Genomic DNA, 56,696 nt, shown 5'->3' with positions numbered 1-56,696 from the left:
ATTGCGCACCGACCTGCGGCCGAGCAGGAATGCCAGGACGAACCAGGTGTGGCTGGACCGCTCGCCCACCCCGCTGTAGACGACCAGGTCGTCGGCGGGAAGCGTGCCGTAGACCTCGTCCAGGTCGGCGCGGGAGCGGAAGCGGCCGTCGATCGTGGCGGCCTCGGTCCACGGGATGTTCACCGCCGTCGGCACGTGCCCGCCGCGCAGGGCGGCGTACTCCTGGTTGCGCGGTTTGTCCTCGAGCTCGCCGGAGTACTCCTGCGCCGAGCGCACATCGACGAGGGGTTCGCCGAGTCTGGCGAGTACGTCCTCGCGGAACGAGCGGGCGGTCGTGTCGTCGCGCGTGACCTCGGGGTAGTCGCTGGGCGTGGGGTAGGGCTGGTCGAATGTGGTGTCGCGTTCCTCGGAGATCCAGGCGTCGCGGCCGCCGTCGAGCAGGCGCACGTCTTCGTGGCCGAACAGGGTGAAGATCCAGGCGGTGTGCGCGGCCTGCGCGTTGCCGCGGTCGCCGTAGATCACGATCGTGTCGTCGCGCTCGATGCCCTTGGCGCGCATCAGCTCGGTGAAGCGCTTGCCGTCGACATAATCGCGGGTCACCGGGTCGCTCAGGTCGCCGCGCCAGTCGATCTTGACCGCGCCTGGGACATGGCCGATGTCATAGAGCAGGATGTCATCGTTGGACTCGATGATTCGTAAACCACGCACGCCGATGTTTGCGGACAGCCATTCTGTGGTTACCAATCGATGCGGGACTGCGTAGGAACCGAAGGCGGGGTGCGGATCCGGGGCGACGGGCACGGTGTGGTCCTTCACGCGAGTTGGGTGGGTGCGACCACTGTGTGGTCGCAGCCGATGGTAAGTGTGTGGTGGCACATCACGAATCGACACAATGGGCGAATAAAGCGCACGGATGTCCGATAAAGTCTCTGGAGAGGAGGGGTGAGCTATGTCCGATTCTTGGCCGCGACGGCGACTGCTCGCGATCCTACGTGGCGCCACCGAGCCCCTCGATGCCCAGGAACTGGCCCGCATCACCGGACAGCACGTCACCACCGTCCGATTCCACCTCGACGTCCTCACCCGCGAATCGCTGGTTCGCCAGTTCCAGCAACCGCCACGCGGCCGCGGCCGCCCGCGCATCGGCTATCGCGCGGTGCAGCGCTCGGTGGGATATCAGGAGCTCGCGCAGGTACTGGCAGACCATCTCGGCCCCGATCCGATCGCCCGTTCCGCCGCCGCCGTGGCCGCTGGTCGCGCCTGGGGTGCCCGGATGGACATCGGCACCCAGCCGGTGGAAACCCTCGCCGACGCCAGGGACATCACCATGTCGCTGATGTCGGAGCTCGGGTTCGCACCCGAGAAGGAACCCGCCGGTGAGACCTCCGAGCACGTCCAGATCAACCTGACGGCCTGCCCGCTGCGGGAACTGGCCCGCTCACACGCCGAAGTGGTGTGCGGCGTGCACATGGGGCTCATGCGGGAGGTGCTCGAACGCAACGGCGCCCGTGGCCGGGTGGACGTGCAGCTGCACCCCTTCGTCGAGCCCGAGCTGTGCACGGCCCGGCTCGATCTGACGATGACCGCGCCCGACCGCACCCCGGCCATGGAGCCGGGGGATGAGCACGTGATCGCGCCGTCAGTCCCGCGGATCCCGCCACAGTTGCGTGACACCGACACCGACGTCTTCGAGCAGCCGGCGCAACAGCGGTAGTCCGATCCCGATGACGCTGGACGGATCGCCTTCGATCCGGTCGACGAACCAGCCGCCCAGCCCGTCCAGGGTGAACGCCCCCGCGACCTTCAGCGGCTCGCCCGACGCGATATAGGTATCGAGCTCATCCGGCGTCGGCTTCGCGAAATGCACCGTGGTACTGCTGCATTCGGCCGACTCGGCGACGATTTCGCCGTCGTGCAGCCGCAGCACGCAGTGCCCGGTGATCAGATCCGCGCTGCGCCCCGCCATCGTGGCCCAGCGCTCGCGCGCCACCTCCGGGGTGTGCGGTTTGCCTTGGAGCTGCCCGCCGACGAGCAGCATCGAATCGCAGCCGACGACGACACAGTCGGCACCGAATTCGGGAATCGACGCGGCGACGTCGGCCGCCTTGGCACGAGCCAGGGCGACGACGACATCGTGCGAGGAGGTACCGGCGGGCAGAGCCGCCGACACCGCGTCCTCGTCTACGCCCGAGACCCGCACCACGGGATCGATGCCCGCGGTGCGCAGGATCCCGAGCCGGGCAGGCGACGCCGACGCCAGAACCAGCCTGGTCACCGCAGCAGCGGCTCCGGTGACCGCCGCACCAGCTTCGGTCACCTCAGCGCAGGTGCGACAGCATCGGGTACACGTACGGCGAGAACGGGTTCGTGCCCCGATGCATCATCGTCGATGTGCCCCATGCGTCGGCCGGTCCATTCGATCCGCCGACGGGTGCGTCGGCCGTCGCCGCGCTCAGGACGGCGACCAGAGCCGCGATGTCCTGATCGGTGGGCGATCCCTTGAGAATGCGGAACAGTGGTTCGCCCGCAGCGTCGACGGTGGCCTGCGCCACCGTGCCCGCCGGCAGGTCGACCTCTTCGACGAGTGGTTCGACGACGAGCTCGAGCTCGGCGACTGTCAACACGTCTTCTTCTGCCACAGTTGTCACAGTGCCAGATCCTTCCTGCACTTACTTCGCTTCACAGCGCGGTTGACGCGATCATTCCCGGTGTGGCCGCGCCGATCAATAGTTGTCTTCCACAACAAGTGTGCGCGGCCTATCCGGGATATCGCATTTTCAGAGCGGAATGTTGCCGTGTTTCTTCGGCGGCATGGTCACCATTTTGCGCTCGAGGAGCCGCAGCGCCGACACGATCTGGCCACGGGTGTGTGAGGGCGGGATGACCGCGTCCACGTAGCCGCGCTCGGCGGCGACGTACGGGTTCACGAGAGTGTCCTCGTACTCGTTCTGCAGCTCGAGGCGCAGCGCATCGACGTCGTCGCCGTTCTTGGCGGCTTCGAGCAGCTGCTTGCGGTAGACGAATCCGACAGCGCCGGAGGCGCCCATCACGGCGATCTGGGCGGTGGGCCATGCCAGGTTCACATCGGCGCCCATGTGCTTGGAACCCATGACGTCGTAGGCGCCGCCGTAGGCCTTGCGAGTGATGATCGTGATCTTGCCCACAGTGGCCTCGCCGTAGGCGTAGAGCAGCTTCGCACCGCGGCGGATGATGCCGTTGTATTCCTGGCCCGTGCCGGGCAGGAAGCCGGGCACGTCCACCAGGGTGATGATCGGGATGTTGAAGGCGTCGCAGGTGCGCACGAAGCGCGCGGCCTTCTCCGAGGCGTCGATGTCGAGGCAGCCGGCGAACTGGGTCGGCTGGTTGGCGACGATGCCGACGCTGCGCCCGTCCACCCGGCCGAAGCCGCAGATGATGTTCATCGCGCGCTCGGCCTGGACCTCGAGGAACTCGTCGTCGTCGAGCAGCCGGCGGATGACCTCGTGCATGTCGTAGGGCTGGTTCGGCGAGTCCGGGATGATCGTGTCGAGCTCGATGTCCTCATCGGTGAGGGCATCCTCGATCGCACCGTTGATCGGGTCGGTCGGAGCGTGGCGCGGGGCCTCTGCGCGGTTGTTGCTCGGCAGGTAGCTCAGCAGGTCCTTGACGTAGTCGAGGGCATCCTGCTCACCGGAGGCCACGTAGTGGGCCACACCGGACTTCACCATGTGGGTGTGCGCGCCACCCAGGTCCTCCATCGAGACCTCTTCACCGGTGACGGTCTTGATCACGTCGGGCCCGGTGACGAACATCTGCGAGGTCTGATCGACCATCACCACGAAGTCGGTGAGCGCGGGGGAGTACACGTGACCACCGGCGGCGGCGCCCATGATCAGCGAGATCTGCGGGATCACGCCGGAGGCCTGCACGTTGCGGTGGAAGATCTCGCCGTAGAGCCCGAGGGAGACGACACCCTCCTGGATACGCGCGCCCGCGCCCTCGTTGATGCCGACCAGCGGACGGCCGGTCTTGATCGCCAGGTCCATCACCTTGACGATCTTCTCGCCGTAGACCTCGCCGAGCGAGCCACCGAACACGGTGACGTCCTGCGAGAAGATGCACACGTCGCGGCCGTCGATGGTGCCGTAGCCGGTGACGACGCCGTCACCGAGCGGGCGGTTGTGCTCCAGGCCGAAATTCACGCTGCGGTGCTTGGCGAGGGCATCGAGTTCGACGAAGGAGCCTTCGTCGACCAGGGCGAGGATGCGCTCACGCGCGGTCATCTTGCCCTTGGCGTGCACCTTGTCGACCGCGGTCTCACCCATCGGGTGTTGCGCTTCTTCCAGCCGATTCCGCAGATCAGCCAGCTTCCCGGCAGTGGTGTGGATATCGGGGGCGCCCGCCGATTCCGATGCGGGCTGCTGCTGGACACTCGTCATGGGTTGCGAGTGTAACGAGTGACACCTCCGCGCACCACGGCAGTCTCGCTTACCGGCCAGTAGAGAAACCCCAGCTAGGTATGGTCATGACCGTTCACAGAGAACTCCAGTAACCTGCCGGGAATGAACAGGGCACCCATCGATGTACAGGGTCTGCGCAGCTCGCCGGGCCTGTCGTTCTACGACCGGATCGATGTAGTCGAATCGACCGGATCGACCAACGCCGACCTGGTTGCTCGCGCCGCCGACCCGTCCGCCGATCGTCAGGCTCTGCTCGCCGAGGAGCAGGTGAGCGGTCGCGGCAGACATGCCCGCGCGTGGGTGAGTCCGCCCCGCGCGCAGATCTCGCTGTCGATCCTGGTGCGCCTGCCCGGCATCGACCCCGCCGCGCTCGGCTGGTTGCCGTTGCTCACCGGCATCGCGGTGGTCGACGCGCTGCGTGGCACGGCTGGTGTCGCACCGGAATTGAAGTGGCCCAACGATGTTCTGCTCGACGGCCGCAAACTCGCGGGCATCCTGGCCGAGGTGGCCGCGACCGGCATCGCGCCCGCGGTGGTGGTCGGCATCGGGATGAACGTCGACCTCGCCGAATCGGAACTGCCTGTTGCCCATGCGACTTCGCTGAGCTTGGCCGGTGCGACCGACGTCGACCGCACCGCGCTGGTCGCGGCGATCCTGGCGGAGTTCTCGCGCCGCTTCACCGCGTGGGAGCGGTCGGGCTGGGACACCGTCGATCTGGTGGCCGAATACCGTGAGCGATGCGCCACCATCGGCATGGAAGTGCGTGCCGAACTGCCCGGCGGGACGGTGCTCACCGGGGTGGCGAGCGATGTCGACGACACCGGGCGGCTGCTCATCGGTGAGCGGGCGGTATCGGCCGGCGACGTTTCCCACCTGCGCGGACAGTACTGACGACGGGCCCGGAGCCGGGCCCGTCGCCGAGACGGATCAGTGTGCGGCCGCACCCGCGGTCGCGCGCTCGGCCACCTCGCGCTCGCGCGCCAGCAGCCGGTCGCGCTGCTCCTCGAACCGCAGCACGTCCTTCTCCAGCTTGTCGATGAACAGCGCGAGTTCATCGCGCGCTGTCTCACCGCGCGCACCGAAGTCGTTGCGGTCGAAGACGTTCCACTGCTTGAGCACCGGCCGCACCACCTCGTCGAGGTGCTGGCGCAGGTCGTAGATGCCGTGCTTGGCCATCAGCACGCCGTTGCGCCGCCAGTTGGGCATGCCCGCGCCCGGCATCTGGAAATTGGTGAGCACCTTGGTGATCGCGGGCATCGCCTGGTCGGGGGCCAGGTCGAGCGCCGCCGCGCACAGGTTGCGGTAGAAGATCATGTGCAGGTTCTCGTCGGTGGCGACGCGGGCCAGCATCTTGTCGGCGATCGGGTCGTCGCAGACCCGACCGGTATTGCGGTGGCTCACCCGGGTGGCCAGCTCCTGGAACGTCACATACGCGACGTTGACCAGGAATCCACCCCAGTTCGCCGGTGCGTGCGCGCCCTGGGTCATGTGGACCATCCGCGCTTCCTCCAGCGCCACCGGGTCGACGCCGCGGGTGACGACGAGGTAGTCGCGGATCACGATGCCGTGGCGGTTCTCCTCGGCGGTCCAGCGGCCCACCCAGGTGCCCCACGCGCCGTCGAGGGAGAAGTTCTCGGCGATCTCGCGGTGGTAGGACGGCAGGTTGTCCTCGGTGAGCAGATTGGTGATCATCGCCGCCTTGGCGACATCGGTGAGCCTGGATTGTGATGGCTCCCAATCGCTTCCGCCCATCGCGGCGAAATTGCGGCCTTCCTCCCACGGCACGTAATCGTGCGGATTCCAGTCCTTGGCGATGGAAAGGTGCCGGTTGAGGTTCTGTTCGGCCACTGGTTCGAGGGCCGTGAGGATTTCGAGCTGAGTCAGATCTTCGGTCACGCGTGCCTCCACTGTCGGTATCGAGCAAGCAGATAAGGGCAAAACCTGGCATCTAGCGTGTAATCCACAGTATCGCCTCGGCCGTGGCATCGAGAAATGCGGTGCGACTGTCGCAGAACCCGACGTCCCAGCGCGGTACTGTTCGGTCATGGGTTACCCGGAGGATGTCCTCGCGCCCGACGAGCAGTTGATCCTGCACCGCCACCCACACTGGAAGATGTTGGTGTGGCCCATCGTCACTCTCATCGTCGTGACCGCGATCGCCGGATTCCTCGGCGGCCTGGCCTGGCGCAACACCACCGGTCACGTGCGCACGGTGTTGCTGATCCTGATCGGGCTGGCCTGGCTCGGGCTGGTCGCGTGGCGGGTCGTCGCGCGCGTGATCGCCTGGAAGTCGACGCATTTCATCGTCACCGGTCGGCGGGTGCTGGTGCGCCAGGGCGTGCTCACCCATACCGGCATCGATATCCCGCTCAGCCGGATCTCCAGTGTGCAGTTCCGCCACGGTCTGCTCGACCGGGCGCTCGGCACCGGCACCCTGATCATCGGCTCCTCCTCGGAGGAGCCGCTCGAGTACGACGACGTGCCCCAGGTCCAGCAGGTCCATTCGCTGCTCTACCACCAGGTCTTCGAGGCGGGACGGTCCGCCAACGAGCAGCACTGGGGCGGCGGCTACCGGTGAGCTGCCCGTCCTCGCTGATCAGAAACATTTAACCTGTGCAGATGACCGCTGTTCTGCTGGCCGAAGACGACGAGGCGATCGCCGCACCCCTGTCGCGTGCACTGGGGCGTGAGGGCTACACCGTCACCGTCGAACGCTTCGGCCCGGCGGTGTTGCGCCGCGCCCTCGAGGGCAACCACGACCTGCTGATCCTCGATCTGGGCCTGCCCGGCATGGACGGGCTCGAGGTGTGTCGGCAGGTGCGTGCGAGCGGGGCCGATCTGGCCGTGCTGATGCTCACCGCCCGCACCGACGAGGTCGACTTCGTCGTCGGCCTCGACGCGGGCGCCGACGACTACGTGGGCAAACCGTTCCGGCTGGCCGAACTCCTCGCCCGCGTCCGAGCCCTGTTGCGGCGCAGCGGAATCGGGGACGACGCGGTGGAGGTCGGCGCGATCCGGCTCGAACCCGCGGCGCGGCGGGTGCTGGTCAACGGGGCCGAGGTGAACCTGGCCAACAAGGAGTACGAGCTGCTCAAGGTCCTCATCGACCGGGCAGGCCAGGTGGTGGCGCGCGAGACCATCCTGCGCGAGGTCTGGGGCGACGCCGACCTGCGCGGCTCCAAGACGCTCGACATGCACATGTCCTGGTTGCGTCGCAAGATCGGCGACGAGGGCCCGATGGCGGAGCGTCGCATCGTCACCGTGCGCGGTGTGGGGTTCCGGCTCAATACCGACGGCCCCACCTCGCACCGAGGCTGACGCCGCAGTGCGCCGTCGCATCCTGCGCTCGATCCTGACCGTGCTGACCATCACCACGGTGGTGCTCGGCGTGCCGCTGATCTACACCGCGTGGCTGTGGGTCGAAGACATCACCCGCAACGATCTGCAGAGTCGCCTCGATCGGATCTCGACCGAGGTGATCGCCCAGGAACGGGTCGACGGGACCGTCCACGACGGTCTCGACGTGCGCGCCATGAGCGCGCTGGTCCCCGAGGGCGGCAAGCTCACCATCGTCTATCCGGCCCCGCACGACAATGCCGCGCGCACCGATATCGGCGTCGCGGAGGTGGCGGATCCGCTGGTCGAATCGCTGTCGATGGGCACGTCCGGTTCGCTGCGGCTCGAGGTGCCCGCCGGGCCGATGCATTCCCGGCAGGAGCAGGCGGTGGCCGCGGTGGCGCTGGCCGTGCTCGCCTCGCTGGGTGCGGCGTTCTCGGTCGCGGTGGTGACCGCGCGCCGCGTCGCCGACCCGCTGCGCGACGTGGCCGCCAGGGCGGCCCGGCTGGCGATGGGTGACTTCCGGCCCGATCCGCGCCGCCACGGCATCGCCGAACTGGACCGGGTCTCCGATGTGCTCGATTCGGCGACCGTCGAGATCGCCGGCCGCCTGCAACGCGAGCACGCGCTGGTGGCCGACGTTTCCCACCAGCTACGCAGCCGCCTGACCGCTGTTCGCCTGCGCCTGGACGAGTTGTCCACCCACGCCGACCCCGAGGTGGTGCACGAGGCCGAGGAGGCGATGGCGCAGGTCGACCGGCTCACCGACGCCATCGACGACCTGGTCCGCGCCTCCCGCGACGAAGACGCCACCGACCGCGATCCGGTGCCGGTGATGGCGGAACTGCGCGGTGTCGTCACCGAGTGGACCCACCCGTTCCACGAGACCGGGCGCGAACTGCTGCTGCTCGGCGACGAGTCCCTCCAGGCCCCGATCACCGGTTCGCGGCTGCGCGAGGCGGTCGCGGTGCTGGTCGACAATGCGCTGATGCACGGCGGCGGCACCTGCACGATCTCGGTGCGCACGGTCCCGACGATGAGCTCTCGCGACCCGCTGATCTGCGTGGAGGTGTCCGACGAGGGCGAGGGTGTGCGCGACGAACTGGCGCCCCACATCTTCGATCGTGGATTCTCCGCGGGCGGGTCGACCGGTGTCGGTCTGGCGCTGGCCCGCGCGCTGGTCGAGGCCGACGGCGGCCGGCTCGAGCTGCAGCGTCGCCGTCCGGCCCTGTTCGCGGTGTTCCTGGGTTCCAAGCTCAACCGCCCGCAGAACGCGACCCTGACCGAGCCGCGCTGACTCAGGCTCGGCCGAGGTGCTCTTCTTCGACCAGTTCCTCGAACTCGGCCACGATCTCGTCGATCTCGTCGGGGAACACCCAGCGCCGCATCGCCCAGAAACGGAACGCCATCTGCAGCAGGTTGCCGATGATGAACGCGCTGAAGAAATCGGCCACGTTCGCGACGACGAAGCTCACATGGGGTTCGCGCAGATCGAGCCCGTAGATCGAGATCCACAGCGGGATATTGGCCAGGACCACCCCGATCCCGCTCACCGCGAAGAACAGCAGCGCCTCGTGATGCTTCTCCCGGCCGCCCCGATTCTTGAACGACCATTCTCGGTTGAGGATGTAGGAAGCGATCACCGCCACCACGCCCGAGATGATCTTGGCGGTGAGCGGCTTGTCGGCGAGAATCGTCCATTTCAGGAGGTAGTACAGGCCGCTGTCGATCACGAACGTCGTGGCGCCGACGAGGGCGAATTTGATCAGCTCTTTATGCCTGATCGCGATTTCTCGCAGGCGCGGGGGAAGGACGCTGACCACGTCGTCGACGATTGACACGAGTTCTGAGTGTACCGGTCGCAAACATTCGCATTCGACATGACAACATTGCACGACGTGAGTGCACGTTCATTCGATCCGTCAGCCATGCCCACCGTCACGATGGTCGGTGGGGGTCAGCTCGCGCGTATGACGCACCAGGCCGCGGTAGCCCTGGGCCAGCGTCTACGGGTGCTCGCCGAGCGGCCGGACGACCCCGCCGCCCAGGTCACCCCCGACGTCGTGCTCGGCAGCCACGACGACCTGTCCGCGCTGCGAAAGGCAGCGCGCGGTTCGCACGCGCTCACCTTCGATCACGAGCACGTGCCGACCGAGCACCTCGACGTGCTGGTCGCCGAGGGCGTGAACGTGGCGCCGCCGCCGCAGGCACTGATCTTCGCCCAGGACAAGCTGGCCATGCGCACGAAGCTGTCCGCGCTGGGTCTGCCGGTTCCGGCGTTCGTCGAGGTCGCCGCGCCCGCGGACGCGGTGGCCTTCGGTGACGAGCACGGCTGGCCGTTCGTGCTGAAGGCCGTGCGCGGCGGGTACGACGGTCGTGGCGTGTGGATGCCCGCCGACGCGGCCGAGGCCACCCGGTTGGTCACCGACCAGCTCGCGCACGGTGTGCAGTTGCTGGCCGAGTCGAAGGTCTCGTTGAAGCGGGAACTGTCGGCGATGGTCGCGCGGTCGCCGTTCGGGCAGGCCGCGACCTGGCCGGTCGTGGAGACCGTGCAGCGCAACGGTCAGTGCGCCGTGGTGATCGCCCCCGCCCAGGGTCTGGACGAGGACCTCGCCGCGCGCGCCGAGACCATGGCGCTGGAGCTCGCCGCGGGTCTGGGTGTGGTGGGCGTCATGGCTGTCGAGCTGTTCGAGACCCACGACGGCGAGCTCCTGGTGAACGAGCTCGCGATGCGCCCGCACAACTCGGGCCACTGGGGCATGGACGGTGCCTGCACCGGCCAGTTCGAGCAGCACCTGCGCGCGGTCCTGGACTACCCGCTCGGTGATACGACGCCGCTCGCCCCGGTGACGGTGATGGCGAACATCCTCGGTGCGGCCGAGGCTCCCGAGATGTCGATGGACGAGCGCCTGCACCACCTGTTCGCCCGCCTGCCCGAGGCCAAGGTGCACCTCTACGGCAAGGGCGAACGGCCCGACCGCAAGATCGGTCACCTCAACGTCCTCGGTGACGACGCCGTCGAGGTCAGGGAAAAGGCCGAGCGGGCGGCGCACTGGATGTCGCACGCCGTCTGGACCGACGGCTGGGACCCGCACGGCGTCTGACACCACTTCTGCCACCACAGTTTTCGACCCCTAAGGAACCCACGTGAGCACCAACGGACCCCAGGTCGGCCTGATCATGGGCAGCGACTCCGACTGGCCCACCATGGAAGCCGCCGCCGAGGCCCTCGCCGAATTCGGCATCCGCTTCGAAGTAGGCGTCGTCTCCGCCCACCGCACCCCCCAGCGCATGCTCGACTACGCCCGTGAGGCCGCGGGCCGCGGCCTGAAGGTGATCATCGCGGGCGCGGGCGGCGCCGCCCATCTCCCCGGCATGGTCGCCTCGGCCACCCCCCTGCCCGTCATCGGTGTCCCCGTCCCCCTCAAATACCTCGACGGCATGGACTCCCTCCTGTCCATCGTGCAAATGCCCGCAGGCGTCCCGGTAGCCACCGTCTCCATCGGCGGCGCGCGCAACGCAGGCCTGCTGGCCGCCCGCATCCTCGGCACCTCCGACGACTCCCTGCGCACCCGCATGGAACAGTTCCAGGCCGGCCTCGAGAAAATGGTCCTCGACAAAGACGAAGCCCTGCGCACCAAACTCCTCGGCGGCTGAACCCGGGCAGCTGACGCTCGATGGCGGCGACACCGGCAAGCCGGAGTTGACGACGGGTGGGGTCGAATTCGGCGCTGGGAAGGGTCATCGCCCGCGAACCCCTTCTCGGACCTCGATTCGGAAGGATATCGACCCGTTCGCCGGCTGCCGCGATACGCCTACGCCGATAGCGCTGACCACCGCGCACGTTCGCCGCACCGATCAGCCGAGGAACTCTCGCAGGACGGCGGCCACGGCTCGCGGTGCTTCGACATGTGGAGAATGCCCGGCGTTCTCGATGATCGCGGTGCGCGCGCCCGCCGCGGAGTAGCGGGCGATCGACGGTGCGCAGGCGTACAGCTGGTCCTCGCGGCCATGGATCGCCAGCACGGGGACGCCCAGCCGCTGGATCCGTTTGTCGAGCGGGTCGGTGGCCAGTTCCCGCGCGCGGTCGACCAGCGCGATCCGGCCCACCGACAGGGTGAAGCCGCGGAAATCGCGCACCACGACGTCGGCGAATCCGGGTACCGAGGCATACCGGAACCCCGGCGCGAAACCCTGTCGCGAACCGAGCCGAACAGCGAACGCCGGCGCCCGCTGCGCGATCGCGATCAGCGAGGGACGGGATACCGTTATGAGTCCGGGAGGGTAAGTCGCGCAGCGGAAGTCGGGTGCCTGATCGATCAGTACGACAGCACACGCACGCCCCGACTCTGCCAGGTCGATCGGAATATCGGTGCCGAAGGAATGCGCTACCGCGGCGATCTCGGCGATACCAAGGCGGTCGAGCACTTCGGTGACCATCGCGACCTGGTTCGCGCAGGTCGACGCGCACGACGAGAAAGCTGTCGCACATCAGCGCGGCGAGTTGATCGAACCACTCCAGTGAGCACGGTGAGCCGTGGATCAACAGCAACGGTGGCGCCGCCCCCGGTCCGTCCATGCGCACGCGCACCCGACCGTGGGTGAGATCCAGGATCCGATCGGCCGATTCGTCCGTGAAAGAAGCCATGGCCCCAGTCCTTTCAAGGGTGCAGGAACTCGACGAGGGTGTCGACGACCGCGTCGGGTCGGTCGACCTGAACGAAGTGGGAGGTCCGGTCGACGCGCACCATCCGCGCGGACGGCAGGTGGGTCGCGAGTGTGTCGGCTACCCGTGGTGACACGATCGGATCGGGTTCGGTGCCGTAGACGGCGAGCAGCGGTACCGGGAAGCTGTCCAGTTCGCTGAGTGTGCGACCGAGAGCGGCCAAGTCGTCGGGGCGCAGGCCGTCACGGAGATGTCGAACGAAGGCCCGTGAGCCCGCGGCACTCGCCAGCGGGGAACCGTATTCTCCCACCTCCTCCAGTGACTTCACGGTTTCGTCGAAATAGTGCGTGCGGTGGTGTGCCCACCGGTACGGCCGTCTTCGCACATACGCCGCGAGCCCGGTGGCAACGCCGGGCACCGTCAGCGCGGCGGCGAGCGCGCGGTGCTTGATTTCCGGCAGTAGCGGCGAATGCAGGATCGCCACCTTCCGGAACGCATCGGCGTCGGTGAGCGCGCGGTGCAGCACCGGCAACCCGCCGAGCGAATTGCCCACCACCGCACACCTTTCGATGCCGAGGGCGCGCTGGAACTCGCCCAGCCATTCGCCGATCTCGGCGGAACGGAATGTGGCGCCCGTGGGCGCGTCACTGCCGCCGCAGCCCGGCAAGTCGACCGCCACCACACGAAAATGTGCGCCGAGGTCGGCCATGACGTATCGCCACGAGTAGGACGTGGTCATCAGTCCGTGGACGAGCAGCAATGGCGGCCCGGTTCCGGTGGTGCGGTATCGAATGCGAATCCGCCCGTACTCGGACGAGTTCATCGGCAGGTCCATCGGTGGTAACTGGAGAAAGGAATGCGGGCGGGCGGGGCTGGCGGGAAGATCCCGGAATCGCGCCTGCCGAAAGGGGGTGGGCTGGACGGCTGAGGCCATCGAATGCTCCGATCCTTTGCTATCGTTCGTTCGAACGAACGAATCAACGATAGCGCGGCGTGAGTTGCCGCGGGAAGAGAGACTCATGTCACAGTCGGAGCCCACTCGGGAGCGCATCATCCGGGCGGTCGTCCGGATCATGGGCGCCGACGGTGCGGCAGCGGTGACCAATCGTCGGATCGCCACCGAGGCGGGCATCTCGCTGGGCACCCTCACCTACCATTTCTCGACCCAACGCGACCTCGTCGAAGCGGGAATGGCCGCCTTCGTCGCCGCGGAGACCGTCAAGTTCACTCAGCTTGCCGACCGCGCCGCCGCAGGTGAGATCGACCTGGCTCAGGCGGGTGAGATCCTTGGCGGCATCGTCACCGATACCGACTTCGGCGGCGACCACCTCGCGTGGTTCGAACTCTTCGTTCAGGCCGCCAGATATCCGGCCCTGCATGCTGCGACCGCTGAGTTCTTCGACATCTACGACCGCCTCGCCGTGTCGATCCTGCGCGCACTCGGTGTCGCCGACGCCGAATCGGCGGCGCCGCTGGCGGTCGCAACGTTGGTCGGCCTCCAGTTGCGCCGTCTCGCGAGTGGTGGCTCGCCCGACCAGGTCGTCGGTGGGATGGCCGGGCTGGTCGCCGCATTCGCCGGGCAGTCGGTGCCGCCGCATTCGCCTGCCTGAATCGCGCCGCACGGCAGTGACTACGGTTGTTCCCCGTGGCACACGATGATGCGGCGCAGTTTCGGCTTACGGTGGTTGATCAGGCGTTGCGGTTGTTCGCCGAGCGGGGGTACGAGGCGACGACGGTGGATGAGATCGCGGTGGCGGCGGGGATCTCGCGGCGGACCTTCTTTCGGCAGTTCCGGTCCAAAGAGGATGTGATCTTCGCTGATCACGAGTTCCAGCTGGCCTCGGCGCAGGAATTCCTGGAAGGGGTCGACGGGGATCCGTGGGAAGCGGTGTGCGAGGCCGTGATCGGGGTGTTCGAGCGGTTCACGCAGTGGCGCGACATCGCGGCGCGGCGGTATCAGGTGGTGCGGCGGGTGCCCGCGTTGCGCGAGCGCGAGATCGTGACGGTGTTCCGGTACGAGCGGCTGTTCACCGAGTTCCTGCGCGGCCGGTTGCCGGAGGTGCCCGATCTGGTCCGGGTGCAGTACACGGCCGCCGTCACCGCCACGCACAACTACTTGCTGCGGCGGATGGTGCGCGGCGAATCGGGGGCTGCGCTCGCCGATCTGCGCACTGAACTGGCCATGATCCCGCGCGGGCGCAGGGCGCCGAGCGAGTCCGACGACCTGGTGCTCGCCGTGTTCCCCCGCGACATGCCGCCACGCAAGGTGGCCGATCTACTCACCGCGCGCCTCGGTAACCTGTGAGCGCCACCCCGAGCCGAAGCGCTCAGCGGTGACACTCAGTGCCACCCATATATCCGCATGTAGCGATAGAGTGTCGCGCGTATAATCCTCAGTAGATTGGCACTGCGTGCCGACGCCACACGCGCTGTGAGACCGCAGCGATCACGACCACGACCAGGAGTGTGCCCCCGATGGCTGGTAACCCCGACTTCGATCTGTTCAAGCTCGAGGACTTCCACGACGAGCTGCGCGGCGCCATCCGCGGCCTCGCCGAGAAGGAAATCGCTCCTTACGCCAAGGACGTCGACGGCAACGCCCGCTTCCCGGAGGAGGCGCTCACCGCGCTGAACGCCGCGGGCTTCAACGCCGTGCACGTGCCGGAGGCCTACGGCGGCCAGGGTGCCGACTCGGTCGCCACTTGTATCGTGATCGAGGAAGTCGCCCGCGTCTGTGGCTCGTCCTCGCTGATTCCCGCCGTGAACAAGCTCGGCACCATGGGCCTGATCCTCAACGGCTCCGAAGAGCTCAAGACCAAGGTCCTGGCCGACATCGTCAACGGCGAGATGGCCTCCTACGCGCTGTCCGAGCGTGAGGCCGGTTCCGACGCCGCCGCCATGCGCACCCGCGCCAAGGCCGACGGCGACGACTGGATCCTCAACGGCTCCAAGTGCTGGATCACCAACGGCGGCAAGTCTTCCTGGTACACCGTGATGGCGGTGACCGACGCCGACAAGGGTGCCAACGGCATCTCCTCGTTCCTGGTCCACAAGGACGACGAGGGCTTCGTGGTCGGCCCGCTCGAGCACAAGCTGGGCATCAAGGGTTCGCCCACCGCCGAGCTGTACTTCGAGAACTGCCGCATCCCCGGCGACCGCATCGTCGGCGAACCCGGCACCGGTTTCAAGACCGCGCTGCAGACCCTCGACCACACCCGCCCGACCATCGGCGCGCAGGCCGTCGGCCTGGCCCAGGGCGCGCTCGACGCCGCGATCGCCTACACCAAGGATCGCAAGCAGTTCGGCAAGACCATCGCCAGCTTCCAGAACACCGAGTTCATGCTGGCCGACATGGCCATGAAGATCGAGGCCGCCCGCCTGATGGTCTACACCTCGGCCGCCCGCGCCGAGCGTGGCGAGAAGAACCTCGGCTTCATCTCCGCCGCCGCCAAGTGCTTCGCCTCGGACGTGGCCATGGAGGTCACCACCAACGCCGTCCAGCTCTTCGGTGGCGCCGGCTACACCACCGACTTCCCGGTCGAGCGCATGATGCGCGACGCGAAGATCACCCAGATCTACGAGGGCACCAACCAGATCCAGCGTCTGGTGATGGCTCGTAACCTGCTCAAGGGCTGATTCCCGCACCGACCGGGTGTTCCACATCGCCTACGCCACCTCGTCCAGGCCGTCTACAGGCCGTTTGCGAGGAGTAGGCCGGAGCACCCGGTCGATTGCTGTGTGGGCACGCGGATTCGGGCCGCGAGCAGACGGCGTACGTATGTTGGGACGATGACTGTTGATGCACCTGGCGCACGCCCGAAGGCTGCCGTAGCCGTCCAGGATCAGGACGTCGCACTAGCCGCGATCACCGGCGTGTTCGGAACTCTCGAAGCCGCACTCGCGGCAAAAGACGCAGACGCCTTCGACAGTGTCTTCACCGCCGATGTGGCTTTCATCAATCCGGCGGGATCTGTCTTTCTGAGCTGGGATGAATTGCATGCCTATCACCGGACCGCACTGCGGAACAGCCCGGACGCCGAAGCGAATTACACGATTCTCGCCGCGCGCTTCCTTTCCGGTGGGCACGCGATCGTCACTGTCGAGCAGACACTACGCACCCCGAGTTTCTCGGTAACCAACCGCGGCACATGGGTTTTCACCGAACACAACGACACCTGGTGGGTCAGTTCGGTACACAACACGAATGTGGCGGGCAGTGCCGGATAGCTGTTACGGGACGAGGTCGGCGTATTCGGGATGTTCGGCGATGTATTTTTCGACGTACCAGCAGGTGGGGATGATCTGGTAGCCGTGTTCGCGGGAGTCGTCGAGCCCGTATTTGACGACTTCGGCCGCCACTCCTCGGCCCCGGAACTCCGGAAACGTCATGGTGTGGTGGAAGTCGCGAACCCTGGGGTCTTCGCGTTCGGCGTAGTCGGCGTATCCCGCGAGGACATCGTCGTGGTAGATCTCGTAGCGGGTGTCGGCGACGTTGTGCTCGAGCCTGGTGGTCATGCCTCGGATGCTAACCCGGTCAGAGGACCGCGCCGGGGTTGAGGATGCCTTCGGGGTCGAGTGCGTCCTTGATGCGGCGGGTCAGGGCCATGACGTCGGGGCCGACCTGGTCGGGCAGCCAGGCCTTTTTCAAGCGGCCGACGCCGTGTTCGCCGGTGATGGTGCCGCCGAGGGCGATGGCCAGGTCCATGATCTCGCCGAAGGCACGGTGGGCGCGTGCGGTGTTGTCGGGGTCGGTGGGGTCGTGCACGATCAGCGGGTGGGTGTTGCCGTCGCCCGCGTGCGCGATGAGCGAGACGAGCACGTCGTTGCGTTCGCCGATGGCGGTGACGCCGGCGATCAGGTCGCCGAGCCGGGGCAGCGGCACGCCGACGTCTTCGAGCAGCAGCGGCCCGATCTTCTCCACGGCGGGAATCGCGAATCGTCGTGCGGCGGTGAAGGCCTCACCTTCGGTGGCATCGGCGGTATGGAAAACCTCCGTCGCGCCGGCCTTCTCGCACAGGCCCACCATCACTTGCGCTTCGTGCGCGGCGAATTCGCCGGGGGCGTCGGAGCGGGCGACCAGCAGCGCGGCGGCGGTGCGGTCCAACCCCATCCGCATCTCGTCCTCGACGGCGTTGATCGCGACGGTGTCCATGAATTCGAGCATGGCCGGGCGCAGGGTCGAGGTGATCGCCAGGATCGCGTCGGTCGCCGCGGTGAGCGAGCCGAAACTGGCCACGACGGTCGACTGCGGAGGCTGTGCGGGCAACAGGCGCAGGGTGAGTTCGGTGATCACGCCGAGCGTGCCCTCGCTCCCGACGAACAGTTTCGTCAGCGACAACCCGGCCGAGTCCTTGAGTCGCGGCCCGCCGAGCCGCACCACGGTCCCGTCGGCCAGCACCACTTCCATGCCGAGCACATAGTCGGTGGTCACGCCGTACTTCACGCAGCACAGCCCGCCCGCGTTGGTCGCCGCGTTGCCGCCGATCGAGCAGATCTCGAACGAGGACGGGTCCGGCGGATACCACAGCCCCTCCGCGGCGACAGCCCGCTTCACCTCGGCGTTGAGCAGTCCGGGTTGCGCCACCGCGATCCGGGTCACCGCGTCGACGCTGATCTCCCGCATCAGCTCGGTGCTGAGCACGATTCCGCCGTCCACCGCGGTCGCCCCACCGGACAGGCCGGTCCCGGCCCCGCGCGGCACCACCGGGACCTTGTTCGCGTGCGCCCACCGCAGCGTGGCGGCGACATCGGCGGTACCGCGCGCCCGCACCACCGCCAGCGGCGTGCCGGCGTCGGGATCGCGCGCCCAGTCCTGTCGGTAGCCCGCCAGCAGATCGGGGTCGATGACGACCGCCCCGTCCGGCAACGCCGAAATCAACGAATCGAGGTCACCGCTGCGCTCGTCCACCTGTTCACGCTAACCCGCGCACCCCGTCCGTCGCGGGCAGTTCGTCCTGGTCGATCGCGCACCGGGCGCGCAGGTGAACCACGCCGGGGCAGAAGAATGCCTGGTGATCGACCGGATGTGATGTGGGCCCGAACAAGGAAATCCGCGCATCGATGTGATCTGGCGCGCCCCGTTGGTATATACGCCGTCCAATCCGTCACAATGCCCTGACAGGGTGTGTTCGACGGTGAATCGCCTCGCCGCCCAGCGTGTTTCGAGTTCTGCTCCACGGGTGCGCTCCGCGCGCATCGATCATGCGACGTTGTTGCGCCGCACCGCTTTTCGTAGGGAGGACTGGCGATGATGAAGGAACCGCAGGACCGCGGCGAGCTGGTGGGTGCTCTGCTGGCCGCGGAGTTCGCCGACGCGGGCATCGACACCGAGGTGATACATCGTGTGCACACCGGCGCACATCACGAATGGCTGTCGGCGCTGGAGTCGACCGGGATGTTCGATGTCCGGGCGTTGGCCGAGATCGCCGCACGCTGGGCAGCCGACCCCGCGTTGCTGCGTGACGCTCTGCTCGCCGAGGCCGATGAGCTCACCCGCCGCCGCTGCCTCGCCGCGTGGGCCTCGTTCGATACTCGCCCGATCGCGGCGGTCAGCCGCTAGCCGCTCGGCCCACCCGTTTGCCGGTTGCTCACCCTGGCTTCATCTGCCGCTGGCAGGCTGGCCGCGTGCAGCATCAGGCGAGTGTCACCGAATCGGTGGCCGACCGGTTCACCCGTTGGTGTGCGGCGGTCGTCGCCCGGCTGCCGTGGGGGCTCGACCGGTATGTGCCCGCGACGTTCCTCGGCTTCGCGCTGATCAACAGCTTCACCTTCGGTGTCGACCTGCTGTTGCTCACACTGCTGCACGGCGGTTTCGGCTTGCCCGTCTGGCTGTCGATCACCCTCGCCTACATCGTGGCGTTCGGGCTGAGCTTCCTGCTCAATCGCACCTTCAACTTCCACTCCCACGCGCCGATGGGCAAGCAAGCCGCGGTGTATGTGGTGGTGGTCGTGGTGAACTACCTGGCGTTCATCCTCGGCGTCGGCTCGGGTCTCACCGCGCTCGGTCTGGAGTATCACCTGGCCAGGTTGCTCGCGGGCGGTTGTGAGGCCGTGTACATGTACTGCGCGATGCGCTGGCTCGTCTTCCGCCGCCGGTCGGCGGTGACGGCGACGACCGCCGCGTGATCGCGCGTCGGTGTGCCGGCGGCGTCAACCCCGGAGCACCTCGGTGCGATCGCCGTCGACCAGGACCACGTCGTCGTCGGTGAGCGCCCAGTGCGGGATGTCCTCGGCGACGCAGTGGGCCAGCATCGCGGCGGAGTCGCCATCCGGGTCGGTGGGGGAGTCGAGGTGGACGATCAGGCGACGATCGACCACACCCAATCCGTCCCACCGTGGTTCGATGCCGGTGGTGGGTAGTACCTCGGCGGGGTCGTCCATGGTTTCCAGCCCGTGCAGGTCGGGTCCGAGCAGGCAGGCGCCCGCGCTGTAGCCCGCGTAGACCAGCGTGTCCTCGCGCAACAACGCGGGCAGCACGGAATCGGCTCCGCTGCGGGCGAATTGGGCGCGCAGAACGAACGTGTTGCCGCCGCGCACCCAGACCATCGGGAACCCGCGCAGGTGCCGTTCCAGCCGCTCCGGTTGTCCGGCGTACTCGCGCAGATCCAGCACGTCCGGCGAATAGCCCTGTTGCTCCAGCGGTTTCACATCACTCGTCACCGCCGCCGACCAGGCATCGGGCCACGCGTCACACGCGTTCGGAATCACCGCGACGCGTCCCGGCGCGCCGACGAGCCCGACGAGCCGATCGGCGAAACCGCCGAATCTGTACGACGCCAGGAAGAGTCGCATCAGATAGTGAACGCCAGATTCTGTACGAGCCGCTCACCGAGCGCGGTATCACCCTCGACGACGACTTCGCCGGGGTGCCGGTCGGCGGTGGTGCGCCCGCCGCGTAGTCGCGCGAAAAGCCCGGAGTTCACACGGATCACGGTGGTCGGCTCGTCGGAAACCTCGTCGAGAACCGACCCGCGCCCACCGGCGACCGACAGGTGTACCTGCCGGGTCACCGGACCGGTCAGGTCCAGCGTGATCAGCGAACCATCCGGCGCCTTGGCGCCTTTCACCACCGCACGGCCGAGTCCGAGGGTCAGTTCGGTGAACGCGGCCTCGGCCCGCGCGCCACCCTCGGGCACGCTGCGCCCGATCCCGTCGGCGAGGTCGAGTTCGTGCATCCAGCAATCGAACAGCCGCACCCGCATGAACCGCCCGTAGGGGACCTGACCCACCGGTGAGACGGTCGGCGCCTGCCAGGCGTCGTCGTCCATGGCGGCCAGTGCCGCCCGGCGACGTTCGGTGGTCTCGTCGAACAGCGCGAGCAGCCGCTTGCCGGAGAGCGGGCGCAACCGGTCGACCCAGATCTCGTTGAGCACGGCCACTTCGTTGCGCACATGCGGCAGGGTTCGCACGTCGGTCTTGGGACGCAGGGGATCGTGCGGCGGCGGTGTCTCACCGAGTAACCACGACTCGGTGCCGATCACGTGCGCGACCACGTCGAACAGGGTCCAGCCGGGCAGCGGAGACGTTCGGCGCCAAGCCTTTTCGTCGAGGTCGGTGACCAGCAGCGCGATGGCTTCCCACTGCTCGGCGAGCAGGTCGGTGAGTTGTTCGCGCCCCGGCGTCTCGATCATCCCTGTGCTCCTTCTGCTTCGCTCTGGTCGAGCGCGGTGAGGCCGGCGCGGATCGCCGCTGCGGTCGAATTCGGTTCGTGCGGGCGACGCAAGAGGAAACCCTTGGCGAAGGTGAGTTTGTCACCGTGCTTGCGTGGGACCACGTGCAGGTGGACGTGGCCGACGGTCTGGAACGCGGCGGTGCCGTCGTTGAGGATGAGGTTGGCGCCGTCGCTCGCGAGCCCGCTCAGGCGCAGGGCACGGGCCAGACGGTGGCCGGTGCGGAAGATCCGGGCGCCGAGGTCGGGGTCGAGATCGTCGAGTTCGGTCGCGTGGACCTTGGGAACGATCAGGGTATGGCCACGGGTGATGGGACGGATGTCGAGGAACGCGCAGACCGCGTCATCGGAGTAGACCATGGTTGCCGGTGCGGCACCCGCCACGATCCGACAGAAGGCGCAGTCGTTCACGGCCTCGACCCTACGGTGTGATCTGGGTCGCGCAACAGCCCGAACCGGTCGCTACCATGACGCGCATCACGTCTCGTCGGATACGCGGGTGCCCGGCCTGGAGCCGGACGTCGAGGTAAGTAACCGACGTGGATGTGCGCTCTTGCATGTCCCCACCTGCGGTGACGAATCTCGGTGTGGGCACCGGCCGGTGTCCGCCGGGCCGGGAGCTGGTTGTCACTGCTGACGAGGGCCGCGGTGTCCGTTTTGTGGTCGTCAGTCCAGTTCTCCGTTGTGACGGGCATCTCCGCTAGGCTCACCGCGAGCCGAGTACAGTTGCCAGGATTTCAGTCGAACTTACTCACAGGTAACTTCGGCGCCCCGTTGTTCCCAGGCTCGAAGCCAGCACGAAAAGGAAGTCTGACTAGTGGAGACAACGCAAAACGTGGGCGAGGGTTCGCCGCGCGGAGCGCGTGTCGGAGTCGTTCGCGAGTCCGGCCCGGGTGAGCGGCGAGTCGCATTGGTGCCCAAGATCATCCCCGCCCTGTCCAAGCAGGGTGTCGAGGTGATCGTGGAAGCCGGTGCCGGCCTCGGCGCTCTCATTCCCGACGCTGCCTATGTAGAGGCAGGCGCGACCATCGGTGACCCATGGTCGGCCGAGGTCGTCGTCAAGGTCGCCCCGCCCAGTGATGCCGAGGTGGGCAAGCTGTCCTCCGGGCAGACCCTGATCGGTTTCCTGGCGCCGCGCAATGCCGAGAATCAGATCGGCGCGCTGAAGTCCGCCGGTGTGCAGGCGTTCGCCGTCGAGGCGATTCCTCGTATCTCGCGCGCCCAGGTGATGGATGCCCTGTCCTCGCAGGCGAACGTGGCCGGGTACAAGGCCGTGCTGCTCGCCGCGTCGGAGTCGACCCGGTTCTTCCCGATGCTCACCACCGCCGCGGGCACCGTGAAGCCGGCCACCGTGCTGGTGCTCGGTGTGGGTGTTGCCGGTCTGCAGGCGCTGGCCACGGCCAAGCGTCTGGGCGGGCGGACCACCGGTTACGACGTGCGTCCCGAGGTCGCCGATCAGGTGCGCTCGGTCGGTGCGCAGTGGCTGGATCTGGGGATCGACGCCGCCGGTGAGGGTGGGTACGCCCGCGAACTCACCGACGAGGAGAAGGCTCAGCAGCAGCAGGCGCTCGAAGATGCCATCAAGGGCTTCGACGTCGTCATCACTACCGCGCTGGTGCCGGGTCGCCCCGCACCCCGCCTGGTCACCGCGGCCGCTGTCGAGGGCATGAAGCCCGGCAGCGTGATCGTCGACCTGGCCGGGGAGACCGGTGGCAACTGTGAGCTCACCGAGCCCGGCGAGGTCGTGGTCAAGCACGAGGTGACCATCGCCTCGCCGCTGAACCTGCCCGCCACGATGCCCGAGCACGCTTCCGAGTTGTACTCGAAGAACATTTCGGCGCTGCTGGAACTGATGCTGGTCGACGGCAAGCTCGCCCCCGACTTCGAGGATCAGGTCCTGGCGGATTCCTGCGTCACCCGTGAGGTGGAAGCCTGATGTACACCGAACTGCTCGCCAATATCGCGATCCTCGTGCTGTCCGGCTTCGTCGGCTTCGCGGTGATCTCGAAGGTCCCCAACACCCTGCACACCCCGCTGATGTCGGGCACCAACGCCATTCACGGCATCGTCGTGCTCGGTGCGCTGGTGACCCTGGGCAATGTGAAGGACCCCTCGCTGCTCGTACAGGTGATCCTGTTCGTCGCGGTGGTGTTCGGAACACTGAACGTCATCGGTGGCTTCGTGGTCACCGACCGCATGCTCGGCATGTTCAAGGGTAAGAAGAAGGCGGCCGAGTGATGCACGCAGTCGACAACATGACCTACCTGGTCAACGGCCTCTACATCGTGGCCTTCTCCATGTTCATCTACGGCCTGATGGGCCTGACCGGCCCGAAGACCGCGGTCCGCGGCAACCAGATCGCCGCTGTCGGTATGGGTATCGCGGTGGTCGCCACCTTGATCTCGGTGCGCCACGCCGCCCTGCTCAACTGGATCCTCATCGCTGCCGGCCTGATCGTCGGTGTGGCACTGGGTGTTCCGCCCGCCATCCGCACCAAGATGACCGAGATGCCGCAGCTGGTCGCGGCGTTCAACGGCGTCGGTGGTGGCACGGTCGCGTTGATCGCGTGGGCCGAATTCGTCGACAGCGCGGGCTTTTCGCAGCTGCACGAGGAACCGACCATCCACATCATCATCGGTTCGCTGTTCGCCGCGGTGATCGGCTCGATCTCCTTCTGGGGCTCGATCATCGCCTTCGCCAAGCTGCAGGAACTGCTGTCCGGCAAGCCGATCAGCGTCGGTCGCCTGCAGCAGCCGCTGAACCTGATCCTGCTCGTCGGCGCGATCGTGTGCGCCGTCGTGATCGGCCTCGGCGCCGACAACGGTGGCGTCTCGCAGCTGTGGATGATCGGCCTGCTGGTGCTCGCCGGTGTGCTCGGCCTGATGGTCGTGCTGCCCATCGGTGGCGCGGACATGCCGGTCGTGATCTCGCTGCTCAACGCCCTGACCGGTCTGTCGGCCGCGGCCGCGGGTCTGGCGCTGAACAACACCGCGATGATCGTCGCGGGCATGATCGTCGGCGCCTCGGGCACCATCCTCACCAACCTGATGGCCAAGGCCATGAACCGCTCCATCCCCGCGATCGTGGCCGGTGGCTTCGGTGGCGGCGGCGCGGTCGCGGGTTCGGGTGACGGTGAGGCCAAGACGGCGAAGGCCACCTCCGCCGCCGACGCCGCGATCCAGATGGCCTACGCCAACCAGGTGATCGTGGTCCCGGGCTACGGTATGGCCGTGGCCCAAGCCCAGCACGCGGTCAAGGAGATGGCGCTGCTGCTCGAGGGCAAGGGTGTCGAGGTCAAATACGCGATCCACCCGGTCGCCGGTCGCATGCCCGGCCACATGAACGTGCTGCTGGCCGAGGCCGAGGTGTCCTACGACGCGATGAAGGAAATGGACGACATCAACGGTGAGTTCAACCGTACCGATGTGGTCCTGGTCATCGGCGCCAACGACGTCACCAACCCGGCGGCCCGCGACGACAAGTCGAGCCCGATCTACGGCATGCCGGTGCTCAATGTCGACCAGGCCAAGAGCGTCATCGTGCTCAAGCGCTCGATGAACTCCGGCTTCGCCGGTATCGACAACCCGCTGTTCTACGCCGACCACACCTCGATGCTGTTCGGTGATGCGAAGAAGTCCGTCGGTGCGGTCACCGAGGAACTGAAAGCGCTGTAAGACAGCCGAAGACAACCGCAAGAGGCTCCGCTGTTCGCGCCGAACAGCGGAGCCTCTTGTTGTTGTGCCGACTCCACGACTCGCAATCAGACGGTCATGTCTGTGGCCGGTGGGTGTGGGTATGCCGCAGCTGAGGCAAGCCGACAACGGGAGGAGTTCGATCTCGTGGAGGAGATATTACGGCCGATCATCGTGCTGCTCGCTACGGCGGCGATCACGGTCTCGGTGGGTTTGCTGGTAGAGCGTGTGCTGCGCTACGCGGCGCGCCGCAGTCCCAGCGTCCATCTGCCATCGCTGCGGCGACTGCAACTGCCGCTGCAGATTCTGCTCGGGACGGTCACCTTGCACGCGGTCTATCCGCTCGCCGAGCTCGACCTGCGCCAGGACGTGGTGATCCGGAGCTTCCTGGCGACGGCGGCCATCATCGCCGCGGTGTGGTTGGTCATCCGGGCCACCGATGTGGTGGCCGAAAGCCTGCTGGGCCGCTATGCCCAACGCGCCAGCGAGGTTTCGCGCGTGCGCCAGTTGCGCACCCAGCTCGGACTGGTGCGTCGCATCGTCACTTCGGTGCTGGTGGTCACCACCGCCGCGGTGGCCATCCTGTTGCTGTTCCCGAGTCTGCGGACCCTCGGCACGTCGATGCTGGCCTCGGCGGGCGTGATCGGCATCATCGTCGGTGTCGCCGCCCAGTCGACGTTGAGCAATCTCATGGCCGGGTTGCAGATCGCCTTCGGCGACTCGGTCAAGATCGGCGATACCGTTGTCGTGGAAGGGGAGTGGGGAACTGTCGAGGAGATCACCCTGGCCTTCCTGACCGTGCGGATCTGGGACGACCGCAGGCTCACCATGCCGGTGTCCTACTTCAACAGCCAACCCTACGAGAACTGGTCGCGGGGCGGCTCGCAGGTCACCGGCACAGTGCTGCTGCACCTCGACCACAGCACCCCGGTACCCGCGCTGCGCGAGCATCTGCACACCTACCTGCGCGAGTGCCGGGAATGGGACGGCCGCAACTGGAATCTGCTGGTAACCGACAGCACGCCGACCGACATCGTCGTCCGCGCGACGATGTCGGCCGCCGATGCCGACGACGCGTGGACCCTGCGCTGCGCGGTCCGTGAGGAGCTGCTCACCTGGATCGGGCGCCACCATGCCCACGCGTTTCCCAAGATCCCGACTTCGATCACCCACTCTGCCGAGCAGGCAGGTGATCGCGTCGACGACCAGACGGTGCTGGCCACCGAGCCCTGGGCTTCGTCGGCGCGCTAGGCCGGCCGGCCGCCGACAGCTGTCTCACTTGAAGCGCTCAGCCAACAGGTCGAGGGTCGCCATGGCAACCCGGTAGTCCGGCCGTTTGCTGTCCGCGGGCAGCTCGTAGACCTGACTCTTCTGGAAGGCAGGCAGTATCGCGAGCGCCGGATCTGCCTTCAGCTGGGCGATATCGCGGCCGTTGTCGACCGAGATCACGAACAGCACCGGCGCGTCGACGACGGTGCTCAGTAGTTCGGGGCTGAAGGTCACCCAGTCGGCTGCCGCGGGCCGGGGCGGGTTGCCCGCCTTCGCTTCGATCTTGTCGTCGATGGTGAATCCGACCTCGGCGAGCAGTGTGGCCAGCGGGGTGTTGGGGGCCAGCAGGATGGGCTTGCCGTCCGATTGGGACTGCATCACGGCCGTCGCGCCCTGTGGCAGCTTCATGCCGGACTTCACCTTCGCGACCTTGTCGTCGTAGGTGGTGATCATGCTGTCCACCTTGTCGGGGCGGTTCACGATGTGGGCCACCGACTTCAACTGGTCCTGCCAGTTGGCGGCGTCGGAGGGTACGAGCGCGGTGGGCGCGACGGCCGTGAGCTTGTCGTAGTTCTTGATCGACTGCATGCCGGGGTATCCGGGCCCGCCGCCGATGATCAGGTCCGGCCGCTGGGCGGCGATGAACTCCAGGTTCAGGTCGTCACCGGAGGGCACTGCCTCGGTGCCCTGTTCCGCGGCATCCGCCGCCCAGGACGGGGGGAACTCGCCGGGCTTCAGCGTGATGCCCAGAATGCGCGGATCCGCGGCTTTCACCTTGGCATCCAGGTCGAAGAGGTATCCGGCGAGAGCGCCGTTGAGGACCACGATGCGCTGCGGGTCGGCGGGCACGGTGACGAGGCCCTTGGCGGTTTCCACCTGGCGAGTGCCGGTGTCGGCGGCCTGGTCGGCAGTGGAGCTGCCGCAGCCCGCTGCCGTCGCGGCCACCGCGACGATCAGGAGCGCGACGGCGGCACGCATGCGCGCCGTCATTCGATGAACTGACATGAACGGTGTTCCTTCTTCTTCGGGGCAGGTTCAGGGGTGACTCGGCGGGCAAAAGGCCCTGCCGTTCATCGCAACGGCAGGGCCCCTGGTCGGTACCGATCAGGCGGATCGGCGTTCGGTGGATTCCACGTTCGTGGTGTCGAGCTGACGGATCAGCTCGTCGGTGCTGGTGACGGCACCGCAACGGCGAGCGACGTAGTTCAGCGCCATGATGTGGTCGTCGCGGCTGAAGTCGGCGGTGGCATCGTGGACGAGGAAGGGGCGCACGTCGCCCATGAACGCCTCCGCGGCACTGAGCATGCAGCCCATGTGGGTGTAGACGCCGGTGATGAGGAGCTGATCGCGACCGTAGTAGCCGAGTAGCTCACGCAGATCGGTGCGTTGGAAGGCGGAGTAGCGCCACTTGGTGACCTGGATGTCCTGTGGGTCGGGGGCGATGGCGTTGATCACCTCGGTATCGGCGCCCTCGGACATGCCGGTGCCCCAGAAGTCGGCGAGTATCCCGCGCCGTGACGGATGCTGGTCGCCGGGTTGCATCGTGTAGATGACCGGGATGTCGAACCGGTGGCAGTGATCGCGCAGGGTGGCGATGTTGGCGATGAGGGTGCGCGCGGGATCGCGGTAGAGGTCGTAGGCGTCGAGGAAGTACTGCTGCATGTCGTGGATCAGCAGTGCGCTGCGGCCGGCCTCGGCGGTCCAGTCGACCTGGTCGGCGGTGAACTCGTCCGCGGTCGGCATCGGATAGGGCGCGATCGGGGGAATGGGCATGGGGAGTCTCCGTTGAGCGTTGGGTCGGCGGGGTCAGCCGACGGTGACGGGCAGGTCGGCGATACCGAGCGGCCCGAGGATGCGCTGGAATTTGCCGGTGGTCTCGGCCAATTCGGCGGCAGGGTCGGAGGCGGCGACGATCCCGCCGCCCGCGTGCGCGAGCAGGGTGGTGCCGTCGGCGGACAGCTCGGCACAGCGGATGCTCACCATCCACTCACCGTTGCCGTCGGCGTCGCACCAGCCGACCGCACCGGCGTAGAAGCCGCGTTCGCCCTCGAGTTCGGCGATCACGCGGGCGGCCGCCGCGGTGGGCGTGCCGCAGATCGCGGGGGTCGGGTGCAGGGCTACTGCCAACTCCAGTGCCGACGGTCCGGCGAGCGGGACTGTCGCGGTGATCGGCGTGCCCAGATGCCACATCGCCGGTGTGGCCGTGAGTTCCGGTGCGGGAGTCTGTACTTCGGCGCACCGGTCACGCAGCACGGCGGAAACCTGGTCGGTCACGAAGCGGTGCTCGGCATGGTCTTTGGTGGAGGCGAGCAGTGCGTCGGCGGCGGTGCGGTCGGCGCCGCTGTCGTCGAGGATTCGCCGGGCCGAGCCTGCCAGCGGGTGGCTCAGGACCTGACTTCCGTTGCGGCGTACCAGGATCTCGGGGCTGGAGCCGACCAGGTGTCGGCCGGGATAGCGTCCGCCCGCGACGGAGAGGTCGACCAGGAACCCGTTGGACATCGGGTCCGAGGCGACCATCAGGTCCAGGATATCCAGTGCTCGAACAGGTTTCGTCGTCCGAGCGCGAACAGCGCGGGCCAGCACCACCTTTCGCAACGGATGCGCGGGATTGCCGAGCAGTTCGACTGCGGTGGCGACGCGCTGGCGGTGTTCCTCCGGCGCGGGCAGCGCGGCATCGAGTTCGAAGCGGGGCAGCGCCCGCGAACCGGGTTGGTGCGGCGCCTCGGTGATCGTCACCGAATCCGGCGCCCACAGCGCGGTCGGAGCGCCGGGGGTGAACGGTAGCGCGCCGACGATGTGGCTGATCCGGCCACTGCGCAGCGCGGTGATCGCGTCGTGTGCCGAGCGGAAGACGGTCCCGCCCGCGGTGGCGGACACGGTCCGCTGCGGACGGGACAGCAGGAAAGCGGGGTCTGAGCTGTCGGTACTGATGGTGATCATTCCTCTCGGTCACATGTCGAGCGTTGCGCCACCGTCGACCCGCAGGTCGTGCATCGTGATGTGGCGGGCGTCCTCGGACGCCAGGAAGTGGACTGAGCCCGCGATATCGGCGGGAGTGGCGATGCGGCGCAACGGAATTCCGAGGCGGTAGACACTCGGATCGCCGTCGAGCAGCGCATGCTCGGCCGCGTCGTCGACGGTGCCGCCGAACATCTCACGCAGCATCGGGGTATCGGTGGAACCGGGCGAGACCAGGTTCACCCGCACGCCGAGCGGTGCGACTTGCAGGGCCAGCGAGCGGGTGAACGCGGTGGCGGCGGCCTTGGCGGCGCCGTAGGCGGCCATGGCGACGCGTGGCGTGGCGGCCGCGTTCGAGGAGACGACCACGATCGCGCCACGACCGGCGCGGACCATCTCGGCGGCTGCGCGCTGGGTGATCAGCATCGTGCCGGTGGCGTTGACGGTCAGGCAGCGTGCCCACTCCTGTGGGTCGAGTTCGAGTGCGGAGCCGCCGACCATGAGCCCGGCCGCGTGCACGACGACATCGGGTGTTCCGAATTCCGTGGTGAGACGGTCGAAGGCGGCCTGTACTTCGGCGCCGTCGCTGATATCCAGTTCGACGCCATGAGCGGATCGTGCCGTGAGTTCGGCGGCGACCTTGTGGACGGCGGGGTCGCGGTCCCACAGCGAGAGAACTCCCGCTTCGCCGGCGAAACGGGCGGCGACCGCGGCGCCGATTCCCCCGGCGGCGCCGGTCACGACGACGATTCGCCCTCTGGACTCACCACTATGCATGAGGTTAGCCTAACCTGATTTCATCGTCGGTTGGTTAGCTTCCCTTACAGCTTCCGGCGAGGAACTTCGAAGATCCGCTGGAAAGAGGTGCTCGACTTGACCGATCCCGTGCTCCCCGGATTCACTCCGTGGCCCGCTGAGCTGGCACAACGATATCGAGAGCAGAACTGTTGGACCGGTGAGACATTCGGCGACGTGCTCACCGCGCGCGCGGTCGCGGCGCCGGACCGGATCGCGGTCCTGGACGACGCGAACAGCTGGACCTACGCCGAACTCGAGCATCGTTCCCGCTCGCTCGCCACCGGTTTGGCCCGCCTCGGCATCGCGCCCGGTGACCGGGTGCTGGTGCAGCTGCCCAACCGCGCGGAATTCGTCGAGGCGATCTTCGCGCTGTTCAAGCTCGGTGCGCTGCCGGTGTTCTGTCTGCCCGCCCATCGCAAGGCCGAGCTGGTGCCGATCGCCGAGGCCGCCGGGGCGAAGGCCATGATCACCTGCGGCACGCACCAGCGTTTCGACTACGCGGCGCTGGCCGCCGAGGTGCGCGGCGAGGTCGAGAGTCTGCGCCACCTGGTGCTGGTCGACTGTCCGTCGCTGCCCGGTGACGCGCACGATATCGACGAATTCCGGGACACCCCTACCGAATTGGCGGGCCCGTCGCCGAGCGATGTGGCGTTCCTGCAACTGTCCGGCGGGAGTACGGGTATCCCGAAGCTCATCGCGCGTACCCACGACGACTACCTGTACAGCGTGCGCCGCAGCGCCGAGATCTGTGAGCTCGACAGCGCCACTGTCTATCTCGCGACGCTGCCGGTCGCGCACAACTTCCCGATGAGTTCGCCGGGCATCCTCGGTGCGCTGTGGGCGGGTGGCGCGGTGGCGATGACGCCGGATCCGACTCCGGCGACGGCCTTTCCGCTGATCGAGCGATTCGGCGTCACCATCACGGGTCTGGTCCCCCCGCTGGCGCGGCTGTGGACCGAGCGCGCCGAGGCAGGCGAGACCGCGGATCTGTCCAGTCTGCGGGTACTCCAGGTGGGTGGGGCGCGGTGCCAGGACGAGCTCGCCCGCCGGATCGGTCCCGCGCTCGGTGTGACCCTGCAGCAGGTGTTCGGCATGGCTGAGGGGCTGGTCTGCTACACGCGGCTCGACGACCCGATCGACGTGGTGGTCAGCACGCAGGGTCGCCCGATGTCGGAGTACGACCAGCTCGCCGTCGTCGACGACAACGGCGCCGAGGTGGCGCCGGGGTCCACCGGCAACCTGATCACGCAGGGCCCGTACACCATTCGCGGCTACTACGACAACCCCGACGCCGATGCCCGCAGCTTCACCGCCGACGGCTGGTACCGCACCGGCGACATCGTGTCCGTGCGCCCGGACGGCAATCTCGTGGTCGCGGGCCGCGCGGGCGACTGGGTGAACCGGGGCGGCGAGAAGGTATCGGCCGAAGAGCTCGAGGCGCACCTGCTCGAACATCCCGCGGTCCGCGACGCTGTCATCGTCGGCACGCCGGATCCTGTGCTGGGTCAACGGATTTGCGCGTTCGTTCAGCCGATCGACCCGGGGCAGCGGCCCACGCTGATCTCGGTGCGCAAGTTCGTCCGCTCGCGCGGCGTGGCGGCGTGGAAGATGCCCGACACGGTCGTGGTCGTCGACGAATTCCCGGAAACCGGGGTCGGCAAGACCAGCCGCAAGGATCTGCGGCAGGCGCTCGCCGATGGTGCGCACGGCAGCTGACAGGCACCGGCCCCGCGCGGGTGGAGGGTTCTCGCTGACGAGGCCCACGACATCGCGCCGGGCCCGCGGTGGCACAGTCGTACTGCCACCGCGGGCCCGGATCCGGACAGCGCGATCAGGCCAGCAGTTCGATCCACGACCCGAGCACGGGATCACCTGCGAGCGTGGGGAAGTCGATGTCTGCATGTCCGGCCGACCGCCATTTCTCCACGAGCGACATGATGCGAACCGAGTCCAGGCCCGCATCGAGCAGGTCGGTGTCGGTGGCCAGTTCCGAGCGGTCGACGCCGAGCGCCGTTGCCACATCCGTGATGACTTGTTCGTCGGTCATCGCTCATTCCTCTCGATCGAAGTCGGCGACGCCGCGCTTCCAGTAGCCGGCGATCAGTGAGTCCTTCGGCCCGATCCCGAGTTCGCCGCGCACCACCTTGCGAATGCCGCGCAGACAGCCGGCCTCACCGGCGACCCAGGCGTAGACCCGCTGTCCGGCAGCCACTTCCACGCCACGTACGGCCTTCTCCAGTGCGTCACCGGTGCCCGGCTCGAGGTCGCCGCGGTGCAGCCAGCGCACCTCGATACCCGCCGGCGCATCGATCTCGATCTCTTCCTCTGGTCCGGTCACCTCGATGAACGCCCAGCCCTGCGCGGTCCGCCGCAGTCGTTCCAGCCAGCGCGCGATGGCGGGCAGCGCGGTGATGTCACCGACGAAGAGGAACCGGTCGTAGGACTCCGGGACGACGACGCCACCGGGAGGGCCCGCGATGTGGATCTTGGTGCCCGGGGTCGCCGTGGTCGCCCACTCCGAGGCCAAGCCGCCGGGGTGGATCGCGAAATCGATGTCGAGTTCGTTGTCGGCGACGCTGTGGCGGCGCACGGTGTACTCGCGCGACACCGGGCGCGGGTTGCCCCACTCGAGTGACTGACCGTCGCGTGCGGGCAGCCGCAGTACCCCGTCCTCGCACGGAAAGACCAGGCGCACATGCTCATCCGGCACATAGCTGTGGAAGGACGCGATATCGGGCCCGCCGAAGGTGATCCGGAGCAGCCCGGCCCCGACCGCGACCGTGCGGATCACCTCCACTTCCTGCAATCCGATCGGATACGGGACCTTCGCGCCGTGCTCACTGGCGAGCACCTCGGCGATGCGCGCGGCGTAGCCACTGCGATCTGTCACTGCTGTTCCTTTCCGTGCAGCGGCCCGGCGGCAAGCGCCACCACGCCGGTGAGAACCAGGACCGCGACGCCGTAGAACACGAGCGCGGAACCCGGTGCGAAGAATTGGCCGACGAATCCGGCGGCCATCGAACCGATCGCGGTGCCGGTCACCGACTGCACCATGAGAAGTCCGGCCATCCGGCCGCGCAGTTCCTCGGGCGCCTGCTGTTGCAGCAGGGTGTAGCGCAACACGATGTTCACCGCCCTGGCCAGGCCGAATCCGGCCAGTCCGAGGAACACCAGCGCCGCGTGTGACCACAGCCCGGCGGCGATCACGCCCAGCGGCATGAGGGCCAGCGAGATCAGCAGAGCGAGCCCGTTGTAGCGGGTGCGGCTCATCCAGCCGCTGGTGAGCGAGCCGATCACGGCACCAGCGCCCGGCGCGGCGTAGAGCAGGCCGAGGGTGCCGGGGCCGGCGCCGAGTTCGACTTCGGCGAAGGCGGGCAGCAGCACCAGCGGGCCGCTGACCAGCATGGCGAGCAAGCCGGTGAGCAGGATGATGCGAATGGTTTTGTGCTGCACCGCGAATCGAATGCCGATCGCCAGCTCGCGCACCGGGTTCTGCAGGTCGCGGGCAGGCGGCGGCGCGGGCCCGATCGCGGTGATCAACCCGACCGTGGCGACGGTGGCGCCCGCGCACAGGAAGAACGCGACCGACACCCCCGCCTGTGCGACGAGCACACCGGCGATCGCGGGCGTGATCATGGTCCCGAGGTCAGTGGTGAGCGCGGTCAAAGCGCCTGCCGCCGCGATCTTCTCGCGACCGACCAGCATCGGGACAAGAGCCATCAACGCGGAGCCGCTGACGCCGCCCGCGAGTCCGTCGATGACGGCGGCCAGATAGATCACCGACAGCATCGGATCCGGCAGCACCGCGTTGATACCGAGGATCAGGAAACCGAAACCGGCTGCGCTGCGCGACCATTGGATCACGTTGCGCCGGTCATAACGGTCGGCGATCACACCGCCCGCGAGGCTGCCGACGAACAACGCGGCCGCGGTGGTCGTCGCGATGCCGGCGACCTGCAGGGTCGACCCGGTCAGTTGATAGACCTGCAACGGCAGGGCCACCATGAGCAGCCCGAGCCCCAGCACCGACACCAGCCGCGCCGCGAACGCGCACCGGAACGGACGCGAAGTCCGCAGCGGGCTGATGTCGATGAGCAGGCCGCCGACCGCTGTCACTTGAAGCGTTCCACGAGCAGATCGAGCGTGGTCATGACCGTGCGGTAGTCAGGACGTGAGCTGGTCGCGGGCAGCTCGAAGACGGTGTTCGCCTTGAACGAGGGCAGCGACGCGTACATCGGGTCGGCCCGTAGCTCGGCCAGGCTCCGGCCGCCGTTGAGCGGGATCATGAACAGCACGGGCGCGTCGACGGCGGTGTTCAGCAGCTCCGGGCTGAAGCTGATGAAGTCGGCGCTGCCTTCACGAGCGGGGTTGCCCGCCTTGGCTTCGAGCTGCTGGTCGAGGGTGAACCCGACCTCCGACAGCAGCGTGGGCAGTGCGGCGGTGGGCACGAACGCGGTCGGCTTCTGGCTCTTGAGCGACTGCATGATGACGGTGTTGCCCGCGGGCGCCTTGATGGCGGCCTTGGCCTTGGCCAGCTTGTCCTTGTAGTTGGTGATCAGCTGGTCGACCTTGGACGGCTTGCCGACCACGTCGGCGATCACCCGCAGCTGGTCCTGCCAGTAGGTGGTCTCGGTCGGCACCAGCACGGTCGGGGCGATCGCGCTGAGCTGGTCGTAGGCGTTCACCGACTGCTGCGCCGGGTAGCCCTGGCCGCCGCCGATGATCAGGTCGGGGCGCTGGGCGGCGATGAACTCCAGGTTGATGTTCTCGCCGGTGGGCAGGGCCTTGGTGCCCTGCTTCGCCGCGTCCTCGGCCCAGCCGGACGGGAACTCACCCGGCTTGCTGGCGACGCCGAGCAGCCGCGGGTCGGCGGCGACGACCGGCGCCTCGAGGTCGTAGAGGTAGCCGGCCAGGGTGCCGTTGAGCACCACGATGCGCTGCGGATCCGCGGGGACGGAGACCGGGCCCTTCGGAGTCTGGACCTCGCGGGGGCCGCTGGGTGCGGCGGTGTCGCCCGACGAGGTGCTGCAGCCGGTGAGCGCTGCGATCAGCGCGAGAACCAGCAGGGCGAGGGTGGCGCGGAGCCTGCCCGATGATCGTGTGGTGAACATGGAAGGGGTTGTCCTCATCTTTCTTTTCGAACGGTGAAAAGCGGTGCGCTGCATGCTCAGCCGCCGATCACCGGGTCTGTGTCGAGAAGTGCCGCGACCTCGGCCCAGCCGGTGGGCGACACGATCTCGAAGTGGGAGTAGGGCAGTCGGCGCACCACGAGCCGGGCTCGTGCGGACTGCCAGCCCGCCAGTTGCGCCTCGGTGCGGCCCGGTGTGGTTCCGGTGTCGGCGGCGTAAAGCGCCATCGGGCCGTCGTAGTCGGCCGCGGTGGAAGCGGAGACCATGCCGAGCAGGGTCGTCGCGGCCTCGCGCAGTTTCGTCGCCAGTTCTGGTGCGTCGTCCGGGATGTCGGGCAACAGCCGGTCCAGATCGGCCGGGTCGGTGAGGGCGCGGGTCGCCTGTTCGGTGAGATCGGACAGGGCGAACGCGTCGACCAGTCCGGTGAAGGCGACCTGCTCGCCCGCGGCCGTCAGTGCGGCTGCCATGGCGTGGGCGACGGTGCCGCCGAGGGAGTAACCGAGCAGGTGGTAAGGGCCGTGCGGTTGGATTCTGCGGATGGTCGACACGTAGTGCGCGGCCAGGTCGTCGATGGTCTCGGCCCGGAAGGTGTTGTCGCTCAGGGTCGGTAGTTGCAGGCCGATGATCGGGCGGTCGGCTCGCAGGAGTTTCGCGAGCGGGCCGAACTGCCAGGCGGTCCCGCCGACGGGGTGAACGCAGAACAGCGGATCGCGCGAACCGGTGGTGCGGAGTTCGAGGACATGGTCGAGCCGGGAACCCCAGGCATTGTCGATGTCCGTGTCATCGGCCTCGGCTGCCGGAGAGCCGTTGTCGCTCTGGATGATCCGATCCGCCAGGGCGCGTGGTGTCGGCGCTTCGAAGACGTCGTCGAGGACGACCGCCAGCCCTGCCCGCCGGAGCCTGCCCATCACCCGAACGGCAGTGAGCGAGTGCCCGCCTGCCTCGAAGAAGTCGGCGTCGGCGGCGATGTCGGCGATGGACAGCACGGCGGCCATCGCGGTGCGGATGGTGCTGACCAGGTCGCGGCCGGTAGTGGTCGCGGTGTTGCCGTTCAGATCGCGGGTGCTCGGCGAATTCCGCGGCCCGTGTGGGGTATCCCCGGGCGCGGGCATGTCAGACATCGACCGAGCGTTACTCGCTGCGGCCGGAAGGTTCTCGGTGTCGGTGGCCGTGTAGGTCGGGACCGGCAGGGCCTTGCGGTCGATCTTCTCGCTCGTGGTGCGGGGAATGTGGTCGAGGACGACGAACGCGGCCGGGACCATGTAGGCGGGCACCCGCGCTTGCAAGCCGGAACGGACTGTGCTGATGTCGATGTCGGCGTCCGCCTTGGCGACCAGGTAGGCCGCGAGGCGTTGATCGCCCGGGGTGTCCTCGCGCAGGATTACCGCGGAGTGGGCCACGCCCGGGCAACTCAGCAGGGCCGCTTCGATTTCGCCGAGTTCGATGCGTTGCCCGCGCAGCTTCACCTGGCTGTCGGCGCGGCCCACGTAGTCGAGTTCGCCGTGCGGGCCCCAGCTCACGAGATCGCCGGTGCGGTACATGCGTTCGCCGTGTCCCAGCGGGTCGGCGACGAACGAACCCGCGGTCCGGGCCGGGCGGGCGAGGTATCCGCGCGCCAATTGCGTTCCCGTGAGATACAACTCGCCGATCACACCGACCGCGACCGGGCGCAGCTCGGTGTCGAGAACACGCACATCGGCACCGCTGGCGGGCAGACCGATCGGGACATTGCCGCGGTCGGCGCCGGAGGTCTCGTGGTGGGTGATGCACACCGCGGCCTCGGTGGGCCCGTACAGGTTGTGGACGCGGGCGCCGGTGAGCGCTCTGATCCGCGCCGCGGTCGGCGGCGGTAGCGGTTCGCCGCCGGTGATCACGCAGCGCAGTGCGGTGCAGCCGCTCAGGTCGGCTTCCTCGGCGAGCACGGTGAGCATCGACGAGGTGAGCTGGACCATGCCGACCCGCTCGGTCGCCATCAGGTCGGCCAGGTAGTGCGGGTCGCGGTCGAGTCGACCCGACACCGGTGCCGCCACGACGCGCGCACCGACCAGCAGCGGCAGGAACAGCTCGAGCAGGGAGGCGTCGAACGTCGCCGCGGTGCGGTACAAGACGGTGTCGCCCGTGCCGAACCGGTGCCGTCGCTGCATCCACGCGAAGGTGCTGGTGATGGCCTCGTGGGAGACGCTCACGCCCTTGGGTTCGCCGGTGGAGCCCGAGGTGAACAGCAGGTACGCGGCATTGCGGGGGAGCAGGGGCGCGAGTCGGTCGAGGTCGGAGACCGAGGTATCGGCGAAACCGGACAGATCCAATGCTTCGACCTGTGCCACGGGTGCGCGATCGGTCGTGAAGTTGTCGGCCGCGGTGGTGAGAACCAGCGCCGCGCGCGATGTTGCGAGGATCCTGTCGGCGCGCTGCGCGGGACTGTGGGGATCCAGCGGCAGGTAGACCCCGCCGGCCCGGCACACCGCGTGCGCGGCGACGATCGACTCGATCCCCCGCGTCATCGCCACCGCGACCACAGTTTCGGGCCGAATGCCCTCGTCGATGAGCCAGCGCGCGAGCCGATGGACCCGGCTGTCGAATGCGCCGAACGAGAGCGTCACGCCGTTCGCGGTGACGGCCGGCGCGTCGGCGGAGATCGTCGCCGTCACCGACCAGTCGGCCAGCGTGCTGCCGTGGGTTTCCGACGGCATCGCGGCAGCCATGGCTTCCTCGACGGAACCGTCGAGATCGGCGGCCAGCGTGGACAATACGGCGCCGAGGCGATCACTGAGCCGCGTGGCGACCGGACCGGGCACTGCGGCCACATCGTGGTGCAACATCAGCGCGAACTCGGCACCGGGCAACGCGGTCACCGTGACCGGGAAGTCGGTCAGCCCGTCCACATCGACGTCCACCACCTGAACCCCACCGGGATCGGGCTGCAACAGACCGGCTTTCGGGAAGTTCTGGAACACGACGAGCGAATCGAACAGCCGCCCGAATCCCAGCGCCCGCTCGATGGTGGCCAACCCGAGGTATCCCCGGGCTTGGCCGTCGAACGAGGCCTGCTGCAACTCCCCGAACTGCTCGGCCACCGGCCGACCAGCCCCGAGCGACACCCGCACGGGCACGGTATTGCTGAACAATCCGACCATTCCGCCGACTCCGGCGAGATCGGCGGGACGCCCGGAAACCACGGTCCCGAACACCACATCGGTGCGCCCGAAGTGATCCGCGAGCACCATCGCCCACGCGCCCTGCAGCACGGTGTTCACGGTCAGCCCGTGCCGCCGGGCGCTCTCGGCCAAGGCTGTCGCCACGTCGGCGGCGAGCGGAACCCGCAGGCCGACCGGACGCTGTCGCTGGGCCGTCGCCGTATCCGCCGGGTGCGGTGCTCCTCCGCCGTTCGTGGTCGGCTCCGGCGTCGAGACGGCGGGCGCCGGCGCGACGGCACCGCCCGGTGCGAACGCGGCCGGATCGGTTGCGGATGTAGGGGTGGTGGCGAGCAGCGTCGGTGTGCGCAGGCCGGTGAGGTTTTCGGTCCACCAGTGCAGGGTCGCAGTGGTGTCGCGGGTAGTGAGCCAGGTGAGGTAGTCGCCGAAGTAGGCGGGGGCCGAGAGGGTCTCGCCGGTGTAGAGGGCGAGGGTTTCCCGGACCATCGTCGGTACCGACCAGCCGTCGGCCAGGAGGTGATGGGCGATCAGAACCAGCCAGTGCGAGGTATCGGTGAGGCGGATCAGGAGGCCGCGGATCAGCGGCGGCCGATCGATGTCGAACGGTGCGGCGCCGGCGCGCCGCACCGAAAGCCGTGCTTGCGCTGCGGGATCAGGTGACTCGCGCAGATCCTCGACCTGCCACGAGACGCCAGGTGCCCGCGGAACGATCTGTACCGGCTGGTCGAACTGTTCATAACTGAACGCCGCGCCGAGGTTCGGATGCCGCCGCAGCATGCTCGCGAACGCCGCACCCATGCGCTCCGGATCGACGATGCCGTCGAGGGTGAAGCGGGCCGTCATCGTGTACACGTCGTCGGCGCCGTCGCGCAGTGCGTGGAACAGCAATCCCTCCTGCAGGGGCGACAGCGGGAGTACGTCGGCGACCGGTCCGTAGGTAGCGCCGAACTCGTCCAGGTCGCTCTGCGTGAGCGCTGCGATCAGGCGACCGGGCGCTGTCGGGAGCGGCGACGAGACAGCGGCCGGCGACTCGAATCCCACGGCGGTCGTGGGATGTTGCGGCTCGGGGGCCGCCTCCGCGGCCAGCGCGGCGAGGCTGCGCCGGGTCAGTAGTTGCTGGGGCAGGAGGGTGAGGCCCTCGGCGCGCAGGCCGCTGCTGACGGTGATGGCGGTGATGCTGTCGCCGCCGACGGCGAAGAAGTCGTCGTCCATGCTGACGGTGTCGAGGCCGAGGGTCCTCGAGATCGCCTGGTGGACAGCATGTTCGGCGTCGGTGGCCGGTGCGCGTCCGGACTCGTCGGTCGCGGGGTCCGGTAGCGCCGTGCGGTCGAGTTTGCCGTTGACCGTGGTGGGCAGGGCGTCGAGGACGACGAGTCGAGCCGGCACCATGTGCTCGGGGACCAGGTCGGCCAAGCGGGTGCGTGCGGCCGAGGTATCGAGGTCGCCGGTCGCGGCGACGACGTAGCCGATCAGGGTGGGGCGCCCGGCGATGTCCCGGATATCGGCTGCCGCGGTGCGGATTTCGGTCAGACCTTCGAGTGCCGCTGCCACATCACCGAGTTCGACGCGGTGGCCGCGGATCTTCACCTGGTTGTCGACCCGGCCCAGGTATTCGTAGCCGAGCCCGGGCACCCAGCGCGCCCGGTCGCCGGTGCGGTACATCCGCGCTCCCGGCGGGCCGTACGGATCGGCGACGAAAGACTGTGCGGTAGTGGCGAACCGGCCCAGATAGCCCCGCGCGATCTGCGGACCGGCCAGATACAGCTCGCCGACCTGACCGTCGGCGACGATCTGCAATCCGTTGTCCAACAGGTGAGCCCGCGAGCCCGCGACCGGCATCCCGATCCGTGGACCAGCGCCATCGATCGGCGCCCCGATCACATCCACCGTCGCCTCGGTCGGGCCGTACAGATTGACCGCCGCGAACCCGCCACGATCGATCGCGCCCCATAGCTCCGCCGAGCACGCATCGCCGCCGATCACCAGCGTCAGCGGCGGGCGCGCTGTCTCATCGGCGCTGTCGGCGCTCGCGAGATCCGTCGCTGTCGAGATCTTCCCGATCACCTCGGTGCTCGCTGTCGCCGACATCCGGCCGACCGGGCTCGACTGTGCCGGCGACGGTAGTTCGCTGGTCAAGCCGTGTTCGAGCAGGGCGGCGACCAACGACGGAGTGCCGTCGACGACGTCGATGCCGTCCCGGGCGAAAGCCTCGACCAGGGCGGCCGGGTCACGCCGGGTATCGCTGTCGTACACGTGGATCCGATGTCCGGCGGTCATCCACAGCAGTGGGTCGAGCGAGGCGTCGAAGGCGAAGGAGGTGGTGTGCGCGATGGTCAGCTGACGGTCGCCCGCGCGCCTCGCGGCGGCGGCATGGATTCCGGCGCGGTGTGCGGCGACGAGCGCGGCCAGGGAGCCGTGCTGTACGACAACACCTTTCGGCTGACCGGTCGAGCCCGAGGTGTAGATGACGTAGGCCGCGTGCTCGGGCCTCACCGCGAGCGCGAAGTCGGTGTCCGCGTGGTCGTCGAGCCGCGCACGGAAGTCGGCGTCGTCGATCGCGACGGCGTCGGCACCGAGCTGGGCCGCCAACTCACCGGCACTGAGCACCACAGCGGGGCCCGCGTCCGCGATCGTCGCTCGCAGCCGGGCGACCGGATGTTCCGGATCCAGGGGTAGATAGGCGCCACCGGCGCGCCAGACGGCGAGCAACGCGACGACGAATTCCACATCGCGGGGTAGCGCGAGGCCGACGATCGCATCCGGCCCGACCCCGGCCCCGCGCAGGAACCGCGCGAGCCGGTTCACCCGGGCTCGAAGTTCGGCGGCGGTGTACTCGGCCTGAGCCGAACTCAGCACTACGGCATCCGGTTGCTCGGCGAGCACGTGTTCGAGAAGGTCGGGGACCGTCGCGACCGACGGCTCGTCGTCGCGAAGACCCCGGTTTTCGTTGTCCGGGAGCTGCATTGCCGTCGAGCGCGCGGCCACCAGCCGCGTGCGCTCGGCCGGATCGAGCAGCTCGAGCGCACCCACCGCGATCTTGTCCGACCCGGTGAAAGACTCGATCACCCGGACCAACCGGGCGATCCGCCCGCACACCGTGTCCGCGTCGTTGGTTCGCGCGTCGGATTCGAATCCGAGCAGCACCGTGCCGTCGGGCAGCGGAGTGACGGTCAGCCCCAGGTCCTCCGGGGGCCCGCCCGCCACATTGCGCAGCACGCCACGCGCACCGTCGAAATCGAGGGTGAAGTCGAAGACCTTGAGGTTGATGCCGATTCCGTGCAGGAGTTCGCCCGCGCCGTGGCCGTGGAAGTCGCGGGCGAGGTCGTCGCCGCTGTAGCGCTGGTGCTTGCGGACCTCGCGCAGGATGTCGGCGATGCGGGGGCCCAGCTCGCCGAGCCGGTCGCCCGCGCTCACCGTGACCCGTAGGGGCAGCACGTTCACCGCCATGGCCGGTGTGCGCAGGGCGGCGCGGCCGACCCGGCCCATCAGCAGCATCGAGACCACCACATCGGCGGTGCCGAGTTGGCGGTGCAGGAACGCGGCGTAGCAGGCGACGAGCGCGTCGGCCCACGTGATGCCGTGCCGTTCGGCGCTCTCGCGCAGTGCCGCGAGCAGTTCGGTGGACAGGATGGCCTCGGCGCGGATCGTCCGCTCGACCGCACCGCCCAGGTGGCGACCGCGGCCGTCGAGATCGGGCCACGGTGTGAGCTGGTCGCGCCAGTACGCGCGGTCGGCCTCGAATTCGGGGCCTGCCCGATAGGCCTGCTCCTCGGCGACCAGCTCGGCGATGGTTCCGAAAGTTTGTTTCGGCGAGGGTGTTCCGCGTCGGAGGGAGGTGTAGTGGGCGGCGACTCGGCGCGAGAGCAGCGCCGCGCTGTAACCGTCGACGATGAGGTGGTGGTAGAGCTGCACGCACCAGACCACGCAGTCGGAGATCCGGATCAGCGTGTAGTTGTACAGCTGCCGGTCGACCATGCCTCGGCACCGTTGCGCAGCCTGCTCGCGCTCCAGTGCGACAGCCTCATAGGCCAGGGCCATCGGCTCCGCAGCCGCCCGTAGATCGACGGTCGGCCGCAGCACCGCTTCGGCATCGCTCACGAATTGCCTTGGCCCGTCGGCTGTTTCGGTGAACCGCAGCCGCATGTTCTCGGCCTCGGTGACGGTGCGACGGATCGCCTCGCTCAGCAGGTCGACATCGATCGGCGCGTCCCCGGTGATCTCCAGGACCTCGCCGACCAGGTAGCGCCCGGACTCGGGATCGAAGCGCTGGGCGTTCCAGATGCCGAGCTGCGGTCCGGTCAGCGGCAACTCGAGACCATCTGTCACGGCAACTCCCTCCCTCGTCACATTCACAATCAGTTAGGGTAGCCTAACTTAACTAATTGTGGAATACCTATGTTCGGCTGCCGCATCGCCGCAGCTCTAGCGCACCTTGGCGGCATCCTGCGCCAGCGGAATCACCAGTGGCGTACCGGTTTCCGGGTCGTCGACGATGCGGCACCGCAACGAGAAGACCTCGTCGACGAGCTCGGCGGTCACGATGTCGGCGGGCGCACCCGTCGCGACCACCCGCCCGTCGCGCATGGCTATGAGGTGATCGGCGTAGCGGAAGGCGTGGTTGAGGTCGTGCAACACGGCCACGACGGTCCGCCCGGATTCGCGGTTCAGTGACCGGCACAGATCGAGCAACTGGATCTGATAGGCGATGTCGAGGTAGGTCGTCGGCTCGTCGAGCAGGATCAGCGGGGTGTCCTGGGCGAGCACCATCGCGATCCACACCCGCTGGCGCTGACCGCCCGACAGCTCGTCGACCATTCGCGCCGACAACTCGGTGACACCGGTCGCCGCCATCGCCGAGGTGACGGCTTCCTCATCGGCCTTCGACCACTGCCGCAGCAGCGTCTGATGCGGATAGCGGCCGCGGGCAACGAGATCGGCGACCCGGATGCCGTCCGGCGCGGTGGAGGTCTGGGGCAGCAGACCGATCTGCCTGGCCACCTGCTTCGCCGGGTAGGAACTGATCGGTTTGCCGTCGAGCAGCACGGTCCCCGACTCGGGGGTGAGCAGCCGGGCCAGCGCGCGCAGCAGCGTGGACTTGCCGCATGCGTTCGGGCCGATGATCACCGTGAACTTGCCGTCCGGGATATCCACCGACAGCTGGTCGCTGATCGTGGTGCCCTTGTAGCCGAGGCGGACCCGGTCGGCGCGCAGGCGTGAAGTGTCGTTCATCTTTTCGCTTTCCTAGTTCCGTCGCGCCTCGGCGACCAGCAGATACGCCAGGTACAGGCCACCGACCGAGACGGTGACGAGGCCGACCGGCACGGTCGTCGGGGCGAACGCGTGCTGGGCGATCCAGTCGCAGGTGATCAGCAACATCGCTCCCATCGCCGCCGAGGGCGCGAGCGCGATCGACGGTGTGCGGGCCAGCTTGCGCGCCAGATGCGGTGCGGCGAGGGCGACGAACGCGATCGGGCCCGCGACCGCCGTCGCCACCGCCGTGAACGCGACGCTGAGCACGATCAGCCACAGCATCGCCCGGCTGACGTCGAGGCCGAACGCCCGGGCGGTGTCGTCACCGAGTTCGAGGATCTGTAAGCGGGGGGCCGCGGGGATCAGCGCGATCGCCAGCAGCGCGAGGATCACCACCGCGGGACCGACCTGCGGCCACGAGAGTCCGTTGAGCGTGCCCGCGCCCCAGGCCGCCGCCGACATCGCCGCGTCCAGGTCGGCGCGCAGGATCAGCCAGGTGTTGATCGAGGCGAGCATGGCGCTGACGCCGATGCCGACGATGATCAGCCGGAACCCGGCTACGTTGTGCCGGAACGCGAGGAGATGGATGACCAGCGCGGCGCCGAGCCCGCCGATCACCGCACCGGTCGCGGTCTGCAGGTGCCCACCACCCAGGGTCAGGATGGCGATCAGCGCGCCGGTGTAGGCGCCGGTGTTGAACCCGACGATGTCCGGGCTGCCCAGCGGATTCCTGGTCACCGATTGCAGAATGGCGCCGCTCACGCCCAGCGCGGCGCCGAGGATCAGCGCGAGCAGGATGCGCGGCAGCCGCCAGTCCCACACCACCAGCCGGTCGAATCGCTCGTCGCCGATCACCAGCGCGCGGAGCACCCGCAGTGGCGGGATCAGGTAGTCACCGCTGCCGAGGGCTAGCACCGCTGTCACCACCGAGATCGTGAGCAGGACAGCGCAAACCACCAGGGTGCGCACGCCGATCCGTGCGGAGAAGCGTGTTCCGCGCGGCCGGACCACCAGCATCGCGCGGCCGAAATCGATCGTCGAACTCATGCGGCGGCACCTACTCTTGCGCGACGGGCCAGCCAGATCAGTACCGGCGCCCCGAGGAACGCGGTGACCAGGCCTGCGGGAACTTCATCGGGACGAATGACGAGGCGGCCCACGATGTCGGCCGACAGCACCAGGATCGGCGCCAGCACCAGCGAATAGGCGAAGATCCAGCGTTGGTCGGGTCCGATCAGCCACCGGGCCACATGCGGAACCGCGAGGCCGACGAACGCGATCGGGCCCACCGCGGCGGTCGCGGTGCCGCACAGCAGCACCACCGCCAGCGCGGTGAACAGGCGTGTGCGCCCCACGTGCACACCCAGCGAGTGCGCCAGATCGTCGCCGAGCGCGACCGCGTTGAGCGAGCGCGCGCACAGCGCCGCGATGATCAGGCCCGCGGCGATGAACGGGGTCGCGCCGTAGAGGATCTCGAATCCGCGTCCGGTGAGTCCGCCGGAATCCCATTGACGCATTTCGTCGAAAGCCTTGGGGTGCATCAGGATCAAGCCCCTGGTCAGGCCGCCGAGAACCGCGGTGGCGGCGACGCCTGCCAGCGTCAGCCGCACCGGGTCGGTGCCGGATCGTCCGGCGGTGCCCACGCGGTAGACGACCACCGACACCAGGGCGGCGCCGAGAAACCCGAACCAGACGTACGAGGTGATCTCGCTCACGCCGAACATCGCGACGGCGATGGTGATCGCGAAGGCCGCTCCCGCGTTGACGCCGAGCAGGCCGGGGTCTGCCAGCGGGTTGCGGGTCAGGCCCTGCATCAAGCAGCCCGCGACGCCGAGCGCGAGCCCGACCAGTAGTCCGAGCAGGGTGCGTGGCACGCGGTACTCGGTGACGGTCACGTGATCGGGAGTGGTGCTCACGCCGAACAGTGCCTGCCAGACATCGCCGATCGCAATGGCTTTCGTGCCGACCAGCAGGCTGAGAGCACAGACTGCGACCAGCGCGAATGCGGCAAGAAGCCACCCGCACCAACGCGGATTTCTCATCAGGGTTCTCTCTCGCGGCGAAACTGGGTCGTCTTGGAGGTTAGCCTAAGCAAGGTCTTGATAGGTGAGGCTTACCTCGCTATGGTCACATCTCGCCCGGACCGCAGCTTGTGCGCCGCGCATCTCACCACGAGGAACACGAAAGGTTCACCCCCGTGAAAATCACCAAGTTCGCCCTGCTGGCCTCCAGCGTCAGCGTTGCCCTCGGCATCGCTGCCGGAACCAGCCACGCAGCACCTGCCGCGGATGAGCCGATCAACTACACGTCCACCACCACCGAGACCTCGACGATCATCGGCACCGACGCGGGCTCGATGGTGGTCGAGGACGGCGTCTTCAAGATCAAGGCCGCCAACGGCACCACCGTCGCGGGTACCGAATTGGCCTTCCGCGTAGACGAATTCGTGTTCCCGATCGCCGCCGACATCTCCGGCCGCACCGCCACGCTGACCCCGCAGTTCGACCTGGCGCACGCCACCTACAAGCCGGTCGCGCTGCCCTACGAGAACGTGGCTCCGTGGAAGAGCGAGTACGACCGTGAGCAGGCCGCCTGGAGCCGCATGACCGGCACCATCTCCCTGGGCGCCAGCATCGCTACCCTGGTCGGCGGCCTCGGCGGCGGCGCGATCGGTTGTGTGCTCGGCGGCATCGCGGGCGCCACCATCGCCTCGGCCACCATCGTCGGCATGTTCGGCCCGTTCATTCCGGCCGCGGCCGTTGGCTGCATCGCCGGCATCATGGCCATCGGCGCGCTCGGCACTCTCGCGGGCCAGATCTTCATCACTGCCCCCGTCGCGATCATGGCCGCGGTGCAGTACTTCACCACCATCAACTCCCCGATGCCGAACAACCCCGCCCCGGCCACCAAGTAGCGGTCAGGGCCTCGGCCGAATCGGCCGACTACGAACCTCGCGGAGGGGACAACTCAGCGAGAGACGAATCCCGCCCGGTCAGCATCGGGCGGGATTTGTTGTGTCCGAACCACTTCGGTCAGTCGATGTCGGATGTCTTCTCGTTCGGCGCGGGGATGTGCCGGAGCAGCCCCATGACCAGCCCGGCGGCGACGGCGGTGAGCCCGATGCCGACCACCGAGTTCACCTGCAGCGCTTGGGTGTAGGCCTCGCGGGCGACGGTGGACAACTCGGCGCCCAGCGTTTCGGGCAGTGTCGTCGCGACGTGCAGGGCGCCCGCGAGGGTGTCCTCGGCCACCTGCGCGACCTCCGGCGGGAGTCCGGCGGGCAGCTGCTCCGACATCTGCCCGCGGTAGACGGCGGTACCGATGCTGCCGATCACCGCCACGCCCAGCGCCGCCGACAATTCCTGACCGGTTTCGGAGATGGCGGAGGCGGCACCGGCGCGCGCCGGGTCGACCGCGCCGACGATCAGGTCGAGGCCGAGGACGAACATCGGGCTCAGGCCGAGGGAGAACACCACCATGCCGGTGACGATCAGTGCCAGGTCGTCGGCGCCGGCGAGCTGAGTGAACAGCGCGTACCCGGCCATGGCGATGATCAGGCCGCCGGTCATCAGGTACGCGGGCCTGATCTTGGGCGCGAGCGCGCTCACCACCCCGGCAGCCACGACCATCGCCGCCGCCTGCGGCACGGTCCACAGACCGGCCTCGAACGCCGAAAGGCCCAGCACCAGTTGCAGATACTGTGCGAGCAGCAGGAACAGCCCACCCATCGCCAGCATGGCGACCATCAACGCGATCAGTGATCCGCTGAACCGGACATTGCCGAACAGGCGCAGGTCGATCAGCGGATCGGTCAGGCGTTGCTGACGCAGGACGAACACCGTGCCGAGTACCAGTCCGCCGACCAGCACGCCGACGGCCTCGATCGACCAGCCGTCCTTGGCGAGCTCCTTGATGCCGTAGATGACGCCCATCACCGACAGCAGTGACAGGACCGCGCTGAGAATGTCGAGCTTGCCCGGATTCGGGTCCTTGTACTCGGGCAGCAGGAACGGGCCGGTCGCCAGCAGCAGCACCATCGCGGGCACTGCCACCAGGAATACCGAACCCCACCAGAAGTTCTCGAGCATCGCGCCACCGACGAGCGGTCCGATCACCATGCCGACCATGAAACTGGTCATCCACACGCTGATCGCGGCGGTGCGCTGGCGGTCGTCGTGGAACATGTTGCGGATCAGCGCCAGCGTGGACGGCATCAGCGTCGCGCCCGCGATGCCGAGCAGCGCGCGGGTGCCGATCAGCATGTTGGCGCTGGTCGAGTACGCGGCGATCACGGAGGCGACGCCGAAGGCCAATGCGCCGATCATCAGGAGTTTGCGCCGGCCGATGCGGTCGCCGAGGGTGCCCATGGTGATGAGGAAGCCGGCGACCAGGAAGCCGTAGATGTCGAGGATCCACAGCAATTGGGAGCTGCTGGGTTCGAGTGCTTCGCTGATGCGCGGGATCGCCAGGTACAGCACGCTCAGGTCCATCGAGATGAGCAGCGTCGGCAGGGCGAGGACGGCCAGTCCGATCCACTCCTTGATCCCGGCCGTCGTGGTGGATTCCGGCGGGGACTGGTCGCGCTGAGTGGACGTCACCCTACGACCGTACCGACGCCTTCGCCTACGGTGCCAGCGAGTTTTCGCGCCGGTGCGCGTCGTAAGTCATTGGACATTCCGGGCCGAGGGCCACGATCATGGGCTCGGTGTCCACACGTAATGAACAGCTCAGGCTCGTCGATTCGCCGCGTCAGCCGCAGGATCAGGGCGAGCCGTTTCCGTGGTCGGCGACCATCGACTCCACCTATTCGACCCGCGACGCGATCGACGCGCTAGCCCTTGCCCCGTTCCTGCGTGGCGACCAGCCGTTCGCCCGCCAGGCCCACCTCGACCGGGTGCGCCCCGACGCGGCGCTGCGGCCCGCCGACGCGCGGATCGTGCGCTCGGTCGCCGACGACGACAGCAGCGCCTTGCTCGCGGCCGGTGACGGCTGGGCATTGCGGGCCGTGCGGTGGGCGAGCGGTTCGGCCACGATCGAAGTGACCGCGGTGAGCGACGAACTCGCCGTCGATGTGCTGGCGCAGGCCACCGATGGGGCATCACTGTCACGCGACAGTGCGGCCACGGTCGAGATGGGATTCTGGCACATGGACGTCCGGCGCCCCGCGCGCAGACGGCGCCAGATCGCGGCGCCCGCGTGGGCGGAGATCCGTGGCAACTACACCGGTTCGGTGTCCGCGAGCATGGAGCGATTGATGGGGCTCGGCGTCGCCGATATCAAGGGACGGCTGGTGCTGCTGCACGGTGAGCCGGGCACCGGCAAGACCACCGCGCTACGTGCGCTCGCGCGGTCGTGGGCGCCGTGGTGTCAGGTCGACTGTGTCGTCGATCCAGAAGAACTGTTCAGCAATCCCGGCTACCTGATGGAAGTCGCGGCGGGCGCCGACGGCGACGACGAGGACGGCCGCTGGCGACTGCTGGTGCTGGAGGACTGCGACGAACTGATCCGTGGCGAGGCGAAAGAAGCAGCGGGGCAGAAGCTTTCGCGTCTGCTCAATCTCACCGACGGCATGCTGGGCCAGGGCCGCAATGTGCTGATCGCGATCACCACCAACGAAGACCTCTCCCGGCTGCACCCCGCCGTGGTGCGGCCGGGCCGCTGCCTGGCCCAACTCGAGGTCGGCCGGCTCTCGGCGACGGAAGCCGACGAGTGGCTGGCCCGCCAGGACGGCGTTCCCGCCGAGTCGAGCTTTCCCGACGGCGCGACCCTGGCCGAACTGGTCGCCCACCGCGACGGCGGGATCCAGATCCGATCCACCATCGACCACTCGACCGACGTCGGCATGTACCTCTAGCGTTCCCGTGCGCAGACGGCCTCTCCGGCCTCGGCCGGAGCGCCGTCGGGCGTGCGGGTCAGGGTGTGCCGACGGGGCGGATGTGCGCCCTGACCAGCTCGGTGAGGTGACGGCCGACGCGGTCGAGCGGCTCGGTGCTGTGCTTGGCCAGCGACATCACCACCGCGCCCTCGATCGTGGCGATGACGGTCGTCGCCAAGGAGCTGGCGGTGTCGGGGTCGATGTTCTCCGCGCGGAGCCGGGTCTCCAGTGTCCGCTCCCAGTCGTCGAACGCCTCGCCTGCCGCGTCGGCCGCCGCGGGTGACTCCGAGCGTCCGAGTGCCGCGGCCACGATCGGGCAGCCGGCGAGGAAGTCGCTGGACTCGACGACCTGTTTCCACGCGTCGGCGAACGACGCGATGGTCTCCTCCGGCTTGGTGTTCTTGCTGAAGGTCTCGATCAGCGTGGTCATCGCCCGGCCCGCGACTCGGGTGGCCTCGGTGATCAACTCGGACTTGCCGCCGGGGAAGTTCAGGTAGATAGTCCGGCGGGAGAGCCCGCTGTGGTCGAGCAGGTTCGCGACACCGGTCCCGGCTACGCCGTTGCGGCGCACCAGGTCGATCGTGCTCTGGACGAGTCCGTCGCGCGCTGCCATCGACATCCTTTCGATCGGTCCGATTGAAGTATACCGATCGGTGTACTACCGTCGAGTAAGTACACCGATCGGTGTACTCGACGTGATCCGCGGAGGAGCCGACGATGACAGCCCTGAGCGATCCGCTCGCCCTGCCGTGCGGCCAAGTGCTGCCCAACCGGCTGATGAAGGCCGCGCTCAGCGAGGGGCTCGGTACCGCCGCCGGTGCGCCGGACGAACGGCTAGAGCGGCTCTACAGCCGTTGGGGCACCGGCGGTTTCGGTCTGGTGGTCACCGGCAACGTGATGGTCGACCACGACCACCTCGGCGAGCCGGGCAATGTCGTGATCGCCGACGAACGCCACCTCGACGACCTGCGCCGCTGGGCACGAACCGCGAAGGACGGTGGCGCCCGGCTCTGGATGCAGATCAATCACCCCGGCAGGCAGGCGAATCCGCTCGCGACCCGGTCGCAGCCGGTAGCGCCCTCGGCGATCGGGCTCGGTCTGCCCGGCATCCCGGCGCCGCGCGCGCTCACCGAAGCCGAGATCGTCGACATCGTGGGCCGATTCGCCGCCACCGCGCGGATCGCCGAGCGCGCGGGCTTCGACGGCGTGCAGATCCACGGCGCGCACGGCTACCTCGTCTCGCAGTTCCTCTCGCCGCTGGCCAATCAGCGCGACGACCGCTGGGGTGGTGACCCGCAACGGCGGGCGCGATTCGTGCTGGAGGTGGTGCGCGCGATCAGGGCCGAGGTATCGACGTCGTTCGCCGTCGCGATCAAGCTCAACTCCGCGGACTTCCAGCGCGGCGGCTTCAGCGAGGACGAGTCGCGCGAGGTGGTGCGCCGCCTCGCCGCCGAGCAACTGGATCTGATCGAGATCAGCGGCGGCAGTTACGAATCGCCGGCGATGATGGGCAGGCCGGCGGCGCGTTCGGCGAGCACCGTCGCGCGCGAGGCGTACTTCCTCGAGTACGCCGAGTCGGTCCGGGCGGCCGCCGGGTCGGTGCCGCTGGCCGTCACCGGCGGATTCCGGTCCCGCGTGGCCATGGTCGACGCGGTCGAGTCGGGAGAGTGCGATGTGGTCGGCCTCGGCAGGCCGAGTGCGGTGGCACCGAATGCCGCGGGTGACATCCTGCACGAGCGCACCGCGCGACTGCATTCCCCGCAGATCTCGCTGCGCCTGCCCGCGCGCGTATCCACACTGTCCAATGTCAAGAGCCTCGAAGGTGCCCTCGACCTGCAGTGGCACACTGATCAGCTGCATCTGCTCGGGGCGGGCGACGAGCCCGACCCCGACCGCACACCGTGGCTCACGGTAGCGGCCATGCTGAAGCATCACGGCGTCGACGCGTTCCGAAGCAGAAGGGGATCGACCATGAACAACAAGGACCCGAAGCGGCGCAAGTTCGAGGTCGAGCGGGCGGTGGGTCGCTACGTCGCCAACCCGGCGGTCCGCGCGCTGAGCCGGATCGGCATCCGCACCTCGTTCGCGACCGAGCTCGAGACGATCGGACGCAAGTCCGGGCAGGCCAGGGTGGTGCCGGTCTCGGTGGCGTTCGACGACAGCGGCGCGTGGGTGATCAGCCAGCACGGGACCAGGTCGGGGTGGGCCGCCAATATCGGCGCGGAACCGACAGTGCGGGTCCGCCAGGGGAAGCGGTGGCGAACCGGGACCGCGGAGCTGCGCCCGGCCGACGATGTCGTCGCGCGGGCTCGCACCTTCGCACCCAATCCGGTGTTCGCCGGGCTGACCGCGGCCACCTTCCGCGCATTGCAGAGCACGCCGGTCTCGGTCCGGATCACCTTCACCGACTGACGACGTTCGCCGTGGCCGCGCAGGCCAGGGTGAGGACCAGCGGAACGGTCAGCGCCGCGGTGAGCGGGATCACGGCGGTGAGCCAGCCGATCATCGCGGGGCCCGCGAGCAGGCCGAGGTAGCCGATGGTGAAGACGCGCGACATGTCCGTGGCTGCTGTCGTGCCGCCGAGATTGCCCGCGGTGGAGAAGATCTGGGGGACGCCGCCCGCCAGGCCGAGGCCACACATCGCCCAGCCGAGCAGGGTGAGTGGCAACCACGGCGATCCGATGACCACCGCGAATCCCGCTGCGGCGAGCAGACTTCCGTAGCGAACGATGGCGACCGGGCCGATCGCACCGGTCACCCTGTCCGCGAGGAATCGTCCGAGGGTCATCGTCGCGGAGAAGGCGCCGAAGGCAAGGGCGGCATCGGCTTCGGAAGTATCGAGGCGCTCGCGCACCTGGAGCGCGCTCCAGTCGGCCGCCACGCCCTCCGCGAGTAGCAGCACGAACGCGACGGCCCCGAGCGAGAGCACTTTTCGGGCCCGCTGGTGTCGTTCGCCGTGCTGGTCGGTGCGATTCTCGGCGCGGGGCCGAACAGAAGCGGCGGGACCGGAGGTTCCGGACAGTGAACCTGTCGAGCTGCTCGCGTCGGTGCAGTGTCGCAGGTCCGCCGGTTCGCTTGCGTCGGCTGTCGGCCGCTCTCGCGCGCTGTTCGCGGATCGCGCACCCTCGTTGTCGTAATCTTCGAGGTGCGAGGGTGATTCGGGCTGTTGACGGCCGAGCAGGTGCGGCACCAGGGCAGCGGTGACGCCCAATCCCGCGATCCCGGCGCACGTCAACGTCAGCTGCGGCGGCCACTGCGCGTATTGCGCGGCCGCGCCCGCCAACGACCCGACGAACCCGCCCGCCGAGAACATCGCATGGAAGGCGGACATGATCGGCCGGTGATACGCCCGTTCGACGTACACCGCCTGGGTGTTCATCGACACGTCGAGGGCGCCCATGCCGAACCCGAAGCACGCCACAGCGATCGCCAAAGTGATCGGGCTGGTCGCCAGTCCTGGGCCGAGCACGGTCACCGAGATCGCCGACGCGGCCGTGGCGACCAGTGTGCGGCTGCCGAACCGGTCGGCGGCCGGGCCCGCAAGCCGCATACCGACGAGCGCGGCGCCGGCCATCAGTAGCACGAGCACGCTGAGCATCGAGGCCGACACCCCGGCTCGGTCGGTGATCGCCGGAATGTGGACCACCCACATCGCGAGCAGCACCCCGTTCAGCGTGAAGGCCGCGAACACGGCGGCGCGGGCCGTCCGAAACTTGCGGTCGATCGTCGCTGAACCCACCACTTCGACGGTACCGCCTCGGCGCGGGGGTACCCGGCAATTCAAGATCACCAGGCCCTACGAGTTCGCCGTTCGGGCGCTGTCTCGGTGCGGGCCTGGTGATCAACTGTCCGACTACTGCCGAGGCGTCCAGGCGCCGGTGGCGGCGGTTTCCTTGGCGTAGTCGGTGAAATCGCGCGCCTCGCGGCCGAGGGCTCGGCGGACACCGTCGGCGGTGGCGGTGTTGCGGCCGTCGAGGATGGTGCCGAACAGGTAGTCGAGCAGGCTGATCACGTCATCGGGGACCTGGTATTCGCTCAGAGCCGCAACGAATTCCGGCCGGGAGACGGGAACGAAGGCGATCTCGCGACCGGTGGCCGCGGCGATCTCGCCGACCGCGTCGGCGAAGGTCAGGGCGCGGGGGCCGGTGAGTTCGTAGAGCTGACCCGCGTGGCGCGCGTCGGTGAGCGCGGCCGCCGCCACCTCGGCGATGTCGTCGACGTGCACGAACGGTTCCGGCACATCGCCGTTGGGCAGCGCCACTGCACCGGCGAGCACGTCGTCGACGAAGGCGCCTTCGCTGAAGTTGTGCGCGAAGAAGGCGCAGCGCACGATGGTCCAGCTCAGACCCGAATTCTGCACGATCTCTTCGCATTCCAGCGCTTCGGGTTCGCCGCGACCGGACAGCAGCACCACCGAGCGCGCGCCCGCGGCTCGGGCGGCGGCGGTGAACGCGCGGATGATGTCCGGGGCCCCGGGTACGGCGAGGTCGGGCTGGAAGGCGAGGTAGACGGAGTCGACGCCGGCGAGCGCGGGCGCCCAGGTCTGCCGGTCGGTCCAATCGAAGGGGATCGCCGCGGTGCGTGAGCCGTGGCGGACCGGTCGGCCCGCGGCTTCGAGGAGGGCCGCCACCCGGCTGCCGGTCTTGCCGGTAGCGCCGGTGATGAGGGAAAGCTGCTGGTGAGAAGCGGTGTTTGTCATAAGACAAGTACACCGTCGCGCGGCCTGCGGCGACATCGTCGTGCCGCTCACGAACATGCGTTGTCGTCTACGGGTTGTCGTCTACTGTGGAGTGGTGGATGCGTTAGCCGGTCTGCTCGAAGGTCCACGCGCCCGCGGTGCGTTCCTCATGTGTTCGCTGCTGAACCCACCGTGGTCGCTGCGCGTGCAGGACGAAGCCCCGCTCACGGTGCTCGCGATGATCCGCGGAAAGGCTTGGGTCAGCACCGATTCCATGCCGCCGCGGCAACTCGGCGCGGGCGACGTCGCGGTTTTCCGTGGGCCGCAGCCGTATACGGTGGCCGACGATCCGGCGACCGAACCCCAGGTCGTCATCCAGCCGGGGCAGGTCACCACGACGCCCGAGGGTGAGATCCTGTGCGAGACACTGAGTCTGGGCGTGCGACAGTGGGGCACCGATATCGACGGTGAGACGCTGATGGTCACCGGAACCTACGAATCCGCGGGCGCGGTGAGCAGACGGTTGCTGCGTGCGCTGCCGCAGGTCGCGGTGCTGCCGCGCGGTGAGCTCGATACCCGACTGCTCGATCTGCTCGTCGACGAAGCGACCAAGGACCTGCCCGCGCAAACCGCCGTTCTCGACCGCCTGCTCGACCTGCTGCTCATCGCCGCCCTGCGTGCCTGGTTCGCCCGCGACGACGCCCCCGCCTGGTACCACGCCTACAGTGATCCGCTGGTCGGCAAGGCCCTGCGCCTGCTCCAGCACAATCCGGCCCATCCGTGGACGGTGGTCGCCCTGGCCGAAGCGGTCGGCATGTCCAGGGCCGCGCTGGCCCGCCGGTTCAGCGAGCTGGTCGGGGAACCGCCGATGAGCTTTCTGACCGAATGGCGGCTCTCGCTCGCCGCCGATCTGCTCGCCGAATCCGACGCGACGGTGGAATCCATCGCTCACCAGGTCGGATATGGCAGCGCCTTCGCCCTCAGCACCGCCTTCAAACGGCACTTCGGGGTGAGCCCGCGCGACCACCGGCAGGGGAGCGCGGCATGATGACCCGATGAGCTATCCCGTCCTGTGGCCGATGCCGACCCGGTGGGCCGACAACGACCAGTACGGCCACGTGAACAACGTGACCTACTACTCCTACTTCGACACCGCCGTGAACGCCTGGCTGATGCGCGCCACCGGTACCGACATCACCGAGCTGCCCGCGCTCGGCGTCGTCGCGCAGACGTCGTGCCGATTCCACGGCTCGGTCAGCTTTCCCGACCAGCTCCAGGTGGGCCTGCGGATCGCCCGCCTCGGCACCTCGAGCATCACCTACGACCTGGCGATCTTCCGCGCGGGCGACGGCGGGCTCGAGCTCGCCGCCACCGGCGAATTCGTCCACGTCTATGTCGACGCCGACACCCGCAAACCGGTGGCGATCCCCGAGGTGGTGCGGACAGCAGCCGCGGAGCTCGTCACCGAGTAGCGTTTACGAGGCTATGACGCCGACCTCGGGGCGATGTCGACTCTGAAGCCCGTCGTGGCACAGCGTTCAGGATGCAATGACGCCGACCTCGGGCCACTCGCTGCCGCGGCGGGCGCGCAGGATGATCTGGCCCGCGGGCGAGTCGGGTGGTCCGGAGAGGGCAGCGAAGGTCTTCTTGTCGATGACCAGGGACGAGTCGAGTTGTTCTCGGCTCGGCCCCCATAGGTACTCGACCTCGGTGAGCTCGTCGCGAATCTTCTTGAAATACATCAGGTGCGCCATCGCCGGATCTCCGCGTAGACCTTCACCGATCAGCGGATCGTGACCGGCGGCTTGGAGACTATCGTGGCAGGAATCGAGCGATCTCGCCGCTACCTCGCCGAATTTTTTCGGGCGCACCGTCCGCTGTTCACGCGCGCAGCATGGTCTGGAACCGGCGCATACCGGAAATCCACCGGTCGTAGTCCGAACCCTTGTTGCGGTACATCTGCAGTACCTCGGGGTGCGGCAGGATCAGGAAGTGTTCGGCGGCCATCGCCTCGACGACAGTTTTGGCGACTTCTTCGGGGGAGAGCACCGCGCCCGCGGTCTTCACGGCCTTGATCGCCAGCGCGCCCGCCTCCGGGTCGTCGGGGATGAGCGCACCGGTGAGCAGCTGGGTGTCCACACCCATCGGACACAGGCAGCTCACGCGAATGCCCTTGTCGCCGTAGGTCACCGAGAGCCATTCGGCGAAGCCCACCGCAGCGTGTTTGGTCACCGAATAAGGGGCGGAACCGATTTGGGTGAGCAGCCCCGCGGCGGAGGCGGTGGAGACGAAGTAGCCACTGCCACGCTCGAGCCAACCGGGAACGAGTAGTTTCGCGGCCCGCACGTGGGCCATCACATTCACCTCGATGGTGCTCGCCCACTGGGCCTCCGTGCTGTCCAGGCCGGGACCGCCGCCGATGCCCGCGTTCGCGAAATACAGGTCCACCGGACCGAATTCGCGTTCGGCGGTGGCGATCGATTCCGCCACGACCTGCTCGTCGGCCACATCGCCGCCGACCGCGATCGCGTTGTCACCGAGGTCGGCCGCTACCTTCGCCGCGCTGTCCGCATCGAGATCGGCGACGACGACCTTCGCGTCACCGGCGACGAGACGATAGGCGAGTGCGGCACCGATACCCGCACCCGCGCCGGTGACGATCGCGACCTTGCCTGCTATCTCCATCCCCGCACAGTAACTTTTGGAGCGCTGGCGCGCTCGAGTTCGCGCCCCTGGCGGTCCCGTCGATCAGGTGCCGTTGCTTGCTCCTTCGTCGCCTACGCAAC

At 68.2% G+C, this 56,696-nt stretch carries 54 protein-coding genes (1 of these 54 running past the window's edge); 23 read left to right on the top strand and 31 right to left on the bottom strand.

The window, feature by feature from the left end:
• Positions 1–801 carry the 5' portion of a sulfurtransferase gene (locus tag ACWFRF_RS31665; RefSeq protein ID WP_452453814.1) on the bottom strand. Its footprint begins 90 nt before the window's first position, so only the first 801 of its 891 coding nucleotides appear in the window; it begins with the start codon at positions 799–801; its stop codon lies beyond the left edge, outside the window.
• 148 nt (positions 802–949) lie between these two features.
• Here ACWFRF_RS31665 and ACWFRF_RS31660 point away from each other — a divergent pair, with 148 nt between their 5' ends.
• Positions 950–1,714, top strand: a complete 765-nt coding sequence (locus tag ACWFRF_RS31660; protein ID WP_379314440.1) for a helix-turn-helix transcriptional regulator — start codon at positions 950–952, stop codon at positions 1,712–1,714.
• Here ACWFRF_RS31660 and ACWFRF_RS31655 read toward each other — a convergent pair.
• The 3 genes from ACWFRF_RS31655 to ACWFRF_RS31645 all read right to left on the bottom strand — a co-directional run bounded on the left by ACWFRF_RS31655 (position 1,640) and on the right by ACWFRF_RS31645 (position 4,418).
• On the bottom strand, positions 1,640–2,275 hold the full coding sequence (locus ACWFRF_RS31655) for a Maf family protein (RefSeq protein WP_452453812.1): 636 nt from the start codon (positions 2,273–2,275) through the stop codon (positions 1,640–1,642). The genes ACWFRF_RS31660 and ACWFRF_RS31655 overlap by 75 nt on opposite strands.
• A 43-nt stretch (positions 2,276–2,318) precedes the next feature.
• Complete coding sequence (locus tag ACWFRF_RS31650; RefSeq protein ID WP_378995411.1) at positions 2,319–2,648, bottom strand: acyl-CoA carboxylase epsilon subunit; 330 nt, start codon at positions 2,646–2,648, stop codon at positions 2,319–2,321.
• 129 nt (positions 2,649–2,777) lie between these two features.
• Complete coding sequence (locus ACWFRF_RS31645) at positions 2,778–4,418, bottom strand: acyl-CoA carboxylase subunit beta (RefSeq protein WP_378995413.1); 1,641 nt, start codon at positions 4,416–4,418, stop codon at positions 2,778–2,780.
• 123 nt (positions 4,419–4,541) lie between these two features.
• On the opposite strand from ACWFRF_RS31645, the gene ACWFRF_RS31640 reads away from it, so the two are divergent.
• Positions 4,542–5,330, top strand: coding sequence for a biotin--[acetyl-CoA-carboxylase] ligase (locus ACWFRF_RS31640; RefSeq protein WP_379314439.1), 789 nt, complete (start codon positions 4,542–4,544; stop codon positions 5,328–5,330).
• Positions 5,331–5,366: 36 nt separating this feature from the next.
• Here the strand turns inward: ACWFRF_RS31640 and ACWFRF_RS31635 are convergent, their stop codons facing one another.
• A complete protein-coding gene (locus tag ACWFRF_RS31635) occupies positions 5,367–6,335 on the bottom strand; it encodes an acyl-ACP desaturase (RefSeq protein WP_378995419.1) in 969 nt (322 codons plus the stop codon).
• Between the two features lie 148 nt (positions 6,336–6,483).
• Between ACWFRF_RS31635 and ACWFRF_RS31630 the strand changes: the two genes are divergently transcribed.
• The 3 genes from ACWFRF_RS31630 to ACWFRF_RS31620 are packed head-to-tail and all read left to right on the top strand — an operon-like array spanning position 6,484 to position 9,072.
• Positions 6,484–7,017 carry a PH domain-containing protein gene (locus ACWFRF_RS31630; RefSeq protein WP_378635591.1) on the top strand — a complete coding sequence of 178 codons (534 nt, stop codon included), beginning with the start codon at positions 6,484–6,486 and terminating at the stop codon, positions 7,015–7,017.
• Between the two features lie 41 nt (positions 7,018–7,058).
• Positions 7,059–7,757 (top strand): response regulator transcription factor, encoded by a 699-nt coding sequence (locus ACWFRF_RS31625; protein ID WP_056818039.1) that lies wholly within the window; start codon positions 7,059–7,061, stop codon positions 7,755–7,757.
• A gap of 7 nt (positions 7,758–7,764) precedes the next feature.
• Positions 7,765–9,072 (top strand): sensor histidine kinase, encoded by a 1,308-nt coding sequence (locus ACWFRF_RS31620; RefSeq protein ID WP_378995421.1) that lies wholly within the window; start codon positions 7,765–7,767, stop codon positions 9,070–9,072.
• Between the two features lies 1 nt (position 9,073).
• Here ACWFRF_RS31620 and ACWFRF_RS31615 read toward each other — a convergent pair whose 3' ends face one another.
• The gene (locus ACWFRF_RS31615; RefSeq protein ID WP_378995423.1) at positions 9,074–9,616 is read right to left on the bottom strand and encodes a GtrA family protein; all 543 of its coding nucleotides are present in this window, start codon (positions 9,614–9,616) and stop codon (positions 9,074–9,076) included.
• 39 nt (positions 9,617–9,655) lie between these two features.
• Between ACWFRF_RS31615 and ACWFRF_RS31610 the strand changes: the two genes are divergently transcribed.
• Both ACWFRF_RS31610 and purE read left to right on the top strand, forming a co-directional pair.
• The gene (locus tag ACWFRF_RS31610; protein ID WP_452453777.1) at positions 9,656–10,879 is read left to right on the top strand and encodes a 5-(carboxyamino)imidazole ribonucleotide synthase; all 1,224 of its coding nucleotides are present in this window, start codon (positions 9,656–9,658) and stop codon (positions 10,877–10,879) included.
• Between the two features lie 43 nt (positions 10,880–10,922).
• Positions 10,923–11,432: a 5-(carboxyamino)imidazole ribonucleotide mutase gene (gene purE / locus ACWFRF_RS31605; protein WP_452453775.1), complete on the top strand. Its 510-nt coding sequence runs from the start codon at positions 10,923–10,925 to the stop codon at positions 11,430–11,432.
• 201 nt (positions 11,433–11,633) lie between these two features.
• Here purE and ACWFRF_RS31600 read toward each other — a convergent pair whose 3' ends face one another.
• Both ACWFRF_RS31600 and ACWFRF_RS31595 read right to left on the bottom strand, forming a co-directional pair.
• Positions 11,634–12,215, bottom strand: a complete 582-nt coding sequence (locus ACWFRF_RS31600) for an alpha/beta hydrolase (protein WP_452453773.1) — start codon at positions 12,213–12,215, stop codon at positions 11,634–11,636.
• A 221-nt stretch (positions 12,216–12,436) separates the two neighbouring features.
• Entirely contained in the window at positions 12,437–13,264 is an 828-nt protein-coding gene (locus ACWFRF_RS31595) for an alpha/beta fold hydrolase (protein ID WP_452453771.1), read from the bottom strand.
• Positions 13,265–13,460: 196 nt separating this feature from the next.
• On the opposite strand from ACWFRF_RS31595, the gene ACWFRF_RS31590 reads away from it, so the two are divergent.
• The 4 genes from ACWFRF_RS31590 to ACWFRF_RS31575 all read left to right on the top strand — a co-directional run bounded on the left by ACWFRF_RS31590 (position 13,461) and on the right by ACWFRF_RS31575 (position 16,668).
• A complete protein-coding gene (locus tag ACWFRF_RS31590) occupies positions 13,461–14,051 on the top strand; it encodes a TetR/AcrR family transcriptional regulator (protein ID WP_379313607.1) in 591 nt (196 codons plus the stop codon).
• Positions 14,052–14,086: 35 nt separating this feature from the next.
• Positions 14,087–14,746 carry a TetR family transcriptional regulator gene (locus tag ACWFRF_RS31585; RefSeq protein ID WP_379313606.1) on the top strand — a complete coding sequence of 220 codons (660 nt, stop codon included), beginning with the start codon at positions 14,087–14,089 and terminating at the stop codon, positions 14,744–14,746.
• Between the two features lie 170 nt (positions 14,747–14,916).
• A complete protein-coding gene (locus ACWFRF_RS31580; RefSeq protein ID WP_067447997.1) occupies positions 14,917–16,077 on the top strand; it encodes an acyl-CoA dehydrogenase in 1,161 nt (386 codons plus the stop codon).
• Between the two features lie 153 nt (positions 16,078–16,230).
• Positions 16,231–16,668: an SgcJ/EcaC family oxidoreductase gene (locus tag ACWFRF_RS31575; protein ID WP_452453768.1), complete on the top strand. Its 438-nt coding sequence runs from the start codon at positions 16,231–16,233 to the stop codon at positions 16,666–16,668.
• A gap of 3 nt (positions 16,669–16,671) precedes the next feature.
• Here the strand turns inward: ACWFRF_RS31575 and ACWFRF_RS31570 are convergent, their stop codons facing one another.
• Positions 16,672–16,956, bottom strand: coding sequence for a GNAT family N-acetyltransferase (locus ACWFRF_RS31570; protein ID WP_378995434.1), 285 nt, complete (start codon positions 16,954–16,956; stop codon positions 16,672–16,674).
• A gap of 19 nt (positions 16,957–16,975) precedes the next feature.
• On the bottom strand, positions 16,976–18,349 hold the full coding sequence (locus ACWFRF_RS31565) for an FAD-binding oxidoreductase (RefSeq protein WP_378995436.1): 1,374 nt from the start codon (positions 18,347–18,349) through the stop codon (positions 16,976–16,978).
• A 339-nt stretch (positions 18,350–18,688) separates the two neighbouring features.
• Here ACWFRF_RS31565 and ACWFRF_RS31560 point away from each other — a divergent pair, with 339 nt between their 5' ends.
• Positions 18,689–19,000 carry a hypothetical protein gene (locus ACWFRF_RS31560; protein WP_452453766.1) on the top strand — a complete coding sequence of 104 codons (312 nt, stop codon included), beginning with the start codon at positions 18,689–18,691 and terminating at the stop codon, positions 18,998–19,000.
• 65 nt (positions 19,001–19,065) lie between these two features.
• Positions 19,066–19,566, top strand: coding sequence for a GtrA family protein (locus ACWFRF_RS31555; protein ID WP_378995440.1), 501 nt, complete (start codon positions 19,066–19,068; stop codon positions 19,564–19,566).
• A gap of 24 nt (positions 19,567–19,590) precedes the next feature.
• Here ACWFRF_RS31555 and ACWFRF_RS31550 read toward each other — a convergent pair whose 3' ends face one another.
• The 3 genes from ACWFRF_RS31550 to ACWFRF_RS31540 are packed head-to-tail and all read right to left on the bottom strand — an operon-like array spanning position 19,591 to position 21,520.
• Positions 19,591–20,232: a Type 1 glutamine amidotransferase-like domain-containing protein gene (locus ACWFRF_RS31550; RefSeq protein ID WP_452453763.1), complete on the bottom strand. Its 642-nt coding sequence runs from the start codon at positions 20,230–20,232 to the stop codon at positions 19,591–19,593.
• Entirely contained in the window at positions 20,232–21,071 is an 840-nt protein-coding gene (locus tag ACWFRF_RS31545) for a maleylpyruvate isomerase N-terminal domain-containing protein (RefSeq protein WP_452453762.1), read from the bottom strand. The genes ACWFRF_RS31550 and ACWFRF_RS31545 overlap by 1 nt, the downstream gene beginning before the upstream one ends.
• On the bottom strand, positions 21,068–21,520 hold the full coding sequence (locus ACWFRF_RS31540; RefSeq protein ID WP_378995446.1) for an HIT family protein: 453 nt from the start codon (positions 21,518–21,520) through the stop codon (positions 21,068–21,070). Before ACWFRF_RS31540 ends, ACWFRF_RS31545 begins: the two co-directional genes overlap by 4 nt.
• 406 nt (positions 21,521–21,926) lie before the next feature.
• On the opposite strand from ACWFRF_RS31540, the gene ACWFRF_RS31535 reads away from it, so the two are divergent.
• The 4 genes from ACWFRF_RS31535 to ACWFRF_RS31520 all read left to right on the top strand — a co-directional run bounded on the left by ACWFRF_RS31535 (position 21,927) and on the right by ACWFRF_RS31520 (position 26,052).
• Positions 21,927–23,045 (top strand): Re/Si-specific NAD(P)(+) transhydrogenase subunit alpha, encoded by a 1,119-nt coding sequence (locus ACWFRF_RS31535; protein WP_387448023.1) that lies wholly within the window; start codon positions 21,927–21,929, stop codon positions 23,043–23,045.
• Entirely contained in the window at positions 23,045–23,347 is a 303-nt protein-coding gene (locus ACWFRF_RS31530) for an NAD(P) transhydrogenase subunit alpha (protein WP_056818017.1), read from the top strand. The genes ACWFRF_RS31535 and ACWFRF_RS31530 overlap by 1 nt, the downstream gene beginning before the upstream one ends.
• A 17-nt stretch (positions 23,348–23,364) precedes the next feature.
• Complete coding sequence (locus ACWFRF_RS31525; RefSeq protein ID WP_452453810.1) at positions 23,365–24,783, top strand: NAD(P)(+) transhydrogenase (Re/Si-specific) subunit beta; 1,419 nt, start codon at positions 23,365–23,367, stop codon at positions 24,781–24,783.
• A 165-nt stretch (positions 24,784–24,948) separates the two neighbouring features.
• A complete protein-coding gene (locus ACWFRF_RS31520; protein ID WP_378995450.1) occupies positions 24,949–26,052 on the top strand; it encodes a mechanosensitive ion channel family protein in 1,104 nt (367 codons plus the stop codon).
• A 24-nt stretch (positions 26,053–26,076) separates the two neighbouring features.
• Here the strand turns inward: ACWFRF_RS31520 and ACWFRF_RS31515 are convergent, their stop codons facing one another.
• From ACWFRF_RS31515 to ACWFRF_RS31500, 4 genes are all read right to left on the bottom strand, one after another.
• Entirely contained in the window at positions 26,077–27,075 is a 999-nt protein-coding gene (locus tag ACWFRF_RS31515; RefSeq protein ID WP_452453759.1) for an ABC transporter substrate-binding protein, read from the bottom strand.
• A 99-nt stretch (positions 27,076–27,174) separates the two neighbouring features.
• Positions 27,175–27,843, bottom strand: a complete 669-nt coding sequence (locus ACWFRF_RS31510) for an isochorismatase family protein (protein WP_452453757.1) — start codon at positions 27,841–27,843, stop codon at positions 27,175–27,177.
• Between the two features lie 33 nt (positions 27,844–27,876).
• Positions 27,877–29,010, bottom strand: coding sequence for an isochorismate synthase (locus ACWFRF_RS31505; RefSeq protein ID WP_452453756.1), 1,134 nt, complete (start codon positions 29,008–29,010; stop codon positions 27,877–27,879).
• Positions 29,011–29,019: 9 nt separating this feature from the next.
• A complete protein-coding gene (locus tag ACWFRF_RS31500) occupies positions 29,020–29,805 on the bottom strand; it encodes an SDR family oxidoreductase (RefSeq protein ID WP_379312305.1) in 786 nt (261 codons plus the stop codon).
• A gap of 87 nt (positions 29,806–29,892) precedes the next feature.
• Here ACWFRF_RS31500 and ACWFRF_RS31495 point away from each other — a divergent pair, with 87 nt between their 5' ends.
• Positions 29,893–31,542, top strand: a complete 1,650-nt coding sequence (locus ACWFRF_RS31495) for a (2,3-dihydroxybenzoyl)adenylate synthase (RefSeq protein WP_452453754.1) — start codon at positions 29,893–29,895, stop codon at positions 31,540–31,542.
• A gap of 115 nt (positions 31,543–31,657) precedes the next feature.
• Here the strand turns inward: ACWFRF_RS31495 and ACWFRF_RS31490 are convergent, their stop codons facing one another.
• The 8 genes from ACWFRF_RS31490 to ACWFRF_RS31455 form a co-directional block, all read right to left on the bottom strand.
• Positions 31,658–31,873 (bottom strand): phosphopantetheine-binding protein, encoded by a 216-nt coding sequence (locus tag ACWFRF_RS31490; RefSeq protein WP_358061797.1) that lies wholly within the window; start codon positions 31,871–31,873, stop codon positions 31,658–31,660.
• A gap of 3 nt (positions 31,874–31,876) precedes the next feature.
• The gene (locus ACWFRF_RS31485) at positions 31,877–32,716 is read right to left on the bottom strand and encodes a siderophore-interacting protein (protein ID WP_379314605.1); all 840 of its coding nucleotides are present in this window, start codon (positions 32,714–32,716) and stop codon (positions 31,877–31,879) included.
• Positions 32,713–33,942: an enterobactin transporter EntS gene (gene entS, locus ACWFRF_RS31480; RefSeq protein WP_387448012.1), complete on the bottom strand. Its 1,230-nt coding sequence runs from the start codon at positions 33,940–33,942 to the stop codon at positions 32,713–32,715. Before entS ends, ACWFRF_RS31485 begins: the two co-directional genes overlap by 4 nt.
• A complete protein-coding gene (locus ACWFRF_RS31475) occupies positions 33,939–34,937 on the bottom strand; it encodes an ABC transporter substrate-binding protein (RefSeq protein ID WP_378635651.1) in 999 nt (332 codons plus the stop codon). The genes entS and ACWFRF_RS31475 overlap by 4 nt, the downstream gene beginning before the upstream one ends.
• Before the next feature lie 56 nt (positions 34,938–34,993).
• Positions 34,994–42,433 carry an amino acid adenylation domain-containing protein gene (locus tag ACWFRF_RS31470; protein ID WP_452453752.1) on the bottom strand — a complete coding sequence of 2,480 codons (7,440 nt, stop codon included), beginning with the start codon at positions 42,431–42,433 and terminating at the stop codon, positions 34,994–34,996.
• Positions 42,434–42,529: 96 nt separating this feature from the next.
• Positions 42,530–43,336: an ABC transporter ATP-binding protein gene (locus tag ACWFRF_RS31465; protein WP_452453750.1), complete on the bottom strand. Its 807-nt coding sequence runs from the start codon at positions 43,334–43,336 to the stop codon at positions 42,530–42,532.
• Between the two features lie 12 nt (positions 43,337–43,348).
• Positions 43,349–44,404 carry a FecCD family ABC transporter permease gene (locus ACWFRF_RS31460; RefSeq protein ID WP_378995472.1) on the bottom strand — a complete coding sequence of 352 codons (1,056 nt, stop codon included), beginning with the start codon at positions 44,402–44,404 and terminating at the stop codon, positions 43,349–43,351.
• Positions 44,401–45,399, bottom strand: a complete 999-nt coding sequence (locus tag ACWFRF_RS31455) for an iron chelate uptake ABC transporter family permease subunit (RefSeq protein ID WP_378662344.1) — start codon at positions 45,397–45,399, stop codon at positions 44,401–44,403. Before ACWFRF_RS31455 ends, ACWFRF_RS31460 begins: the two co-directional genes overlap by 4 nt.
• 155 nt (positions 45,400–45,554) lie before the next feature.
• On the opposite strand from ACWFRF_RS31455, the gene ACWFRF_RS31450 reads away from it, so the two are divergent.
• Positions 45,555–46,271 (top strand): hypothetical protein, encoded by a 717-nt coding sequence (locus ACWFRF_RS31450; protein ID WP_379314198.1) that lies wholly within the window; start codon positions 45,555–45,557, stop codon positions 46,269–46,271.
• Positions 46,272–46,389: 118 nt separating this feature from the next.
• Here the strand turns inward: ACWFRF_RS31450 and ACWFRF_RS31445 are convergent, their stop codons facing one another.
• Complete coding sequence (locus ACWFRF_RS31445; RefSeq protein WP_452453747.1) at positions 46,390–47,955, bottom strand: MFS transporter; 1,566 nt, start codon at positions 47,953–47,955, stop codon at positions 46,390–46,392.
• Between the two features lie 98 nt (positions 47,956–48,053).
• On the opposite strand from ACWFRF_RS31445, the gene ACWFRF_RS31440 reads away from it, so the two are divergent.
• The gene (locus tag ACWFRF_RS31440) at positions 48,054–49,211 is read left to right on the top strand and encodes a DUF5925 domain-containing protein (RefSeq protein WP_379314200.1); all 1,158 of its coding nucleotides are present in this window, start codon (positions 48,054–48,056) and stop codon (positions 49,209–49,211) included.
• A 58-nt stretch (positions 49,212–49,269) separates the two neighbouring features.
• Here the strand turns inward: ACWFRF_RS31440 and ACWFRF_RS31435 are convergent, their stop codons facing one another.
• A complete protein-coding gene (locus ACWFRF_RS31435) occupies positions 49,270–49,845 on the bottom strand; it encodes a TetR/AcrR family transcriptional regulator (protein WP_378635667.1) in 576 nt (191 codons plus the stop codon).
• Between the two features lie 104 nt (positions 49,846–49,949).
• Between ACWFRF_RS31435 and ACWFRF_RS31430 the strand changes: the two genes are divergently transcribed.
• On the top strand, positions 49,950–51,644 hold the full coding sequence (locus ACWFRF_RS31430) for a nitroreductase family deazaflavin-dependent oxidoreductase (RefSeq protein WP_452453745.1): 1,695 nt from the start codon (positions 49,950–49,952) through the stop codon (positions 51,642–51,644).
• Here ACWFRF_RS31430 and ACWFRF_RS31425 read toward each other — a convergent pair.
• Both ACWFRF_RS31425 and ACWFRF_RS31420 read right to left on the bottom strand, forming a co-directional pair.
• A complete protein-coding gene (locus ACWFRF_RS31425; RefSeq protein ID WP_452453743.1) occupies positions 51,634–52,971 on the bottom strand; it encodes an MFS transporter in 1,338 nt (445 codons plus the stop codon). The genes ACWFRF_RS31430 and ACWFRF_RS31425 overlap by 11 nt on opposite strands.
• A gap of 114 nt (positions 52,972–53,085) precedes the next feature.
• Positions 53,086–53,931, bottom strand: a complete 846-nt coding sequence (locus tag ACWFRF_RS31420) for an NAD(P)H-binding protein (protein ID WP_378995484.1) — start codon at positions 53,929–53,931, stop codon at positions 53,086–53,088.
• Positions 53,932–54,025: 94 nt separating this feature from the next.
• Between ACWFRF_RS31420 and ACWFRF_RS31415 the strand changes: the two genes are divergently transcribed.
• On the top strand, positions 54,026–54,958 hold the full coding sequence (locus ACWFRF_RS31415; RefSeq protein ID WP_378995486.1) for an AraC family transcriptional regulator: 933 nt from the start codon (positions 54,026–54,028) through the stop codon (positions 54,956–54,958).
• A gap of 7 nt (positions 54,959–54,965) precedes the next feature.
• Positions 54,966–55,382 (top strand): acyl-CoA thioesterase, encoded by a 417-nt coding sequence (locus tag ACWFRF_RS31410; protein ID WP_378995488.1) that lies wholly within the window; start codon positions 54,966–54,968, stop codon positions 55,380–55,382.
• A gap of 66 nt (positions 55,383–55,448) precedes the next feature.
• On the opposite strand, the gene ACWFRF_RS31405 is transcribed toward ACWFRF_RS31410, so the two are convergent.
• A complete protein-coding gene (locus tag ACWFRF_RS31405; protein ID WP_452453740.1) occupies positions 55,449–55,664 on the bottom strand; it encodes a hypothetical protein in 216 nt (71 codons plus the stop codon).
• Positions 55,665–55,791: 127 nt separating this feature from the next.
• A complete protein-coding gene (locus tag ACWFRF_RS31400) occupies positions 55,792–56,595 on the bottom strand; it encodes an SDR family oxidoreductase (RefSeq protein ID WP_452453738.1) in 804 nt (267 codons plus the stop codon).
• Between the last annotated feature and the right edge of the window lie 101 nt (positions 56,596–56,696).

The sequence above is a fragment of the Nocardia sp. NPDC055165 genome, assembly GCF_053606985.1.
Note: the sequence above shows the minus strand (reverse complement) of the source record. Positions and strands in the feature narration are given on the sequence as shown.

Bases quoted from the DNA above. Each gene is read 5' to 3' on its own strand.
- ACWFRF_RS31660 (WP_379314440.1), top strand. From the start codon at position 950: ATGTCCGATTCTTGGCCGCGACGGCGACTGCTCGCGATCCTACGTGGC.
- ACWFRF_RS31645 (WP_378995413.1), bottom strand. From the start codon at position 4,418: ATGACGAGTGTCCAGCAGCAGCCCGCATCGGAATCGGCGGGCGCCCCC.
- ACWFRF_RS31640 (WP_379314439.1), top strand. From the start codon at position 4,542: ATGAACAGGGCACCCATCGATGTACAGGGTCTGCGCAGCTCGCCGGGC.
- ACWFRF_RS31630 (WP_378635591.1), top strand. From the start codon at position 6,484: ATGGGTTACCCGGAGGATGTCCTCGCGCCCGACGAGCAGTTGATCCTG.
- ACWFRF_RS31625 (WP_056818039.1), top strand. From the start codon at position 7,059: ATGACCGCTGTTCTGCTGGCCGAAGACGACGAGGCGATCGCCGCACCC.
- ACWFRF_RS31610 (WP_452453777.1), top strand. From the start codon at position 9,656: ATGACAACATTGCACGACGTGAGTGCACGTTCATTCGATCCGTCAGCC.
- ACWFRF_RS31600 (WP_452453773.1), bottom strand. From the start codon at position 12,215: ATGGTCACCGAAGTGCTCGACCGCCTTGGTATCGCCGAGATCGCCGCG.
- ACWFRF_RS31595 (WP_452453771.1), bottom strand. From the start codon at position 13,264: ATGAACTCGTCCGAGTACGGGCGGATTCGCATTCGATACCGCACCACC.
- ACWFRF_RS31590 (WP_379313607.1), top strand. From the start codon at position 13,461: ATGTCACAGTCGGAGCCCACTCGGGAGCGCATCATCCGGGCGGTCGTC.
- ACWFRF_RS31580 (WP_067447997.1), top strand. From the start codon at position 14,917: ATGGCTGGTAACCCCGACTTCGATCTGTTCAAGCTCGAGGACTTCCAC.
- ACWFRF_RS31575 (WP_452453768.1), top strand. From the start codon at position 16,231: ATGACTGTTGATGCACCTGGCGCACGCCCGAAGGCTGCCGTAGCCGTC.
- ACWFRF_RS31570 (WP_378995434.1), bottom strand. From the start codon at position 16,956: ATGACCACCAGGCTCGAGCACAACGTCGCCGACACCCGCTACGAGATC.
- ACWFRF_RS31560 (WP_452453766.1), top strand. From the start codon at position 18,689: ATGATGAAGGAACCGCAGGACCGCGGCGAGCTGGTGGGTGCTCTGCTG.
- ACWFRF_RS31550 (WP_452453763.1), bottom strand. From the start codon at position 20,232: ATGCGACTCTTCCTGGCGTCGTACAGATTCGGCGGTTTCGCCGATCGG.
- ACWFRF_RS31545 (WP_452453762.1), bottom strand. From the start codon at position 21,071: ATGATCGAGACGCCGGGGCGCGAACAACTCACCGACCTGCTCGCCGAG.
- ACWFRF_RS31530 (WP_056818017.1), top strand. From the start codon at position 23,045: ATGTACACCGAACTGCTCGCCAATATCGCGATCCTCGTGCTGTCCGGC.
- ACWFRF_RS31525 (WP_452453810.1), top strand. From the start codon at position 23,365: ATGACCTACCTGGTCAACGGCCTCTACATCGTGGCCTTCTCCATGTTC.
- ACWFRF_RS31515 (WP_452453759.1), bottom strand. From the start codon at position 27,075: ATGTCAGTTCATCGAATGACGGCGCGCATGCGTGCCGCCGTCGCGCTC.
- ACWFRF_RS31510 (WP_452453757.1), bottom strand. From the start codon at position 27,843: ATGCCCATTCCCCCGATCGCGCCCTATCCGATGCCGACCGCGGACGAG.
- ACWFRF_RS31505 (WP_452453756.1), bottom strand. From the start codon at position 29,010: ATGATCACCATCAGTACCGACAGCTCAGACCCCGCTTTCCTGCTGTCC.
- ACWFRF_RS31500 (WP_379312305.1), bottom strand. From the start codon at position 29,805: ATGCATAGTGGTGAGTCCAGAGGGCGAATCGTCGTCGTGACCGGCGCC.
- ACWFRF_RS31490 (WP_358061797.1), bottom strand. From the start codon at position 31,873: ATGACCGACGAACAAGTCATCACGGATGTGGCAACGGCGCTCGGCGTC.
- ACWFRF_RS31475 (WP_378635651.1), bottom strand. From the start codon at position 34,937: ATGTTCACCACACGATCATCGGGCAGGCTCCGCGCCACCCTCGCCCTG.
- ACWFRF_RS31465 (WP_452453750.1), bottom strand. From the start codon at position 43,336: ATGAACGACACTTCACGCCTGCGCGCCGACCGGGTCCGCCTCGGCTAC.
- ACWFRF_RS31460 (WP_378995472.1), bottom strand. From the start codon at position 44,404: ATGAGTTCGACGATCGATTTCGGCCGCGCGATGCTGGTGGTCCGGCCG.
- ACWFRF_RS31455 (WP_378662344.1), bottom strand. From the start codon at position 45,399: ATGAGAAATCCGCGTTGGTGCGGGTGGCTTCTTGCCGCATTCGCGCTG.
- ACWFRF_RS31440 (WP_379314200.1), top strand. From the start codon at position 48,054: ATGGGCTCGGTGTCCACACGTAATGAACAGCTCAGGCTCGTCGATTCG.
- ACWFRF_RS31435 (WP_378635667.1), bottom strand. From the start codon at position 49,845: ATGGCAGCGCGCGACGGACTCGTCCAGAGCACGATCGACCTGGTGCGC.
- ACWFRF_RS31430 (WP_452453745.1), top strand. From the start codon at position 49,950: ATGACAGCCCTGAGCGATCCGCTCGCCCTGCCGTGCGGCCAAGTGCTG.
- ACWFRF_RS31420 (WP_378995484.1), bottom strand. From the start codon at position 53,931: ATGACAAACACCGCTTCTCACCAGCAGCTTTCCCTCATCACCGGCGCT.
- ACWFRF_RS31410 (WP_378995488.1), top strand. From the start codon at position 54,966: ATGAGCTATCCCGTCCTGTGGCCGATGCCGACCCGGTGGGCCGACAAC.
- ACWFRF_RS31405 (WP_452453740.1), bottom strand. From the start codon at position 55,664: ATGGCGCACCTGATGTATTTCAAGAAGATTCGCGACGAGCTCACCGAG.
- ACWFRF_RS31400 (WP_452453738.1), bottom strand. From the start codon at position 56,595: ATGGAGATAGCAGGCAAGGTCGCGATCGTCACCGGCGCGGGTGCGGGT.